Consider the following 50,186-nt stretch of genomic DNA (forward strand, 5'->3'; position numbering starts at 1 on the left):
CGTTTTCTGAAGGAAGTTCAGGAAGATGAAGGGCATGTAGCAGCATTGCGCCGCTATGATGAAAATGAACTCAAGTATGCAGAACTTCAACTGATAAAAAAAATTACCGCCAATGAAAATCGCGTTAAAGCTTTCTTTGGTGAGAAAACAGCAGTATTTGCGTTACTGGCATTTTCGGTTCCGTTTATGAAAGAATTTTTTGGATGGGATGTTAATTTTTCGTTTTTTCTCTGGGGAGACGGTTTTTCTGGCTATGCAGATACCTTGCTAGGGTTTGTCTGGGCATTAATTTTTGGCATGTCTCTTGGCGCAATTGCTTTAAAATTAGTGACTGAACGTTATAAATACCAGTTATCTCTACTAAAGCAGACGCTCTGGATTAGAACTCTTTAGTAAAGAACAGGCTGGCAACATCATGAATCAAAAGATACTTCTAAAAGGTACCAATGGGCTTTAAGATACTGCCCATTGGTGAGTAGTGATATAAAATACAAAAAAGTCAGTTATCACTCTGTTTTTTTTGCATTCCATACCAAAGAACAGAGGGTACAGGTGTTCTAAAATGTCGGCAGGCAATGAAATCGAGTATAGTTAAACCTGCCTGTACCGCACTTGAATTTTTGAAAATATTATATCGTTCATTTTCCCGTAGCTCATCCATTCTGTTTTTATAATCACTCATATTATCAGGGAATGTTATTGGTGCCTCAGTTTCACCAGTGAAGGATTGTGCTGGATGAAAGTAAAGATGTTTATAAAGATCATTCGTTGGATACCATAGCTGAGAGCATACTTTAGTATATGATTCTTTTATACCTGTTAATAATGCGCGATATCCTTCTTCTTTTTCCAGTATTACACACCATCCCATTAAGGTGGGAATCATCCAGGACATGCTTGTTGTTTTTTCTTTTAAATATGTATCGTTGCTATTGCATTCCATACTGATGAGATCGTCAATAGAGTCTGTTGATATTGGATGTTCTCGTCCAATCCTAAGTACATAGTCCAGCCTCGAAATTAGTTCTCTAAGCCAATTTTCAATAGTTTCTTTTCTCCCCATCAGAGAAAGAAATATTAATCCTAGAGTAATTTCAATGACATTCTCATCAAGACGTGGTGAACCAGATGCGGGATTGTTTATGATTAATGCACACAAGCTATCAGCAACGATTTCGGCATTATGAATGTGAAGTACTCCATCATTATTATCTTTTCTAAGTGCGAGGAGAAAATTATTTAATCCGAGAGTTGCAAGTAAACCAATATGTTCAAAGACAGTTATATTGACCAGGGAACTTTCAGTTGAGTATAAAGAAACAAGATATTTTTCATGAAAATATGGCTGAAGGTTGGAAAAATATTCAGCAGAAATGTTAATATAACCTTGCCATATAACTTCAAAAGCAGAGAAGTATTTTTTTGGATCTTTTTCAAGATTGATCCGGTGCCATACCCATAGCAAGCATCGTTCGGATACAAATAAAGCTTGCTTGGTGTTGCCATCCTGTATCGCCCAGTAAGCTAATATATTAGTTGCGAGATAGCAGGTGCGGATTGACTTCTCCAATTCTGCTTTCTTGATTTCTTTAATTTTTTTTCCTTCATTATCAAGCATCAGTGTTCGTAGTAATAATCGATGAAAATCAATCCGTGAATAATCATTTTCACTAATCAATGATAGAGATTTTCTTAAGTCGGTTCTGTCAATGTCGTTAAATATATGTTCATTTAACATGTATTTTTCAATAAAAGTGGAAAGTTTGTCTGCTCCCCAGAAATCAAACTCATAGGATTTATGAACATCCAGATATCCGGCCCAGTTTTGATTTATTTCTTCTTTCATATCACCGCTGGTGGATAATATGATTTTCTTTGGTAACTTTTTGTGTTTTGGTTGTAAATGCTTTCTAAGGTAAACATCAAAAACTTCATTTAAACTCTGTCTTATGGATTGTGGTCCAGAATCCCATTCAGATCTACCTAGATCTTTTTGTTTAATTACAAATATAAATAGTTTTTTTTCTCCATCGTCAGGATCTTTACCTATTGCAGCAATATCGACACCATATTGTCTTGTGCCAGTTTGTGTAGTAAATAGAGGAACGATATCCATTGATAATAATAAATTAGGCAATAGTCTGTCGAGTTCATTTCTCTCTTTCAATGTTCGAATATATTGAGAAATTAATACCTTCATATTGTATCCTTTTTTGCTGTCCTGAACATTACCGTACGTATTTCATAGCCAACATTGTCCATAACATGCCTTCGTGGGAGAGAATAGCTACTCGAAAATGGATGAAGGTACGACGGTTCACTATACCCGGTATTAAAGCGATCATTGTAATGGAAAGAGGCTATTCCTGCTTTTAGTGGAATGCGGGTGGCTATTTTAGATAAAAATGAATCCTCATTGCTGATCTCTTGATTTTTAGCCATGACTTTATCCCGTTCTTTTTGAAAGGACAGTACATACGCTGAAGGCGGTTCGAATTCTTTTCTTCGTGGGTATTTTTTTAGAGAATTCAGATAGTCTTCCGTATGGGTAAGTATATCATCATATATTTTCAATTTATGGTTTTTCTTATTCACGATTTTATTTTTGCATTCGCTTATTACATCAATTACATAATTTGGATAGTCTATGGCAATTTCATTGGATATAACAGATAATACAAGATTATCGGTTCTTTTATTTGCGTTATCAACATTCAGTAATGATAATATCGACGACATTAAATGTTTTTCATTAACGATAAACCCCAGAGTTCTTCGTACCAGAAAAATGAAATCTCTTTCTGTAAAATTGTTAATAATTGGAAGGCTATAACTTAATAAATGACTGCTATCATTAACCATTAAATGTGTGGATAGTAATCGTGAAAACTCGGCGATTTCTGGAATGTTATCAATAAGTGCTAATGTAAAAATTTTATTTATTAACTCACTGGATTTTGTAGCATTATATAAAAAGCTCTTTATTTCCTGAGATTTTATCACTATAGAACCATTTTTTATCATTACAAACAGACAACTAATCACTAGCTGATGTTTGGTTTCATCTTCAGTGAGTGATGATAAAATATGAAAAACTAGTCCTCTGAGTTCGACATCATCTCCTGAGTTAATACAGATGGTATTTATCCAGTCAGGAAAGTCAGCGTGAGATTGTAAGTTTTTAGCTATGGCTATTCTTTGGCAAAGCAATGTTATTGTTTTTATATGATTATCCTTAAGTAACTTATGGATAATTTGACAAAAATCAGGTATTTTATCTATTGTGTTTACGGTTGCTTGTATAGCAGCATTGGAAATATCTGTAACCGGAGAAGCAATCTTATCTTTGATGATTAATTTTATTTCATCGTTACGATATTCTATATTATTTATTTCTACAAATCTGCCAAGTATGCACAGTGCTTGAGGAGACAAAATGACGTCATTTTTTTCTATATCATCGAGCAAAATATCAATAGCCGATGCATAGTTTTCTTTTTTTAATGAAAATAAGGTAATGTTATAGAGGTGAAGAGTTTCTAGTTTTATATCTGAATGAAATTTATTAATTATCTCATAACATTTTTGAGGGTTATTGGTCAGTCGTTCTCCTAATAATGTAAATGTACCAACGTATTGGTTGTGTTTTTTGTAAATGACGGAGAAGAAATTAAACAGAGTGTTTATATCTATATTTCTGGAATGCTTTATGAATTGATCGGCCAGAGATGTAACCTCATATTGGTTACGTTTAGATGCGAGCAGCACCTGCCATACGTTGATCTTATCTTCATATAAACTGAGAAATAAGCCAGCGGTTGAACAATCGCCGCGCAAAGACTTTTCCCATATGCTAAAAGCAGTTTGTATTATGGTTTTCTCCGCATCGGCGCAATCACTGTCTGTTTCTGAAAAATAATGACGAACAACATAATGATCTCTATCTTCATAAGATGAAAAGATTAATTTATCGCCCTTTAAATAATAGCCTTCTAATTTCTCTTTCAGTAAAAAAGAAAGTTCCTGTTCAGTGAGTTCATGCGCCAGCACATCGGATCTTGCTAAAAAAAGTTTATGAGCGATATTTTGAACAATATTATCCTTCATTATCATTCCTCCGGTAGGGCCGGGTTATGCCTGTAAGTTTTAACTCTATGCTTTATACCAGAAAAATGAGTCTGGCCAGCCTTATCAAATCAATATCTGTGCTTTTTATCATAAGCATGGATATGTTTTGCATACTGTGGAAGAGGATCGATACCTGGTTTAACGAATTGGCTGATACATAGAGAACTATACCTCACCAACAGGATCTTTTATTTTCTGCGACCCACCTTCCACAACCTCACTTGCCGTTAATCCCTAATCGCGGTATCTTTTACCCGCACCTGCAAATTCAGGTACCGGGATTGGAACCCCGAGAAATGTTACAGGCGACATACGACGCGCCCGCGTCTTTTTTTATGTCGTGCGCTCAGCTATACCTCAATGGTGGGCTGGGCGGGGGCACCGTAAGGTGCGCCGGTTGCCTGTAACGCCGGTAGTTCCAACCCCGTTCAGTCCACCACCATGAGATTGGAACCTCTGGTGGTGGGTTTTTAACCCGTTACAGGAGGCTGCCACTATGGCTACTACCCTCATCCAGACACACCCGTTACTTTCCGTTCACTTCAATGCCGCTACGGACTTCACCGTCCTTGCCGATCACTGCGAAAATTTCGCCGAAACCCTGATAGAAAACGACGATCCCACGCTCAAAATGGCGCTTTGCGGCAGGCTCAACGCCGCTCTGACATTGCTCCAGCCTACGCTGTTAGAACCCGTCCCGCCCCATCTTGTTGAAAGCCTGACCGTCGATACTCTCCCGGCGAATTCCCCCGAGTTTGGACCGGAATGCACCGAGCTTTGTCGCTACTGCCTCGCCCTGACGCAGACGCTGGCGGAGCAGGGATTTTCTTCTGAAAAGGAGAAACAGTTGAGTTACTTGCTGTACGACCTGATCAACTACTTCGCGGCGGAAATGAAAGCCCCGCGCTGGCTGCGCACCGTCGACGGCGTGAAGTTTATTGATGGGGAGGCGGCATGAGCATGATGAAACCGGAATGGCATTCCGCAGATATTATCGCGGCGCTGAAAAAGCGTGGAACGTCGCTTTCAGCCGTTTCCCGCAAATCCGGGCTGGCGTCCTCCACGCTGACAAACGCGCTGATAAGGCACTGGCCCAAAGGCGAAAGGCTGATCGCCGAAGCGCTGGGCGTTGCGCCAGAGAAAATCTGGCCTTCCTGTTATAACTAGTCAGGCCAGAGATGGGGACTGCGGATTTCCATTTCCAGAAAAGCAAAAACCCGCCTTTTGGGCGGGTTCTTTAAATAGTGGTGCCCGGACTCGGAATCGAACCAAGGACACGGGGATTTTCAATCCCCTGCTCTACCGACTGAGCTATCCGGGCAACGGGGCGCATTAAACCTGATTCACCGCACCTCGTCAACGAAATTTATCTGTTTCGCAGCAGACTGAACAATCTATCACCACATTGCGTCAAAAGCACGCATCTTCAGGCGAAAAACGCCGTCCAGGCCACTGAAATCGGCATCGCCAGCACCAGGGCCGGCAGCATATTCACCACGGCGAACATTTTAATTCCGCAGATGCGCAGACCGGTCGCGACCAGCAGCATACCGCCGACGGCGGTGAAATCCGCCATCATCATCGGCGTGGTTAACGGCATAATTAGCGACGCGCAGGCCGCCAGCGCCAGCTGGATGGCCAGCATCGGTACGCAAATGGCCGAGACGGCCAGCCCCAGGGTGCAGGCGAAGATAGTGGCGGTAAAGAAGTCGAGAAACGCTTTGGCAATAAGAATGCTGGCGTCGCCGGTCATTCCTTCGCGCATCGCGCCGAAAATCCCGGTTCCGCTGGCGCAGAACAGCACGATTATCGCGACGTAGCTTTGAATATAGGACTCATGCGCTGAGACCTTTTTCTGCCCCTTTTTGGGCGAAAGCAGCTGCTGGAGCTTACTGACCAGCGTATTAATGCCTTTCTCCATGTTGCACACTTCGCCGAGCAGCGCGCCCACCAGCGTTGAAAGCACCATCACCGGCAGGTTGGCGCATTTGATCACCAGCAGAATGCCGATGCCCAGCGACGCGAGGCCAAAAATAGAGGTCATTGATGTACGAATCCGTTCCGGCAATCTTTGACTTAAGAGTGCGCCGAGTACGCCGCCCAAAAGGACCGCGCCGGCGTTAATAAATGGCCCTGTAACCACAGCATGACTCCTGTTAATTATCCCTAATGACTGCATTATTATGACGCTAAACGGGCCAAAAGGCTTGCGCATCCGTGGTATGGCTGCATACGTAATTCATCTTGCGCGGTAGATTTAAAGGTGACATGATTGCGCGAATTTTCTCCTCTCCTGAATGAGGCCGCCGTGATGACGACATCGCCGCTACATCGCCGTTGCCGCTGCGTACAGATGCGCAGGCAGCCTCGTCTTGCTACCCTTACACTGCAACTTCTGCCCACCATGCGGTGAGCGTAACGCAGGCTCACTGCAGGACAACAGTAAGATCGGACGCGGTCTGCTTTTACTGATGTCTGGCGGTCGGAGCTGGGATCCAGCCAGACCCTGACATTTCGTTGGCCAGAGCCCAGACGCCCTGGCCGAAGCCTTTTACTCTCCGGAAACGGGTATTCGCGCTCATGAAATCAATGCACATTGCCGCCAGCCGCGAGCTGGTATCCCGCCTGTCCACCCACCGTCGCGTGGTGGCCCTGGACAGTACAGATTTTACCGATGTGGCGGCAGTCGTCATTACCGTAGCGGACAGCCGCAGCGGCATCCTTGCGTTACTGAAACGCACCGGGTTCAACCTGCCGGTTTATCTGTTCAGTGACGCTGACCACGAAAAACCAGAAGGCGTGACGGCCATCGTTAGCGGCAAAGAGCAGGAGTGGCTCGAACTGGAAGCCGCCGCCTGCGGCTATGAAGAGAACCTGCTGCCGCCGTTCTTCGATACGCTGACCCAATACGTTGAGATGGATAACAGCACCTTCGCGTGCCCGGGCCATCAGCACGGCGCCTTCTTTAAGAAGCATCCGGCGGGACGGCAGTTTTTCGACTTCTTTGGTGAAAACGTCTTTCGCGCCGACATGTGCAACGCCGACGTTAAGCTTGGCGATCTGCTGATTCATGAAGGGTCTGCCAAACACGCGCAGAAGTTTGCGGCGAAGGTCTTCAACGCCGATAAAACCTACTTCGTCCTTAACGGCACCTCTGCGGCGAACAAAGTGGTGACCAACGCGCTGCTGACGCGCGGCGATCTGGTACTGTTTGACCGTAACAACCATAAATCCAATCATCATGGCGCGCTGATTCAGGCCGGGGCAACGCCGGTTTATCTCGAAGCGTCGCGCAATCCGTTCGGTTTTATTGGCGGTATCGACGATCGCTGCTTCGATGAGAAATACCTGCGCGAACTGATACGCGAGACGGCGCCGGAAAAAGCCGATGCGCCGCGCCCGTTCCGCCTGGCGGTGATTCAGCTCGGTACTTATGATGGGACGGTGTACAACGCTCGCCAGGTGGTCGATAAAATCGGCGGTCTGTGCGACTACATCCTGTTTGACTCGGCCTGGGTCGGCTACGAGCAGTTTATCCCGATGATGGCCGACTGTTCGCCGCTGCTGCTGGACCTGACGCCGGACGACCCGGGCATTTTTGTCACTCAGTCGGTGCACAAACAGCAGGCCGGTTTTTCGCAAACGTCGCAGATCCATAAAAAAGATAACCACCTGCGCGGACAGGAACGTTTTTGCCCGCATAAGCGGCTCAACAACGCCTTTATGCTGCACGCCTCGACCAGCCCGTTTTATCCGCTGTTCGCCGCTCTGGACGTGAATGCCAAAATTCACGAAGGAGAGAGCGGGCGCCGCCTGTGGGCGGAGTGCGTGGCGCTGGGTATCGAAGCGCGCAAGGCGATTATCGCCAACTGCAAAATGATCCAGCCGTTTATTCCACCGGTGGTGGCGGGGCGTCCGTGGCAGGATCATCCCACTGAAGCCATCGCCCGCGAACGGCGCTTCTTTAGCTTTGAGCCGGGCGCGCGCTGGCACGGCTTCGAAGGCTATGCCAGCGATCAGTATTTCGTTGACCCCTGTAAACTGCTGCTGACGACGCCGGGGATCGATGCGGAGAGCGGAAAATATACCGATTTTGGTATCCCGGCGACCATTCTGGCCCACTACCTGCGCGAAAACGGCATCGTGCCGGAGAAGTGCGATCTGAACTCCATTCTGTTCCTGCTGACGCCCGCAGAGAGCGCCGAGAAGCTGGCGCAGCTGGTGGCGATGCTCGCCCAGTTTGAGCAGCATATTGAATCCGACACCCCGCTGGCCGACGTTCTGCCGACCATCTTTAATAAATATCCGGTGCGCTATCGGGATTACACCATCCGCGAGCTGTGCCAGGAAATGCATAACCTGTACGTCAGCTTTGACGTGAAGGATTTGCAAAAAGAGATGTTCCGCAAGAGGAGCTTCCCGCGCGCGGTGATGAACCCGCAGGACGCCAACCGCGAGTTTATTCGCGGTAACGTTGAGCTGGTGCGCTTAAGCGAAGCCGAAGGGCGCATTGCGGCGGAGGGCGCGCTGCCGTATCCACCGGGCGTGCTGTGCGTCGTGCCTGGCGAAATCTGGGGCGGGGCGGTGCTGCGCTATTTTCTGGCGCTGGAGGAAGGCGTCAATATGCTGCCGGGCTTCTCGCCGGAGCTCCAGGGGGTCTACAGCGAAACGGACCCTGACGGCATTAAGCGGCTATATGGCTATGTGCTGAAAGCATAAAAAACGCGCCCCGTTGATAACACCGGGGCGCGTTTTTTTATTCGTAAATCTGGGGTAAGCCGTTTATTTAATGTGCGACGGTCTGCGCCCCGGTTGGTACGCGGACGTGCTTGTACTTAAACAGCGCCACAAAGGCAAAAGCCAGAACCAGCGAATAGCCGGCGAAAATCAGCCATACGGTTTGCCAGTCGGTGATCCCTTCGACGGTAAAGTGCTCCACCACTTTACCGCTTACCATCCCGCCAAGTATGCAGCCGAAGCCGTTGGTCATCATCAGGAACATCCCCTGCGCGCTGGCGCGGATTTCCGGGCGAACCTCTTTTTCCACAAACACCGAACCCGAGATATTGAAGAAGTCGAAGGCGCAGCCATAAACGATCATCGACAGCACCAGTAGCACGGTGCCGAACGGGGTCGGGTCGCCGTAAGCGAACAGGCCGAAGCGCAGCATCCACGCCACGATACTAATCAGCATCACGTTTTTGATGCCGTAGCGGCTGAGGAAGAACGGGATGGTCAGGATGAACAGGGTTTCCGAGATCTGCGAAATCGACATCATCACCGAGGCGTGCTGCACGATAAAGCTGCTGGCGAACAGCGGATCTTTATCAAAGCTGTGCAGGAAGGTGTTGCCGAACATATTGGTGATTTGCAGTTCGGCGCCCAGCATCATCGAGAAAATAAAGAAGATCGCCATACGTTTGTTTTTAAACAGCGCGAAGGCATCAAGGCCCAGCATGGCGGTCCAGCTCTGGTTTTTCTGCTGATTGGCCACCGGAATATGCGGCAGCGTCAGGGTGAAGAGCACCAGCAGCAAGGAGAGCGCCGCGCCGATATAGAGCTGCATATGGCTCAGTTCAAAGCCGGAGAAGCTGACGCCCCACATGGCGAGGATAAAACCAATGGTGCCCCAGATACGAATCGGCGGGAAATCGGTCACGATATCCATATCCGCAGACTGCAGGCGGTAGTACGAAATGGTGTTAATCAGCCCCAGCGTTGGCATATAGGCCAGCGAGTTGAGCAGGATAACGAGGAACATTTCCCCCGGCGTGGTGACCTGGGCGGCGAGCCACAGCGTCAGCGCGCCGACCAGATGGCAAATGGCATAAACCCACTTGGCGCTGATCCATTTATCGGCAACGATACCGAGCAGCGTCGGCATAAACACCGCGGCGATACCGAGTGAGCTATAGACCGCTCCGATGGCCGCACCGTCGAACTTGAGGGTGACGAACATATACGAGCCGAGCGTGGTCAGCCAGCTTCCCCAGAGGCAGAACTGCAGGAACGACAGTACTTTGAGCTGCAGCTTAAGATTCATGTTTTGATCCTCACGGATATAGAATTGTTTTGTGTTTTAAATAACATTTATGGCGTTATTTTGGTTGGATTCTATCATTTATGCGATGGATGCTTTTGTTAACTGCCGCAGAAAATCGCAAAACAGTTGCGCAACTCTATTGTGTATAGCAGAAGGAAGGCGCCCCGGAGGAAACAGGGGCGCTGAAGGGGGATTACCTGCGGCGGTAGCCTTTCTGCGCAGAGTTAACCTTATACAGATAACGACGCGACTCGGCGGAGGGGTGACGGCTGGTGATGGTCTGATAAACATCTCCCGGCGTCATGTTGTTGATGATATTCGCCGCCTGAACCTTATCGCTGGAGAAGACCCGCAGCACGCTGCCCGCGCCGCCGTTATAGGCGGTGATGACCGCATAGCGACGCGAGGTCGGGTTGGTGATGCCGGACAAATAGACGTTGTTCAACATCGCCAGATAGGCGGTGCCGGTGTCGATGTTATTGACCGGATCGAACAGATAGCTGCGGCTCGGCAGGCCTGATTTGCCCTGCGAACGGAATACGTCCTTCCCGGCGCTGTGCTGCACCACCTGCATCAGCCCCAGCGCGTCGGCGTGGCTGACCGCATAGGGGTTAAAGGAAGATTCGGTTTGCATAATTGCCAGGATCAGCGATTCATCAACGCCGTATTTGCGCGATGCCTGACGGACCATGCCAATGTATTTATGCGCGCGTTTGTCGAGGTGGTTCGGCACCAGGTTGATGGTGATGCTGTAGATCATGCGCGGGCCGTTGCTGCGGCTTTTCAGGCGCGTTTGCAGCAGATAGTCGGCGAAGCGCGAGGCGCGCCACTCCCAGCGAATCGACTCGCCGGTGTTATCCACCACCTGACCGTACAGGAACGGCTCTTTTGAAATCTGAATATCATCGACGTCGGAATAGAGGTCGATGGAGTTTGGGTCGTCGCCCATCAGCAGGGTTTTAATAATCGCCTGGCGCAGGCGCCCGGCCGGGTCGGTGCCGGCGATGGTTTCGACGGTAATCGTCCCCGCATCAAAGTTGATATGGCTACGGGTCTGATACTGGTCGGTGTATTTGACGTAGTCCTTCGGCCCGGCGAGCAGAACTTCGTTATAACCCCAAATATTCTCGATGTTATGGGCGAACTGGCCCATCAGAATGTCAAAGCCGTTGGTGTCCTTTACCCACGCCTCGTTGTACTCGGCGCCTTTTTTGGTTGAGCTGGAACACGAAACGAGCAAAGGCGCAATCAGCGCTAGCGCTAAGTATTTTTTCATCATTCCGGGAGTGCGTGTTGTGTTTATTGTTGTAAAGGGCCGTCAGGCCCTTACTGTTTTTCTGGCGGCGTGTAGCCTTCGATGTGCACGTCTTTACCTTCAAACAGGAACTGAACCATCTCCTGCTCCAGCAGTTTGCGATGCTCCGGGTTCATCATGCTGAGTTTTTTCTCGTTGATCAGCATCGTCTGCTTATGCTGCCACTGGGCCCAGGCTTCTTTGGAGATTTCGTTATAGATGCGTTTGCCCAGCTCGCCCGGGTACAGCTGAAAATCCTGGCCCTCGGCTTCACGCTGCAGGAAAGTACAAAAAATCGTTCTGCTCATTCTTAATCCTCTTTAATCGCCAGAAAGCTAAACCGGTGCTCCGGCTTTTAACTGTTGCAACAAGCGCTCCACGGGAGCCGCCAGACCGACGGACGGCGGCTGCGCTAAGTTATACCAGAGTGCGCCCCCTTCATCCATGCATGCGCCGGATGAGTGCACTGTAAGCCACATCGGCACAATATCCAGATGGAAATGGCTGAAAGTGTGGCGGAACGCGGTTAATTGCGTCAGATTATCGGTCTTAACCTGACGCTGGGCCAGCCACGCCCGCAGCGCATCTTCATCCTCAAACTGCGGGAAGCAGAACAAACCGCCCCATAAACCCACCGGCGGGCGCTGGGAGAGGAACACCTCGTCGCCGTGCTGCATCAGCAGGAAATAGCCGGTACGCTCGGGGATCGTCTGTTTCGGTTTTTTGCCTGGGTATTGAGCCCATGAATGATTTGCGTAGGCCACGCAGCCGTTATTCAGCGGACAGAGCTCGCATTTTGGCTTAGAGCGGGTACACACCATCGCCCCGAGGTCCATCATGGCCTGGTTAAAACGCTCGACGCCTTTGGCCGGCGTGACGTCCTCGGCGATCTCCCACAGGCGTTTCTCAACCTCTTTTTTCCCCGGCCAACCGCTGACAGCATAGCAGCGCGCGAGCACGCGCTTCACGTTACCGTCGAGAATCGGATAATGCTGACCGAGAGAAAGGGATAAAATCGCGCCGGCGGTAGAGCGGCCCACGCCCGGCAGCGCGGCGACTTCATCGAAGGTCTGCGGGAATTTGCCGTCGTGCAGGGTGGCCACCTGCTGCGCCGCTTTATGTAAATTGCGCGCGCGGGCGTAATAGCCAAGTCCGGTCCACAGATGCAGGACTTCATCGAGGGGCGCGTTCGCCAGGTCGGTAATCGTTGGGAAACGCGCCATAAAGCGTTCAAAATAGGGGATGACCGTCGCCACTTGTGTTTGTTGCAACATCACCTCGGAGAGCCATACTTTGTAGGGCGTCTTGCCGATTTGCCAGGGCAGGGTTTTACGCCCGTATTTGTCGTACCAGTCCAGCACCTGGGCTGAAAATTGCGCGGCGAGAAAAGTCAAAGCTACGGCTCCGGGATAGCGATTATAAGGTGGCAGATTGCAGCACAAGGGCGAGAGGCTGTAAACCCTTGCATCCGCCGGGTAACTTTGGATAATGCCCGTTTTCCGAACACTCTCACAAGCAGACTTAACTTTTATGAAAAACGACGTCATATCTCCGGAATTCGATGAAAACGGCCGTCCGCTGCGCCGTATTCGCAGCTTCGTCCGTCGTCAGGGCCGCCTGACCAAAGGTCAGCAGCACGCGCTGGACAATATTTGGCCGGTGATGGGCGTTGAATTTAACGATGCGCCGCTCGATTTCGCCGCGCTGTTTGGCCGTGAGGCGCCGGTCACGCTGGAGATCGGTTTCGGTATGGGCGCTTCGCTGGTGGCGATGGCGAAAGAGAAGCCGCAGCAGAATTTCCTCGGCATTGAAGTGCACTCGCCGGGCGTCGGCGCCTGCCTGGCGTCCGCCGAAGAAGAGGGCGTGCAGAACCTGCGCGTCATGTGCCACGATGCGGTGGAAGTGCTGCATACGATGATTCCGGATAACTCCCTGAGCATGGTGCAGCTGTTTTTCCCTGACCCGTGGCACAAAGCGCGTCATAATAAGCGCCGTATCGTTCAGCCGCCTTTTGCCGAACTGGTGAAAAGTAAACTGAAGCTGGGCGGCGTCTTCCATATGGCGACCGACTGGGAGCAATATGCCGAGCATATGCTGGAAGTGATGTCCTCGCTTGAAGGGTATCGTAACCGGTCTGAAAGCAACGACTATGTGCCGCGACCGGAATCGCGCCCGGTAACCAAATTTGAACAGCGTGGCCATCGTCTTGGCCACGGCGTATGGGACTTAATGTTCGAGAGGGTGAAATAATGGCAACGAATCGTAGCCGTCGTCTGCGTAAAAAAATGCATATCGACGAGTTTCAGGAAGTGGGTTTTTCCGTCGCGTGGCGTTTCGCGGATGGAACCAGCGAAGAGCAGATCGACCAGACCGTTAACGATCTGATTGATGAGGTGATTGAGCCTAATAAGCTGGCCTTTGACGGCAGCGGTTATCTTTCCTGGGAAGGCCTGATCTGCCTGCAGGAAATCGGCAAATGCACCGAGGAACACCAGGCCATCGTACGTAAATGGCTGGAAGACCGCGGGCTTGCCGATGTACGCACCAGCGAACTTTTTGATATCTGGTGGGACTAAGTTTGACAAGGGTCGGCAACTGCCGGCCCGTTTTGTCTGAAGGGAGTTAAATGATGCGCAAAACGCTGTTGGCATTGGCGCTTTCCGTCACCGCTTTGTCCGCGCATGCGGACTACCAGTGTAGCGTCACGCCGCGTGACGATGTCATCCTCAGCCCGCAGCAGGTGCAGGTAAAAGGCGAAAACGGCGATCTGGTGATTAAGCCGGACGGCAACCTGACCTTTAACGGTAAAGCGTATTCCCTGAACGCCGCTCAGCGCGAGCAGGCTCAGGACTATCAGGCTGGCCTGCGCAGCAGCCTGCCGTGGATTGATGAAGGCGCCCGCACGCGGGTAGAAAAAGGCCGCGCCGCGCTGGATAAAATTATTACCGAACAGGTGGGGGCCAGCAGCAGCATGCATAGCCGCCTGACCAAGCTTGATGCGCAGCTGAAAGCGCAAATGAGCCGCATAATTGAACATCGTAACGATGGCCTGACCTTCCACTATAAAGCCATCGATCAGGTGCGCGCCGACGGCCAGCAGCTGGTAAATCAGGCGATGGGCGGCATTCTGCAGGATAGCATCAACGAGATGGGGGCGAAGGCGGTTCTTAAAGGCGGCGGTAACCCGCTGCAGGGGATCCTCGGCAGCCTTGGCGGCCTGCAAACGGCCATTCAGGATGAATGGAAAAACCAGGAAGCCGATTTCCAGCAGTTTGGTAAGGATGTCTGCAGCCGCGTGGTCTCCCTCGAAGAGAGCCGTAAAGCGCTGGTGGGGTCGTTAAAGTAAGTTTTATTTCGCTACCTGCGCCCGCAGGTAGCGATTATGGTCAGTCGATCACATCAGCCCCAGCAGCTGCGGAATAAACAGCGAGATCTGCGGGATATAGACAATCATCATCAGCGCGATCAGCAGGGCGGCGTAGAACGGTAGCAGCGGTTTGATGAGCTGCTGAATTTTAACGCCGGAAATGGAGCAGCCAACGAACAGCGCGCTGCCTACCGGCGGCGTCAGCAGACCGATGCACAGGTTGGCGACCATCATGATGCCGAAATGCACCGGGTCCATCCCTAAATCCTGAGCGATGGGCAGGAATATCGGCGTGAAAATCAGCACTGCCGGGGTCATGTCCATAAAGATCCCAACGATTAACAGCACGATATTAATCAGCAGCAGTATCACCACCGGGTTTTCTGACACCCCCATTAGCGCATCGCTTATCATGTAGGGAATGTCGGCGTTGGTCATCGCCCACGACATGCCGACGGAAAAGCCGATCAGCAGCAGCACGATAGAGGTCATCACCACCGATTCAAGGATCAGCTTCGGCAGATCGCGCCATTTCACTTCCCGATAAATGAGCACCGACAGGATAAAGGTGTAGACCACGGCGATAGCCGACGCTTCGGTAGCGGTAAAAATGCCGCCGAGGATCCCGCCCATCACAATAATCACCAGCAGCAGGCTGGGCAGGGCGTCGAAAAACGCTTTTGCCGCCTGGGCGCAGGTGGGGCGTTCAGAAACCGGATAGCCGCGACGTTTAGCAATGACGGCACAGACCACCATAATAGCCAGGCCCATCAGAATGCCCGGCAGATAGCCGGCCATAAACAGCGACGCGACCGACACGCCGCCCGCCGTCAGGGAAAAGACGATCAGCACGTTTGACGGCGGAATAAGCAGGCCCGTGATGCACGACGAGACGTTCACCGCCGTGGAGAAAGCCGGATCGTAGCCTTTCTGCGTCTGAATGGGGTTCAGCGTGCCCCCTACCGCGGCGGCGGCGGCGACCGCCGAGCCTGAAATCGAGCCGAACATCATGTTTGCCAGCACGTTGACGTGGCCCAGAGAGCCCGGTACGCGTCCGACCATCACCTGAGCCAGATTGATTAAGCGTATGGCAATCCCGCCGCTATTCATCAGCGTACCGGCAAAGATAAAGAATGGAATCGCCAGCAGGGCGAAGTTATCGAGGCCGTTCGCCAGGCGCTGTGAAACGGTAATCACCGCGATATCCCACGGGAACATCAGCAGCATTGAACCGACGGTGGCGATGCCGATGGAGAAGGAGATAGGTACGCCAATAAAAACCAGAATAAAGAAAGAGCCAAATAGCATCAGTGCGATATAGCTGTCCATCAATTTGCCCCCGCTTCAGCGTGCTTCATGTTTTTTAGCCCATTGCTGACAAAACATACTGCGTAAAACATCATAATGAGGCCGGTTAACGGCAGGATCAGATAGACGTAGCCCATGGGGATCTGCATTGCCGCTGAGACCTGGGAGGTCGACAGCGTTTTTTCAATCAGCTTCACGCCGCCGGTCACAATCACCGATCCGGCAAAAATAAAGATCAGCAGATTAATGATGACGCTGAGCAGCGCCTGCCTGCGGGGAGGGAGCGTCATCGCCAGTAAGTCGATAGCCAGATGACGCTGGGCGCCGACGGTATATGCCGCACCCAGTAGCCCGACCCAGATCATCAAAAAGCGCGCCAGCTCGTCGGTCAGGGTGCTGGGCTGGTTGAGTACGTAGCGGCTGAACACCTGCCAGACGACGCAAACAACCAGCGCAATCATAACGGCGACGGAGAATGCGGCGATCGTGCGGTCCACCGCCAGCTTTATGCGGTTAAGTATCATCATTGTTTTCCCGATGAAAGCGAGCCAGCGGCTGGCCCGCTAAGTGTTATTCGGCGGCAGCTTCAAATTTGGCCAGCAGGGCGGCCTGCTTCGGATCTTTTTTGAACTCATCAAACAGCGGCTGCACGGCGGCGCGGAACGGCGCTTTATCCACTTTGATAATTTCGCCGCCCATGGCTTTGGCCTGCGCGCGGGTGTCGGCATCGATCTTGTCCCACAGTTTTTGCTGATACGCTTCGGAAGCTTTCGCCGCCTTGATCAGGATTTGCTGCTGATCCGGCGTCAGTTTGTCCCAGGTTTTACTGGAGATAACGAGGAAATCCGGGATGGAGGCATGTTCATCTTCTGAGAACACTTTCGCGATTTCGATATGGCGCGTTTGCACCCAGGAAGGCACGTTGTTCTCCGCGCCGTCCACCACGCCCTGCTGCATGGCGGTATAAACTTCACCAAAGGAAATAGGGGTTGGCGAACCGCCCATTAATTCGACCATTTTTAAGGTTGTCGGGCTGGCCTGGACGCGGATCTTCAATCCTTTTAAATCTTCCGGTTTAGTGATGGGCTTTTTGGCGTAAAAACTGCGGGTCCCGGCAACATAGGCGGAAAGCGCAAAGAATCCTTTATCTTTCGTGGACTCCATAATTTCCTTGCCCACGTCACCAAAGACGACTTTATTGAAGTGATTCTGATCTTTAAACAGGAACGGTAAATTATATATCGCGTAGACGTTATCGAATGATTCCAGATCGCTGGCGGAACCTTTGGTCATATCCAGCGCGCCGTTTTGTAATAGCTCCATCGTTTCGCGCGCGCTGCCCATCTGGCTACTGGGATATATACGAATCTTCATATCACCGTTGGAAAGTTGGTTAACCTCTTTGGACATCGCCTCAAAGGCCTGATGGACAACGTGGCTACGTTCGAGGTTATGTGCCAGTTTTAACGTGACTTTTTCAGCTGCGCTGGCGCCGGAAGCGAGCAGGGCAAGCAGAGATACACACGCCAGAGAACGAGAAAAAGAGAGTTTTTTCATGAGTCGGCTCCATGCACTTAGGGTAATTGGTCAATATCTTAAAGGGTATTCCTTGTTTCTGTATGACATATTATCCTTGTTGTCGTACATCTTTAAGCTGTCTGACTCACACTTTTTCGCAATCAGGCGATCAAATACGTATTTTTGTGCGGTAGGTTATATTTATTTTTAATAAATGAATGTGAATTTATTTTTATTGGAAATGTTGAATTGAGATGATTCGGAAATAGCGATATTGATATTTCGGAAAAAACGAATAATTAATTATCCCGTTATTTTTATAACGGGATAAGCATAGCGAGGTTTATTCGCTGAGGAATAATTCGAGAAGGGAGTTCAAAAAGAGCTTACCGTGCTCGGTAATCTGCCAGCAGCGCTCATCTTCCGTCAGATAGCCCTCAGCAATGGCGGCATCGATTTGCGGACGGATTGTACGCTCATCAAGCCCGGTGTAGCGGCTGAATTCATCTCGCGGCGCCGCTTCCAGCAGGCGGAAACGGTTCATAAAGAACTCGAACGGCTTATCCGCATCTTCCACATCATGCTGGCGCTCCAGATAACGGCCTTCCATATAGCCGCGCGGGTGGCGGGTTTTCGCCGTCCGCAGAATGCGCCCGTCCGGGAAGGTCACTTTGCCGTGCGCGCCGCAGCCAATGCCCAGGTAGTCGCCAAAGCGCCAGTAGTTCAGGTTATGCTGGCACTGATACCCCGGCTTAGCGTAGGCGGAGGTTTCATATTGTTGATAGCCCGCCGCGCTGAGCAGGCTGTGCCCCTGCTCATAAATATCCCACAGCGCGTCGTCGTCCGGCAGGGTCGGCGGACGCGAGCCAAACAGGGTGTTTGGCTCAATGGTCAGCTGATACCAGGAGAGATGCGGCGGATTGAGCGCAATCGCCTGACGCAGGTCGTCCAGCGCCTCTTCCAGAGACTGATCCGGCAGACCGTGCATTAAATCGAGGTTAAAGCTGCGCAGTCCCAGACCGCTTGCCAGGTTTGCCGCGCGTTTGGCTTCCTGCGGCCCGTGGATGCGCCCGAGACGCTGGAGCTTCTGTTCGCTAAAGCTCTGTACGCCGATGGAGATGCGATTAATACCTGCGCGCTGATACTCGACAAAACGGTCCGCTTCTACGGTGCCGGGGTTGGCTTCCATCGTGATTTCCGCGTTGCCCGCCAGGGGAAGAGCTTCCCGCACGCCGTCGAGCAGGGTTTGCATCGCCGGGCCTGAGAGCAGGCTCGGCGTACCGCCGCCGATGAAAATAGTCCCGATTTCACGTCCCTGCGCATAGTGGGCGTCGGCCCGCAGATCGTTCAGCAGATGCTGAACGTAGTCGTCGTGCGGTACCTCGCCCTTCAACGCATGCGAGTTGAAATCGCAGTACGGGCATTTTTGCACGCACCACGGGATGTGAATATAGAGGCTCAGGGGCGGCAAATTAGCCATTACGTAAGGCTTCCAGTAACAGTTTGAGCGCGCGTCCGCGGTGGGAAATGGCGCTCTTTTCTTCACGGCTCAGCTCCGCTGCGGTTTTACCTTCCGTCGGAACAAAGAATATCGGGTCGTAACCAAAGCCGCCGCTGCCTGCGGCTTCGCGAGCGATGATGCCCGGCCAGCTGCCGTGGCAAACCAGCGGGGTGGGATCTTCCGCATGGCGCAGATAGACCAGCACGCAGTGGAATTGCGCCTGGCGCCGATCGTCAGGCACGTCGCGCAGCGCGTCGAGCAGCTTTTCGAGATTGCGCTGGTCGGTCGCGTCTTCGCCGGAATAGCGGGCGGAATAGATGCCGGGCGCGCCGCCTAACGCATCAACGGCCAGACCTGAGTCATCGGCGATGGCCGGGAGGCCGGTAATCTGCGCGGCATGACGCGCTTTCAGAATGGCGTTTTCGATAAAGGTCAGGCCGGTTTCCTCTGCGGAATCCACGCCCAGTTCGGTTTGCGCCACGATATCGAGGCCAAAATCTGCCAGCAGCGAGGCCAGCTCGCGCACTTTCCCGGGATTGCCGGTGGCGAGAACAACTTTTTGCATATGAGATCCTGTTTATTCTTTCAGGGCGGCGACCCCATCGGGGATCTGCTGCGGATGAATGATTTTTATCTGTTTGTGGCGGCCCAGTTCGCCTTTCTCAATAAGCACCTGGCTTTTCGCTACGCGAAACTGTTTGGCGAGGAATTTTACCAGATGGGCGTTGGCCTGGCCGTCAACGGGAGGCGCGGTAATGGCGACTTTAAGCTCGTCGCCATGTAAACCAACGATGCTGTCGCGGCTGGCCTTAGGCTGAATATACAGCCGTAAGACCAACCCATCAGCGCAGGCTTCGACGGCACTCATAGCGCCATCCACAGCCCCGGAAGCAGAACGTTGCCGGTAGCCTGCAACAGTTCGGCGATACCCATGTTGATCACGTACAGCAGCAGAACCAGCACCATCGGCGAGAAATCAATGCCGCCCATCGATGGCAGCAGTCTGCGGATCGGACGCAGCAGCGGATCGGCCAACTGCATCAGGACATATTCCACCGGGCTGCGTCCCTGGCTTACCCAGCTCATGATTGCCATGAGCAGGAGAACCCAGAATATCAGCGAGCCGACGGTTTTAATGAGGATCAGCAGCGCGGAGATCCAGATAATCGGCTGGAAGGTGACGACCATAAACAGCACGATAGCTTTCACGACGCAGAGAATAAAGGCGACCAGCAGGGAGGCGCTGTCGAGCGGCCCCATCGCCGGGATAATGCGGCGCAGCGGCCCAACGACAGGCTGCGTAGCCTTGACCACGAACTGCGAAAACGGGTTATAAAAGTCGCAGCGCGCCCACTGCATCCAGACGCGTAACAACACGACCATTGTGTAAAGCTCAATGACCGTTGAGAGCAGGAAAGTCAACGTCTTCATGGCGTTCCTCAGATTCCTTATTTTTTGCTGTAGTCGCGCGCGCCGAAAATTGCGGTTCCGATGCGCACCATAGTGCTTCCCGCCGCGATGGCGGCTTCCATATCATCCGACATTCCCAGCGACAACGTATCGACGGTAGGGTAGTGCGTTTTTAGCCGCGCAAATGCTACCGCCATTTGTTGGGCGACGGCAAACTGCCTTACATATTCTGACTCTGGCGCGGGAATGGCCATTAAACCGCGCAGCTGCAGATTCGGCAGTTTCGCGATCTCTGCCGCCAGCGCGTCCAGCTCGTCAACGGGAATGCCCGACTTGCTCTGCTCATCGCTAATATTTATTTGAATCAGTACGTTAAGCGGCGGCATTTGCGCAGGTCGCTGTTCGCTAAGGCGCATGGCGATCTTCAGGCGATCGACGGTATGGCACCAGTCAAAATGCTCGGCCACCAGACGGCTTTTATTGGACTGCAGCGGCCCTATAAAGTGCCACTGTAGCCCGGTTGCGCCCTTTTCCTGAAAGTAGCGGATTTTCTCCACCCCTTCCTGAACATAATTTTCGCCAAACGCGACCTGGCCTGCGGCCATCGCTTCTTCGATAGCGCCCGCAGGTTTCGTTTTACTGACTGCAAGCAATGTAACTTCTTCTGGAGCACGGCCGCAGCGTGCGGCAGCGGCTGAGATTTTGTCCCGGACCTGTGCCAGGTTATGCGCAATATCGTTCATATACCGAGGATGAGTTATGGAACTGGAAGAAATAGTGGCCCTTAGTGTAAAGCATAACGTCTCCGATCTACACCTGTGCAATGCTTCAACGCCGCGCTGGCGTCGCCAGGGCAAGCTTGAGCCCGCGCCGTTTACCTCTCCGGATATTGGCAAGATACTCGCTGATTGGCTCAACGCCGAGCAGCTCGCCCAGTGGCAGGCCTGCGGACAGGTCGATTTCGCGCTGGCTCCGGCCGGCGGACCGCGCCTGCGCGCCAGCGCATTTGTCCACAACCGCGGTCTGTCGCTGGCCCTGCGTCTGCTGGCGGAAACCTGTCCGCAGCTGGCGGATCTCGGCGCGCCGGCCGCCTTAACGGAGCTGCTCAATGAGGAGAGCGGGCTTATCCTGGTCACGGGCGCCACCGGTAGCGGGAAATCCACCACCCTGGCGGCGATGGTGGGCTATCTTAATCAGCGCCTCAATGGCCATATCCTGACGCTGGAAGATCCGGTTGAGTTTATTCACCGCAGCGAGCGCTGCCTGATCCAGCAGCGGGAAATCGGTCGCCACTGCCCCTCATTTGCCGCGGCCCTGCGCGCTGCGCTGCGTCAGGATCCGGATGTCATTCTGCTAGGGGAACTGCGTGACAGCGAAACGATCCGCCTGGCATTGACCGCGGCGGAGACCGGACATCTGGTTATGGCGACGCTGCATACGCGCGGCGCGGCACAGGCGGTTGAAAGGCTGGTGGATGTTTTTCCCGCTCAGGAGAAAGAGCAGGTTCGTAGCCAGCTGGCGGGAAGTTTATGCGCGGTGCTGGCACAAAAATTGTTTCCGGATACTGCTGGCGGAAGAGTTGCGCTATACGAGATTTTGGTTAATACCCCGGCGGTGGCGAATTTGATCCGCGAGGGGAAAACGCATCAGCTGCCCGGCGTGATGCAAACCGGGCAGCAATTCGGGATGCAAACTTTTACGCAAAGCTTTCAGCAACGTACGGCTGCGGGTCTTTTATAGCTGCATCTTTTATATTCAGACATCATACCAATGGCTTGTTATGATAATGTTTTATTAATGTTTGGTATCATTATTTTATATTACAAATAAGTACCTAAAATTAAGCCGAATAATGCACGCTATGAAAAACGAATTGACATAAACCTCCCATAACCAGGAAAAAAGTTTGATAATCTTTTGACTCTCTTAAGGCATTCGATTTATGCTGTTTACAGGGATAGGAAAATTCCCATGGAATAATGTTTCAAGGTGTAAGTTTGGTTTGAATTTATAAATACACCAGCGATCGTATTCTTGTTAATTCATTTAACCGCTATGAAGGCGGGAATCAACTAAGGAGAGTTTTAAGTGATTAATTTATCTGAGAATTCGGCTTTTTCTCACCAGGTTACTTTTATTACTCACCCCTCTATTCAAAGCAAAGCATTCGCAACCTGGCTGGCTGAGAAGTTATCTGCATCAGTCGTTCTGCAAAATATTAACAAACCCCTCGCGCAGCGTCTTTTGAAAGATTCTGTAATATTATTTGATATTGCAGTTTCAAATAAAAAGTTGAATAGCGTATGGCGTGACATTATTCGTCTGCAGGCGGATAACCCCCGTTTATTGATTATCAATAGCGCGCAAAAGTATGAGCTCTACGAAATGGCGCAGTGGCCAGCGCTGTACGGCGTTTTCCGTCATGACGATGATGAATCGCGCTTAATTGAGGGCGTTAAGGCTGTGCTGAACGGCGAACAGACGGCTGAATTGAGCGTGATGCACCCGGCGATGTATGCTGCGGATCATGTATCGGCGCCTGCGGAAAATTCACCGCTGACCGAGCGTGAATGTGAAATCCTGAATGAACTTCGCTGCGGGGCGACCAATCTGGATATTGCCCGCGCGCTGTTTATCAGTGAAAACACGGTGCGTACCCATCTGTACAATGTGTTCCGTAAGCTCAGCGTGAAGAACCGGACTCAGGCGGTCAGCTGGGCGAATGAACATCTGCGCCACTAAAAATGAAATCAGGCTGATGGCGCCTGCCGCTGCGGTAGGGCGCCATCATTGATGTTCAGAAACTTTGCTCGAAGTAGCTTTCCAGAATAATGACTGCAGAAGCGGAATCCACGCTGCCTTTATTGAGCGCCCGGAATCCACCGTGTTCGAATAGCCCGGCTCTGGCTTCAACCGTGCTCAGACGTTCATCATGCAGGGTTATTTGCACGCCGAAGCGGCCGTGGATTTTATTCGCGAAGTTGCGCGCGCGAGCGGTCAGGGGCTGTTCCGTACCGTCCATATTCAGCGGCAGGCCGACAATCACGGCTTCGGGCTGCCACTCTTTCAGCAGCTTTTCGATAATATTCCAGTCAGGCTTGCCGTCCTGCGCTTTCAACGCGGGCAGGGGGCGGGCAGTGCCTGTGATGCGCTGCCCTACGGCGACGCCAATGCTTTTGGTGCCAAAATCAAAGCCTAAAAAAGTGCCGCTCATTACGCATGCCCCGCTTCGGCTGGCATCGTCACGATATCGATGCCAATGAGCTTCGCAGCATCGCGCCAGCGGTCAGCTATCGGCGTGCTGAACAAAATATTCCGATCGGCCGGCGCGGTGAGCCAGGCGTTGTCCAGAATCTCTTGCTCCAGCTGGCCTTTCTCCCAGGAGGCATAGCCCAGCGCAACCAGCACGTTGTCCGGCTGTTTATCCGTACCCAGCGTTTCGAGCACGTCGCGGGAGGTGGTGATTACCGTGTTATCGGAAATACGAATGCTGGAAGAGAAGTCGGAAGGCGGCGAATGCAGTATAAAACCCCGATCCTCGGCCAGCGGGCCGCCAACCATCACCGGTTTATCCAGGCGAATCTCGGGATTGCGCGGTTCAGGCGTGATTTTTAACTTCTCCAGGATCCCTTCAACCTGCAGATTTTCCATCGGCTTATTGATGATGATGCCCATGGCACCGTCATCGTTGTACTCGCAGATATAGACTACGGAGCGACGGAACATCGGGTCCTGGAGAGCAGGCATGGCAATTAGAAAGTGATGCTGTAAATTCATTGTCAGAGGTTCTGTTCCTGGTTCAAAAAAGCAGCACCCAGTATGCGGGTAAAGCAAGGGAGTGTCGATTCACTTTATCTTGCAGGCTCAAGGCGCGTTGCCGGTATGAACCTGAGCGTGAATCTCCTGAGCTGGCTCCAGGCTACAGGCGCTGGCCTGCAGCCTGAATAAGCGCTTTATTTATTGAGGCGCTTCTCGATGGCATCCATCAGCATCCCGGTAATGGAAATCGGGAAGGCGGCTTCGATTTCACGTACGCAGGTGGGGCTGGTGACGTTAATTTCCGTCAGGCGATCGCCAATGATATCCAGACCGACGAAGATTAAGCCTTTGGCCTTCAGCGTCGGGCCCACGCGGCGGGCGATGGCCCAGTCGCTTTCGGTCAGCGGGCGCGCTTCGCCACGACCACCGGCCGCAAGGTTACCGCGGGTTTCGCCGCCCTGTGGGATACGGGCCAGGCAGTAAGGAACCGGCTCGCCGTCAACCACCAGCACGCGCTTATCGCCATCTTTAATGGCCGGCAGATAGTTCTGCGCCATGCAGTAGCGGCTGCCCAGCTCGGTTAGCGTTTCGGTAATCACGCCGAGGTTGGGGTCACCCTCTTTAACGCGGAAAATGGAGGTGCCGCCCATACCGTCCAGCGGTTTGAGAATGACATCGCCATGTTTTTCCCAGAAGGCTTTCAGCTGGGCTTTATTACGGGTGACCAGCGTTTCCGGGGTCAGCTCGGAGAACCAGGCGGTAAACAGCTTTTCGTTACAGTCGCGCAGGCTCTGCGGCTTATTGACGATCAGCGTGCCTTGCTCTTCGGCGCGTTCGAGGATGTAGGTCGCGTAGATAAATTCGGTATCGAACGGCGGATCTTTACGCATCAGAATGACGTCAAGGTCCGCCAGAGGCAGATCCTGTTCGCCGTTGAACGCGTACCATTTATCGTAGTTCTGCTCGACGCTCAGCTTACGCGTACGGGCGCGGGCTTCGCCGTTGATTAAGTACAGATCGTTCATCTCCATATAATGGAGTTCATAGCCGCGACGCTGCGCCTCCAGCAACATGGCGAAGCTGGTGTCTTTCTTAATGTTGATGGTTGCGATGGGGTCCATCACGATGCCGAGCTTAATCATTGTTCTTCTCCGTTAACGCTTCAACCTAAGTCGCCAAAACGCACCTGCAGGGCGGTAATGGCAGTGAGCGCAGTTGTCTCTGTACGCAGAACGCGCGGTCCCAACAGGATATCAGTAAACTGGTAGCGAGCGGTCATCGCTATCTCTTCCGCTGAAAGCCCGCCTTCCGGGCCAATCAGCAGCCGGATACGTTCGACCGGCAGCGGCAGCGTATTAATGCTGGCGCTGGCGCGAGGGTGCAAATTAAGCTTTAGACCCTCGTCCTGCTCCGCGCACCAGGCTTCGAGCTGCATTGCCGGGCGGATCTCCGGCACCACGTTGCGGCCGCTTTGCTCGCAGGCGGCAATAGCGATTTTTTGCCACTGCTGGATCTTCTTCTGCAAACGTTCGGCGTCCAGTTTAACGCCACAGCGCTCGGAAAACAGTGGCGTTATGAGGCTTACGCCAAGTTCGATCGATTTCTGGATGGTGAATTCCATTTTTTCGCCGCGGGACATCACCTGGCCTAAATGGATATGCAGCGGGGATTCACGGTTATCCATTTTGCAGCTCTGAACGTCAACCAGAACGTTTTTCTTACCTGCCTCGACAATGACCGCCTCGAAGACCTGATTGCTGCCGTCAAAAAGCTCAATTGTCTGGCCTTTGCCCATGCGTAAAACGCGACCGACGTGGTTGGCCGCGTCGTCGGAAAGAGCTATCTGGCTACCCGTGGTAATCGGTTCCGGGTGATGGATGCGAGGAATGCGCATGCTTGATATTCCGTTCTTTGCGCAGATATTCTCCTCCCCCATGACAGGGGAAGGAGTGAAGCTGCAAATTAACAATTGCCGCTAGTGTAGGTTAGCTCTTTTGCGCCTGGCAAGCCTGCAGGACGTAAGGATTATGGTTGCCCTGAACTTTTGCAATACGCGCGTCGCGTTCGCACTCCCAGGTTGTTACCGGATACAGCTTATCCCAGGCGGTAAACAGCTGGGTTTGCTGGCGGGAAAGATTGAGCTGGTAGCGGTCGCGCATATAGAAGTAGGTTCTGGCGATAGCGCCCCGGGCGCGAGCCGGCGGCTCGGCAACTTTATCTTTAAAATCAACCTTCATCGCGCACTGGCCGTACTGGCCTTCGCCACCGTTCCACTGGCTGTACATAAAGTTGGCGCGGTCGCCGTTGACCTCGCCGACCGCCGGCTGCAGGTTATGCATGTCGCTTTCCATCTTGCGGTATTCCGGATCTTTAGCGCAGTTTTTGCGCCCGCCGTCCTGCCAGCACTGACGCTGATGGCCAAACTGCCATGCGGGAACCACATGCTCCCACTCGACCCGGCTGGCGCGATTTTCATTTTTACGCACTTTATAGCCACAAGATTCCAGGTCGATAACCCCCTTTTTTCCCTGCCAGTTGATTTTACAGCCGCAGTAGAAATCGCCGGGGGCGTCGGCATTGACCTTGACCCCAGCGGTCTTGGCCTGAGAAAAACTGTTGATTCCTTCCGCTGCAAGCGGGGCGCATACCGCCGCGCTGAGAAACGCGGCAGCAAAAATATGAATACGGGACATCGTTAACTCCGTGTCAAAACGAGCCCGCAACGTATCGAATGTGATTGCCAGACGCAATCAGTCAGATCAGAAAATTTCCAGTTATTTCCGGAGATTACTTTTCCGCCACCAGAACATCTCCGCAGCGCACGCAGCGATAGGTGGCCTCCCCGCGCATCACGCGATTGTGGCGGCGGACGGTAAGCTGGTGCTGCTGGCACTGGCAGCGGTAGGGGAAGGTATTTTTACGCACTGAATCGAGTTCGAAACGATGGGTGCGCAGAGCCGGAACGCCCAGCACGCTTTCCATCATCCATTTCCACTCTTTGCCGTGCGGCGCCACGCGGCCAAAGTGCTTCCATACCAGCAGGTGGGCCAGCTCGTGCGGCACGACTTCATCAATAAACGCCTGCTGGTTTTCCAGCAGCAGCACCGGGTTAAGGCGGATTTCATTTTTCTCCAGCCAGGCGGTACCGGCGGAGGTTCCCCGCTGCTGATAAACCAGCACCGGTTCAGGGTAATGTCGTCCCAGCTTGAGGTTCGCTTTGGCAAGATTTTCCCGCAGGCTGCGCATAACGGCCTGTTGAAGGGCAATGGGAATTCGGGGTGTTTTCATAGCGCCAGAGGATAGTGCGGCGGGATGAGGAGAGCAAGAAGAAGCTTCCTCCCGGGAGGGAGGAAGCGGGTTAGTCTAGTCGCGCGCGCCGATTTCGCGCAGCTTACGGCCTTTCATCAGGTTACGTTCGATATGTTCCAGCGAAACGTTTTTGGTTTCCGGGATCAGCCACAGGGTCAGGAAGATGAACAGGATGTTCAGGCCGCCATAGACCCAGAAGGTGTTGGCGCTGCCCAGCGAGTTCAGCATGGTCAGGAAGGTCGCGCCGACGATCATGTTGGCAATCCAGTTGGTGGCCGTTGAGCAGGTGATACCGAAATCACGCCCTTTCAGCGGCTGGATTTCGGAGCACAGCACCCAAATCAGCGGGCCGGCGCTCATCGCAAAGCCAACGATAAACATCAGCAGCATCAGGACGGCAAAGTACTGCGCCGTGGCGGAGTGGATGCCGATATGCATCATGCTGCCCAGTACGCCCATGCCGAGCGCCATAACGATAAAGCCGAGGATCAGCGTCGGCTTACGGCCCCAGCGGTCAACCAGTCCGATGGCGATAAAGGTCGCCAGAACGTTGGTCAGCCCCACGATGACGGTTCCCCACATCTGTTCGGTGGTGTTGGTATAGCCCGCCAGTTCAAAAATCTTCGGCGCGTAGTACATGATGACGTTCATACCGGTGAACTGTTGCATCACCTGCAGCAGGACGCCGAGGAATACCGCACGGCGGAAGTTGCTGTTTTCTTTAAACAGCGACCAGCCGGACTGTTTTACCTTCAGGCTTTCGCGGATCTCATCCAGCTCGCGTTTCGCTTCAGCGCTGGTGTCGCGCAGGCGCAGCAGGACGCGTTCGGCGTCGACAAAGCGGCGCTTAGCGGCAAACCAGCGCGGGCTGTCAGGCAGGAAAACCACGCCAATCAGCAACAGCACCGCCGGGATAATAATCACCCCGAGCATCCAGCGCCAGGCGCCGCTGTAGCTGAATGCCGTATCGGAAAGATAGGCGCCGAGAATACCAATGGTAATCATCAGTTGATACATCGAAATCATGCTGCCGCGGATTTTTTCCGGGGCGATTTCAGACAGATACAGCGGGGCGGTGTAGGAGGCGACGCCCACGGCCAGGCCGAGCAGCACGCGGGAGAGCAGCAGCACTTCCACGTTCGGTGCGGCGGCGGAGAACAGCGAGCCGGCAACGAACAGGATGGCGCCAATCATCAGGCTTTTTTTACGCCCGAGTTTGAAGGAGAGCCAGCCGCTGCCCACCGCGCCGACGGCGGCGCCGAACATCATGGAGCTGACCACCCACTCCTGAGTGTGGGCGCTTATCTGGAACTCGTTGGCAATGAAGGGTAAGGCACCCGCAATAACACCGATATCAAGGCCGAACAGCAGGCCAGCCAGTGCGGCGAGGAAACAGACAAAGAACGTCATCGTCTTGTTGGAACGCCCTTGTTTTTTGTTGTCAGGCATAACGCCCTCCGGTTGAGTTATTGATCTTGTCGATGCGTAGGGTAGGTAAATACGTCGTAAAAAAATGTGATAGTAATCACGGCTGTGTAATCGGTTACACTAGAGTAAAGAAACGTAATGACTATAAACGCATTTAAATCAGTATATTAATTAAGTTTAGCTCAAGAAATTAAAAGCGCTAATCGGACTTTACTGAAATATTGTGTAACAAAGTGAAGTCTTATTACATTTTGCATGCAATAACGGAAAAGGTTTGCTCTGCATATGATGTAATCGCTTCCATAAAAGGGAGTTGCAGGCGGTATGCCGGGCGACTGAGGGGCGTAAAATAAAAAGGCCAGCGCGAGGCTGGCCTTGAAAGCGAGGAGAGCGGCGTCTTATTTCAGACCGGACGCTTCGCGCAACTGGGCCGCTTTGTCGGTTTTTTCCCACGGGAAATGCTCGCGGCCAAAGTGGCCGTATGCCGCCGTCTCTTTGTAGATCGGGTGCAGCAGATCCAGCATCTGAATCAGGCCATACGGACGCAGGTCAAAGAACTCGCGCACCAGCAGGGTCAGCTGCTCAGAAGGCACTTTTTCGGTACCGAAGGTTTCAACCATGATTGAAGTTGGCTCCGCCACGCCGATGGCGTAGGAAACCTGGATTTCGCAACGATCGGCCAGGCCAGCGGCAACGATGTTTTTCGCCACATAGCGCGCCGCATAGGCCGCAGAACGGTCCACTTTAGACGGATCTTTACCGGAGAACGCGCCGCCGCCGTGACGAGCCATACCGCCGTAGGTATCAACGATGATTTTGCGCCCGGTCAGGCCGCAGTCGCCCATGGGGCCGCCGATAACAAAACGGCCGGTTGGGTTGATAAAGAATTTGGTCGCGCTATTCAGCCACTCGGTCGGCAGAACCGGTTTGATGATCTCTTCCATCACCGCTTCCTGCAGCGATTTCTGATCGATGCTTTCGGCGTGCTGTGTGGAGAGAACGACCGCATCAATACCGACAACTTTGCCGTCGTCGTACTGGAAGGTGACCTGGCTTTTCGCATCCGGGCGCAGCCACGGCAGGGTGCCGTTTTTACGCACTTCAGCCTGACGCTGCACCAGACGGTGCGCATAGGTGATCGGCGCCGGCATCAGCACGTCGGTTTCGTTAGTGGCGTAGCCAAACATCAGGCCCTGGTCGCCCGCGCCCTGTTCCAGCGGATCGGCACGGTCAACGCCCTGGTTGATGTCCGGAGACTGTTTACCGATGGCGCTCAGCACCGCGCAGGAGTTGGCGTCAAAGCCCATATCGGAATGCACGTAGCCAATTTCACGGACCGTGTTGCGGGTGATCTCTTCGATATCAACCCATGCGCTGGTGGTGATTTCACCACCGACCAGAACCATACCGGTTTTGACGTAGGTTTCACATGCTACGCGCGCTTTCGGATCCTGTTCGAGGATCGCATCCAGCACGGCGTCGGAGATTTGGTCAGCAATTTTGTCGGGATGCCCTTCTGATACGGACTCTGACGTAAAGAGGTGTTTTGCCATGTTTTATTTCACCTGTGGACGATTCGGGTAGCTCATACTGTTGTGTAGAATGGCTTTGACGGATGACTCTACCAAAGCTTGCAGGTAGTGACACGAGCAGTCTGAGTGTTAATCAGTATAGATGGATTAACTTCTGGACGGCTATTTTAGGGCAGTTCTTGACCCCATTTCCAGCCTTTTTTGATATTCGTCGCATTTATAGAAAAAGGGCAGTGGCAATTTTTCCTGACAATGCCCGGCAACGCGCATATTTTTATTTTGCTTTTTACCCCGCTTCTCGGTATAAAACGCCGCGCGCGGCTCATTAAAACAGCGCACGAGCACTCACCTCGTGACGCCACTTCCAGCCGGGTTAAGCAGTCTCTATTGACAGAGTCCCACAGCGGTGTTTTCGCTGGCTGTCCGGAACCTATAGCTTTGGCTTGTCGCTGGCCCGACTCGGGGCAGTGTGGAGGTGATACCAGATAATGAACCCACGTTTTTCGCCTGATTCGTCGCGTCGTTCCGTCGCGCGTCACTACTCCTCAATCCGCATCTCTCTCATGCAAACCAGCCGATGTTCTACCCATCTCGGCGCTTCTCAGGATTCCCGGGCCGGCAGGCTGCTGGAAAACTGAACAAGGGCGCTCTTGCGATAGCAAGGGTTTTCTCGTGGTTTCTCCGGACTGTCATACTCCGTTCGGGTACGTGTTTTACGATGATATGAATAAGAAACCGGTCGCTCAGCCGCAAGACCAGCACTATCTACTGGGATTTCGGACTGTTTATGGGTTGTTATCGCTTCTTCGGATTGCGATAGTAGTCAACTGTTTTACACTTGTTACTAAAATTTGAGGTTCGCTATGTCTGACGACATGTCTTTATCTTCGCCTTCGTCAGCAGGCGATCACGGTGTACTACGTTCCATGCAGGAGGTTGCGATGAGCTCCCAGGAAGCCAGCAAGATGCTACGTACTTACAATATTGCCTGGTGGGGTAATAACTACTACGACGTTAACGAACTGGGCCATATTAGCGTCTGCCCGGATCCTGACGTCCCGGAAGCGCGCGTTGACCTTGCCGAGCTGGTGAAAGCGCGTGAAGCTCAGGGGCAGCGCCTGCCTGCGCTGTTCTGCTTCCCGCAGATTTTGCAGCACCGCCTGCGTTCGATTAACGCCGCCTTTAAACGCGCGCGCGAATCTTATGGCTATAACGGTGACTACTTTCTGGTTTATCCGATCAAGGTTAACCAGCATCGCCGCGTGATTGAATCGCTGATCCACTCCGGCGAGCCGCTGGGCCTGGAAGCTGGCTCCAAGGCCGAGCTGATGGCGGTACTGGCGCACGCCGGTATGACCCGCAGCGTGATTGTCTGTAACGGTTATAAAGACCGTGAATATATCCGCCTGGCGCTGGTGGGCGAAAAGATGGGCCACAAGGTCTATCTGGTCATCGAGAAAATGTCCGAAATCGCCATCGTGCTGGAAGAGGCCGAGCGGCTGAACGTGGTGCCGCGTCTCGGCGTGCGCGCGCGTCTGGCTTCGCAGGGCTCCGGTAAGTGGCAGTCCTCCGGCGGCGAAAAATCCAAATTTGGCCTCGCGGCGACCCAGGTTCTGCAGCTGGTTGAAATTCTGCGCTCAGCCGGGCATCTGGACAGCCTGCAGCTGCTGCACTTCCACCTTGGCTCGCAGATGGCCAATATTCGCGATATCGCCACCGGCGTACGTGAATCGGCGCGTTTCTACGTCGAGCTGCATAAGCTGGGCGTGAATATTCAGTGCTTCGACGTTGGCGGCGGTCTCGGCGTCGACTATGAAGGGACCCGTTCGCAGTCCGACTGCTCGGTGAACTACGGCCTGAACGAATACGCCAACAACATCATCTGGGCGATTGGCGATGCCTGTGAAGAGAACGGCCTGCCGCACCCGACGGTGATCACCGAATCCGGCCGCGCGGTCACGGCGCACCACACCGTGCTGGTATCGAATATTATCGGCGTTGAGCGTAACGAATATACCGAGGCGACCCCGCCCGCGGAAGACGCCGCGCGTCCGCTGCAAAGCATGTGGGAAACCTGGCAGGAGATGCAGGAAACCGGCAATCGCCGCTCGCTGCGCGAATGGCTGCACGACAGCCAGATGGATCTGCACGATATTCATATCGGCTACTCCTCCGGCACCTTTAATCTTCAGGAGCGCGCCTGGGCCGAGCAGCTGTATCTCAATATGTGCCATGAAGTGCAGAAACAGCTCGATCCCAGCAACCGCGCGCATCGTCCGATTATCGACGAACTGCAGGAGCGTATGGCGGATAAGATCTACGTCAACTTCTCCCTGTTCCAGTCGATGCCGGACGCCTGGGGTATCGATCAGCTATTCCCGGTGATGCCGCTGGAAGGGCTGAATATGGTGCCGGAACGCCGCGCGGTGCTGCTGGATATCACCTGCGACTCCGACGGCGCGATTGACCACTATGTGGATGGCGACGGTATTGCGACCACCATGCCGATGCCGGAATACGATCCGGATAACCCGCCGATGCTGGGCTTCTTTATGGTAGGCGCCTACCAGGAGATCCTCGGCAATATGCACAACCTGTTCGGCGATACGGAAGCCGTCGACGTGTTTGTCTTCCCTGACGGCAGCGTCGAAGTGGAGCTGTCTGATGAAGGGGATACCGTCGCGGATATGCTGCAGTACGTGCAGCTCGATCCGAACACGCTGTTGACCCAGTTCCGCGATCAGGTGAAAAAGACCGATCTCGACGCTGACCTGCAGCAGCAGTTCCTTGAAGAGTTCGAGGCCGGTTTATACGGCTACACTTATCTGGAAGACGAGTGATCTATGCCCTCTCCGTAGCGGAGAGGGAAGAGGGAGAGAGAGGCCTGGTTCGCCACTTGCCAGACTCACTTGAACGCGTAGACATTTACGGCGATAATTCGGCCAACTAAGCAGTAAACTCATTCAAACCCTTCCTCGTCGGGCCTAACGACGCGGAAGGGTTTTTTTATATTTGTATTTCAATACAACGACTGTAAAAGAGGTCATACCCATGAGCACCTTAGGTCATCAATACGATAACTCCCTGGTATCCAACGCATTTGGTTTTCTGCGTCTACCGATGAATTTCATGCCGTACGACAGCGATGCGGACTGGGTCATCACCGGCGTACCGTTTGATATGGCGACCTCCGGACGCGCGGGCGGCCGTCATGGCCCGGCGGCGATCCGCCAGGTGTCGACGAACCTTGCGTGGGAGCACAATCGCTTCCCGTGGAATTTTGACATGCGCGAGCGCCTGAACGTCGTGGACTGCGGCGATCTGGTTTACGCCTTCGGCGACGCGCGTGAAATGAGTGAAAAGCTGCAGGCCCATGCGGAAAAACTGCTGGCGGCAGGGAAACGCATGCTCTCTTTTGGCGGCGACCACTTTGTGACGCTGCCGCTGCTGCGCGCTCATGCGAAGCACTTTGGCAAAATGGCGCTGGTGCATTTCGACGCCCATACCGATACCTACGCCAATGGCTGCGAATTTGACCACGGCACCATGTTCTACACCGCGCCCAACGAAGGCCTGATCGATCCGCATCATTCGGTGCAGATCGGTATCCGTACCGAGTTTGATAAAGACAACGGCTTCACGGTGCTGGATGCGGGCCAGGTCAACGATCGCAGCGTTGACGATGTGATTGCGCAGGTGAAACAGATCGTCGGCGATATGCCGGTGTACCTGACCTTTGATATCGACTGCCTGGATCCGGCGTTTGCCCCGGGTACCGGTACGCCGGTGATCGGCGGCCTGACTTCCGATCGTGCGATCAAGCTGGTGCGCGGCCTGAAGGATCTGAACATCGTCGGCATGGACGTGGTGGAAGTTGCTCCGGCCTACGACCAGTCCGAAATCACCGCCCTGGCGGCGGCGACGCTGGCGCTGGAAATGCTCTACATTCAGGCGGCGAAAAAAGGCGAATAAGCCTCAGGCGCTCACTGCTGCTGCGCGACGCATGCGCAGCAGCAGCACGCCTCCGGCGCAAAGCGTCATCAGCTGTGATACCACCAGCACCGAGAATCCCGAGCTTACCGATCCCGCCGACTTCATGACCATCCCCATCAGCAGCGGGATAAACGCTGCGCAGATATTGCCGATGCCATTAACAATGCCATAGGCGCTGCCGACCGCCTCGCGCGGCGCATGATGCTGCACGACCGCAGGGATCGCCGCGCCCTGCAGCCCCCAGAAAACGTTCGCCGCCAGCATAAACAGCGCCAGCATCGCCTGCTGGTGGCTGAGCATCAGCGCCAACACCGACAGAGCGGTCAGCAGGCCGCCGATAATAAACAGCACGGGCGCCTGCTCCGGGCGCATCTTATCGAGCAATACCCCGCCGAGAAATTTTGATCCCAGACTTAGCAGAAACGGAACCGCCGCCAGCAGGCCGGTGGCCTGCAACGAGAAGTGATGCTCGTCGCGTAGCCAGGCCGGTAGCCAGGCGCTGCTGCCCCACAGATAGCTGAGGGTGGCGATCTCCACCACCAGGATCCAGCCGAGCAGCGGCGTGCGCCAGGCGAGAGTAAAGGTTTGGATAATACCGGGCTTCGCGCGGCGTTCATTGACGACAGGGGCGGGCAGAAAGCGCCAGATTAATCCGCCGCCGAGCAGCAGGTTCAGCAGCGCCAGGGCGTAAAACGACCCCATCCAGCCGACGTGCGCCATCAGCCAGGTGACCAGCGGAAAGCCTATCGCCAGCCCGAGCGAGACGCCGAGGGCCGTCACGGCGTTAGGTTTACCAACCTCATCGGCGGCGAAGCTATCGCTGATAAAGCGGGTTTTCAGCGAGAATAGCGGCCCCTCGGCAACGCCGAGAACGATGCGCGCGATTAACATTCCCAGCAGCGAGCCCAGCAGCGGCGAAACCGCGCAAACCAGCGCCCATATTGCTACGCTGCTTAACAGTCCCTGGCGATAGTTGAGCCTGCTTTCTATAAGCGGAGTTAATATTAATGCCGAGAAACCATAACCCAGGAGAAAGCATGTCATCAGCATGCCTTGTAACATTCTGTTTTCATTTAAATGAAAGTGAGCGGCGAATTCGGGGTTCAGGATCATTACCGAGATATTTACCCGATCGACGTAAGAAATAATTATTAACAAAAGTAATGCGATAGTACCTTGCCATCTTGCCGCCATGTTTTACCTCTTTTTTAAATTTAATACATTTTGGTTATTATTTTTTTTACGCCGGAAATAATCACCTGACTAAAATGGTTTACCTGTGAAACTCTTTGTTTTTTAAGGTTTAAATAGCGAGTCGTTTCATATGTGAAACAGCATATTTTACCTTTGTGCTCATTTCTAACGATCATTGTGAAAAGAAGTCAACAGGTGCATTTCATTTTTGAAGAGATAGCGTTATTTATAATGAAAGGGCACTTTAAATATCATCATTTCATCTGGCTGCTTTTTTTCGTGATCAATTCCACAGTTAGCTAATTAAAAGGCCATTCATTAACAATTTAATCACATTAGCGCTTGACGAAAGATTCATCGCTTTTATATTGACCGTATTAAATAAGAAACAGAGTTTCATATATGAAACAGAGCCCGGAGGAATGCGATGAGCTGGATTGGCGTGTGTGACGCGGAGCAAGTACAGGAAGATTTCCCCTATAGCGGCAGTATCGACGGTAAAGAAATCGGTATCTATCTGATTGATGGCGAATATTACGCGCTGGAAGACGTTTGTCCCCACGCTTATGCGCTGCTGAGCCAGGGCTTTGTTGAAGATGGCAAGGTGGAGTGCCCGCTGCATGAAGCGGTATTCGACGTCAAAACCGGCCAGTGTCTGTACGGCCCCGGCGGCCGCAGCCTGCATCGTTACCCGGTGCGGGTATACGACAAGCAGATCCAGATTTCTTTTATCGAGGAGAACGTGGCATGAGCGAATCCCTGGACTTTAACCCGGCGTTGCCGGAAAGCCGTCAGTTCACGCCGCCGGCGGAAGGCGGAAACGGCAATATTCACAAGCCCGGCGACTACCCCAATCTGATCTGGCAAACCCGCAGCCGGGTGCCGGAAAGCTGGGAACTACAGCTTATCGCCACCCTGGAAACGCTCTTTGAGCAGGGCGCGGAAACCCTCGGCGAACTGGTGAGCGGCCTGAACGGCGTCAGAATGTACGACCAGCAGGGCGAACCGTGGAGCGAAAGCAGCTTCCAGGCATTTCTGCAGGTAAACGGATACTGAGGACACAGCGATGACGACAACGGTGCAGAACTATCTTGATAAAGGGTTACGCGGCCTGTGGTATCCGGTGCTGGCGAGCTGGGAAGTGCAGTCGGCTCCGGTGGGCATTACCCGCCTCGGCGAACAGATCGTGGTCTGGCGCAATAAAGACGGCCAGGTGCAGGCGCTGGAAGACCGCTGCCCGCACCGCGGCGCGCGCCTGTCGATGGGCTGGAACCTGGGCGATCGCATCGCCTGCTGGTATCACGGCGTGGAAGTGGCCGGCAACGGCGAAGTGAAAGACGTCCCGGCGGTTGACCGCTGCCCGCTGGTGGGTCAGCAGTGCGTTCGCAGCTACAGCGTTCAGGAAGCGCACGGCGCTATTTTTCTGTGGTTTGGCGTCACCGCCGACCAGCAGCCTGATGAGCTGAACTTTCCGCAAGAGCTGGCCGATAGCGACAAATATAGCAACTTCCTGTGTACCGCGGCGTGGAAATGCAACTACCAGTACGCCCTGGAAAACGTGATGGACCCGATGCACGGCACCTATCTCCACTCCTCCTCGCACTCGATGGCGGAAGGCGATCGCAAAGCCGACATGGTGCTGCAGCCGACGAAAACCGGGTTTATTTTTGAGAAGAAAGGGCAGGTTGGCGTTAACTTCGACTGGGTTGAACTGGGCAACAGCGGGGCCTACTGGATGCGCCTCTCTATTCCGTACAAAAAGCGCTTTGGACCTGGCGGTCATTTCTGGATTGTCGGCATGGTGGTGCCGGAAGATAACGACAACTGCCGCGTCTTCTTCTGGCGCATCCGCGGCGTACAGGGCTGGCAGCGCGATCTGTGGCGTTTTATGTACCGCAATCGCCTGGAAAAACTGCACTGGGAAGTGCTCGAACAGGATCGCGTGGTGCTGGAAAGCCTGGCGCCGAATGCCCGCGATCGTGAATATCTTTATCAGCACGACGTCGGCCTTTCCCGCCTGCGCCGCATGATGCAGAAAGCGGCGAAAGAGCAGCTGGCGGCCCTGGAAGAGCAGCAGGGAGCCGCCTGATGAACGGCCTGCTGAACGGGAAACGTATCGTCGTCACCGGCGCGGCGCGCGGCCTGGGCTACCACTTCGCCGAAGCCTGCGCCGGGCAGGGCGCGGCGGTGGTGATGTGCGACATTCTGCGGGGCGAGCTGGCGGAAAGCGCCCATCGTCTGCAGGAAAAGGGCTACCGCATCGAATCCCACGCGATCGATCTCGCCGATAGCGAGTCAGTCGACCGGGTATTCAGCGCTATCGGCGAGCGGGGAGCGATCGACGGGTTAGTGAATAATGCGGCGATGGCCACCGGCGTCGGCGGTAAAAACATGCTCGATTACGATCCGGATCTGTGGGATCGGGTGATGACGGTTAACGTTAAAGGTACCTGGCTGGTGACCCGCGCGGCGGTGCCGCTGCTGCGCGAAGGGGCGGGGATCGTCAACGTCGCCTCGGATACTGCCCTGTGGGGGGCGCCGCGGCTGATGGCCTACGTTGCCAGTAAAGGCGCGGTGATCGCGATGACCCGCTCAATGGCCCGCGAGCTGGGGGAAAAGCGCATCCGCATAAACGCCATCGCGCCGGGGCTGACCCGCGTTGAGGCGACGGAATACGTGCCTGCGGAGCGCCATCAGCTGTATGAAAACGGTCGCGCGCTCAGCGGCGCGCAGCAGCCGGAAGACGTCACCGGCAGCGTGGTCTGGTTGCTCAGCGATCTATCGCGGTTTATCACCGGCCAGCTGATCCCGGTCAACGGCGGTTTTGTTTTTAACTAATAAGTGAGGCGGTATGGCGAACGATCAGGAAGTGAAGTACCTGGTGCCGGGGCTTGAGCGCGGCCTGCAGCTGCTGCTGGCTTTTGGCGAACAGCATCGCGATCTGACCTTCGCCGAGCTGCACCGGCTGGTGGATATGCCGAAAGCGACCGCCTATCGCGTGGTGCAAACGCTGGAGTATATGGGCTTTCTCGAGCGTAACGCTCGCACCAACACCTTTTCGCTGGGGATGAACGTGCTGCGGCTGGGCTTTGAATATATCGCCTCGCTGGATATCGCCCAGGTGGGTCAGCCGGTTATCGAGCAGCTGCGCGATGTCAGCCAGTGCAGCAGTCATCTGGCGATCCGCGATGGCCGGGACATCATCTACATCGCTCGCGTCAGCGCGGCCGGTTCGCGGATCAACCAGGTCAGCGTCGGCACCCGGCTGCCGGTGCACTGCACCTCGCTGGGCCGCATGCTGCTGACCGATGTTTCACGCAGCGAGTTTGACCAGCTGTTCCCGAACGAGCGGCTGCCGGGCAACACGCCGGGCCAGCTGCACGATCGCGAAGCGCTGTGGCAGATGGTGCAGCAGGATAAAGCCCGCGGCTATGTGATTGGCGAGTCGTTCTACCGCCACGGCATCTCGTCGATTGTCTACCCGGTGTATGACCGCAGCGGCCGGGTGGCGGGAGTGGTCAGCATCCTGGTGCCCTCCGATGAGATCCCGCGAAGCGATCGCGAGCGGCTGCAGAACGACGTCAGCCTGGCGGCGGACAAAATTTCCGGTTTCCTGGGGTATTTGTCTCAGGCTAGCTAAATCAAACACTTAACGGCAGGCGCTTGAGTGCGTCGGGCATGTTTTACGCCCAAATTCGGGCGACTGAACGGTAAAGAGGCGACGTAAAATGAGTATTACCGGAATTGAAAAGCTGGAATTTGGCGTAGATGACCTGAACCATAGCGCCAAATTTATGCACGATTTTGGCCTGGCTGGCGATGCCAGCGGCCGCGTGTTTACCACCCTCAGCGGCGCGCGCGTCGAGCTTAACCCGATCGACAGCCCCGACCTGCCCCCAGCGTTTGAAGCCGGCAATACGCTGCGGCGTATGACCTGGGGCGTAGCGGACCAGGCGGCGCTGGAGGCGCTACGTCCAAAGCTGGAACGTCAGCCCGGCTTCCGTAGGGTTGACGGCGCGCTGGAGTGCCTCGACCCGAACGGCATGACGCTGCGGGTGCAGGTCAGCCAGCAAACGGCGGTAGAGCTTAACGTCGAGCCGATCAACCAGTGGGGCGATGTTCGCCGCATCGACACGCCGAGCCCGGTTTACGACCGCGCGCAGCCGATCAACGTCGGCCACGTGGTGTTCTTTGTTGAAGAACTGGCGGCGGTCGAAAGCTTCTATCGCGAGGTGCTCGGCTTCCAGGTGTCAGACCGCTACATCAACCGCGCGGTATTCCTGCGCTGCGGCGCGCGCGGCGGCCATCACAACCTCTTCCTGCTGCAGCTGCCGAACCGCAAACGTGGTCTGAACCACGTGGCCTTCACCGTGCGTGACATCCACGAGGTGATCGGTGGCGGCATTGCGATGAACAAAAACGCCTGGAGTACCTTTATCGGCCCCGGCCGCCACCCGGTCTCTTCGGCCTACTTCTGGTACGTCAATAGCCCCACCGGCGGCGCCTTCGAGTACTACACCAACGATGATTATCTGACGGAGAACTGGCAGCCGCGCGAGCTGGAGCACTCGTTGGTCTCCTTTACCGAATGGGCGGTGGAGGGCGGTATCGACCACGATACTCGCCGCCAGCAGAAAAAAGCGGAGGCGGTATGACGGCGCGGATTGTGATTGTCGGCGGCGGCCAGGCGGGCGGCTGGGCGGCGAAAACGCTGCGCGACGAGGGATTCGACGGTGAGATTTGCGTGGTGGCGGAAGAGGAATGGGATTTCTACGAGCGGCCGCCGCTTTCCAAAGCCGCATTGCTGGATACCGATGCGCAGCTACCGCGCTTGTTTTCGCACGAAGCGCAGCAGGCGCTGAACCTGAGCTGGTATCGTCCGCTGCGCGCGGAGCAGATCGACCGCGAGGCGAAAACGGTGCGTTTGAGCAACGGTGAACGTCTTAGTTACAACATTCTTTTAATCGCCACCGGAGGGCGAGCGCGTCTGCCGGGCGAGGCTTGGGCGGCGCACCCTCAGGTTTATACCCTGCGTCACTGGCAGGATGCGCAGCGTCTGAAAAGTCGTCTGGCGGAAAGTCAAAAACTGGCCATTGTCGGTGGCGGCTGGATTGGCCTTGAGATTGCCGCCTCGGCGCGGAAAAACGGCGTGGCGGTTACGCTGTTCGAGCAGCAGCCTGCGCTGTGCATGCGTTCGGTGAGCGGCGAGGTGTCGCAACGCTTAGCGGCAATTCATCGCGCGCAGGGCGTGGATATCCGTACCGGCTGCGGCGCGCTGGAGCTGGAAGATAATAACGGCCTGCCGGTCATTCACTGTGACGGTAAGCGCGAAATTTATGATGCGGTGGTGGTGGGGATCGGGGTCGATCTTAATCTCGAACTGGCGCGCGACGCGGGGCTGAAAACCGAGCGCGGGATCGTTGTGGATACCCAGGGGCGAACGTCGGATCCGTTCATCTTTGCTGCCGGGGATGTGGCGCAGCATCATCACTACGGCCTGTGCATCCAGTCCTGGGCCTTCGCCCAGAATCAGGCGGTGGCGACGGCAAAAGCGATGCTCAATCCCGATGCGCCAGGCTACGACGACGCGCCGTGGCTGTGGTCGGATCAATATCAGCACAATATCCAGATCCTCGGTATTCCGCAGCCGGGCAGCAGAACGATAGCGCGTGAAGATTCGCTGTACTTCTCGCTGGACGAAAACGGGCGGCTGACGCAGCTGGTGGCGTTCAACGATGCGCGTACCGTCAAGCTGGCGAAGCGCTGGATGGCGGCGGGGCGAGATTTATCCGCTGTACCGCTCGCCGACCCGGCTTTTTCACTGATGTCGTTGCGATAGCTAACCCGCACCCTTAAGGGGGAGAAATGACCACATTAGAGACTAACGCCGCGCCTGCTGAGGCGAGCGGCGAGGGCATCCGCACGCCTGAAAAAGCGGTTCGCTGGGCCATTCCGCTGTCGCTGCTGGCCTGCGTACTGCTGGCGTTCTTCGACAAGATCAGCATCGCCGCGCTGTTTTCCGATAGCCACTTCCAGCAGGCGATGGGCATCGATTTCGACACCACTCGTCTGGGCATCCTGATGAGCGCTTTCCTGCTGAGCTACGGATTTTCCTCGGTGCTGTTAAGCGGTCTGGGCGACCGTATCGCGCCGCTGCGTCTGCTTACCGGGATGATGGCGGTGTGGTGCATTTTAATGCTGGTGATGGGCTTCACCCACAACTACACGCTGATGGTGACGCTGCGAATTTTGCTGGGTATCGCCGAGGGGCCGCTGTTCCCGCTGGCGTTCGCTATCGTCCGCCATACCTTTCCGCAGCACCTGCAGGCGCGGGCCACCATGCTCTGGCTGCTTGGGACGCCGGTGGGCGCGGCGATTGGCTTTCCGCTATCGATTTGGCTGCTCAACACCTTCGGCTGGCAGAGCACCTTCTTTGTGATGGCGATGCTGACGGTGCCGGTACTGATTTTTGTGCGCATCGGGCTGCGCGGCGTCAGGCTGGAGGCGAAAGCCAGCGGCGGGCAAACGTCGCAGGAGGCGCGCCGCAGCGCCCGCCGCGAACTGTTTGTCAGCCCGCACTTCTGGATGATTTGCATCTTCAATATCGCCTTTCTCGCCTATTTGTGGGGCATCAACGGCTGGCTGCCCGGCTACCTGATTAAGGGCAAAGGTATCCATCTTGAACACGCCGGCTGGCTGTCGTCGATGCCGTTTATCGCCATGCTGCTCGGCGAAATTATCGGCGCCTGGCTGTCAGACCGCGTCGATAAGCGCGCCGCTGCCTGCTTTATTTCCCTGGCAGGTGCAGGTATTGGCCTGGCGGCGGTGATGCATTTCACCACGCCGCTGCCGGTGATCGCGGCGATGAGCTTTAGCACCTTTATGTGGGGGACCGGCGCGCCGAATATCTTCGCGCTGCTGGCCAAGGCGACCCATCCGCGAGTCAGCGCCACCGCGGGCGGAATTTTCAACGGGCTGGGAAACTTTGCCGGGGCGCTATCGCCGGCGGTGATGGGCGCGCTTATCGCCTTCACCCACAGCATGGATTCCGGGCTGATTTTTCTGGCGGTGATGGCGGCGGTGGGCTGCGTCCTGTTACTGCCGCTGCTAAGACGTTACTGAGGATAAAACGATGACTGATTCAACCGTAACCGCAAAACCGAGTCTGAAACCTGAACATCTGACGATGGAAGAGTGGGTCGAGTCGCGTATCGCGCGCTTTGAAGGCCGTAAATACGACTGGAATGCGCTGAAGTTCCAGGCGGATTTCGACCCGAAGTATCGCCGCGCGCAGATGCGCTATATCGGCACCGGCGCGACCGGCGTCGCCAGCGATAGCAATACCGTTCAGGCGGAACACTTCACCTTCTCCACCATGGTATTGCCGTCCAAATGCGAAGGCCCGCTGCACCTGCACGATGATGTGGAAGAGGTGTTCTTCATGCTCAAAGGGCAGATCACCCTGATGATCCAGGATGGCGACAGCTATACCGAGACCGTCCTGCGCGAACGCGATCTGATTTCCGTTCCGGCCGGAATCTATCGCGGACTGTTCAACCACGGCGAGGAAGAGGCGCTGATGTGCGTGATGCTCGGTACGCCAAAACCGCATATTCCGACCTACCCGGAAGATCATCCGCTGTCGAAAGTGAAGCGTAGCTAAGGAGCGATGATGACGGGTTTTCGTGAACAAGGAAGCGGTACGCCGCTGACGCTGCTGCACGGCATCAGTTCCGGCGCGGCCTCCTGGCATAAACAGATGGCGCTTCCCGGCTACCGCGTGCTGGCCTGGGATATGCCCGGTTATGGCGAAAGCCCGATGCTTACGACGGCGAGGGCGGATGCCGGCGACTACGCTGATGCGCTGGCGCGGATGCTCGACCGGGCCGGGGTGCAGAAAACCGTACTGGTCGGCCATTCGCTGGGCGCGCTGGTCGCCGCCGCTTTTGCCGCCAGGTATCCGCAGCGCGTGCGGTATCTGGTGCTGGCCGACGTCGCTCAGGGCTACGGCCAGGCGGCAGCCGCGCAGCGGGAAAAAGTCTGGCAGGGGCGTCAGCAGCAGATGGCGCTGGGCGGTGAGGCGATGGCCCTGGGGCGGGCGGCGAAGCTGCTGCGCGCCGGCGCGCGCGAAGCCGATGTGGCGACGGTTGCGGCAGGCATGCGCAGATTGCGCAGTGAAGGCTATCTCGCCGCCGCCTGGATGCTGGCGCACGACGACATCCACCGCTGGCTTGCCGATTATCGCGGCCGCTTCGCCGTGTGGTGCGGCGAGCAGGATGCTATCACCCAGCCCGAGCTGGTGCAGGGGGTGGCGCTACGCTACGGCATGCCGTACACCGCTATCCCGCAGGCCGGGCACGCCAGCTATCTCGATAACGCGACGTTTTTTAATCAACAGCTTTTACGCATAGGGGAAGAGGTGCGCGATGAATGCACAAATTGAAGGACGCGTCGCGGTGGTCACCGGCGGCTCGTCAGGGATTGGTTTCGAAACGCTGCGCCTGCTGCTGGGCGAAGGGGCGAAAGTCGCCTTTTGCGGCCGCAATCCGGACCGGCTGGCCAGCGCCCACGCGGCGCTGCTAAACGAATATCCCGCCGGGGACGTGTTTTCCTGGCGCTGCGACGTCCTGAATGAACAAGAGGTCCAGGCCTTTGCAAATGCAGTAGAAGCCCATTTTGGCGGCGCCGACATGTTGATAAACAACGCCGGCCAGGGCTATGTCGCCCATTTCGCCGATACGCCGCGCGAGGCCTGGCTGCACGAAGCCGAACTGAAACTGTTCGGGGTGATTAATCCGGTCAGGGCGTTCCAGCCGCAGCTTGAGCGGTCGGATATCGCCTCAATTACCTGCGTGAACTCGCTGCTGGCGCTGCAGCCGGAAGAGCACATGATCGCCACCTCCGCCGCCCGCGCCGCGCTGCTAAATATGACGCTAACCCTGTCGAAGGATCTGATCGGCAAAGGGATTCGCGTCAATTCCATTCTGCTGGGCATGGTCGAATCCGGGCAGTGGCAGCGCCGTTTTGCAAACCGCAGCGATAAGAGCCAGAGCTGGCCAGAGTGGACCGCCGACATCGCCCGCAAGCGCGGGATCCCGATGGCGCGGCTCGGAAAACCGCAGGAGCCGGCGCAGGCGCTGCTGTTTCTCGCTTCTCCGCTGGCTTCGTTTACCACCGGCGCGGCGCTGGATGTGTCCGGCGGCTTTTGCCGTCACCTGTAAGGAAAGATGATGAAAAAGGTGATGTTAATCGGCTACGGCGCGATGGCGCAGGCGGTCATTGAACGGCTGCCGCCGCAGGTGGCGTTAGGCTGGATCGTAGCTCGCGAGCCGCACCATGCGGCGATCCGCCAGCAGTTTGCCGGGGCGGTTGCGCCGTTGAGCGATCCGCTGCAGTGCGACCAGACGCCGGATCTGGTGCTTGAATGCGCCAGTCAGCAGGCGGTGGCGCAGTACGGTGAGGCGGTGCTGGCCCGCGGCTGGCATCTGGCGGTGATCTCCACCGGCGCGCTGGCGGATAGCCAACTGGAACAGCGCCTACGCCAGGCGGGCGGCAGGCTAACGCTGCTGGCGGGCGCGATAGCCGGTATTGATGGCCTGGCGGCGGCGAAAGAGGGCGGCCTTGAGCGCGTGACCTATCAGTCGCGTAAAAGCCCGGCCAGCTGGCGCGGCAGCTATGCCGAGCAGCTGATCGATCTTAGCGCGGTACATGAAACGCGGATTTTCTTTGAGGGCAGCGCCCGCGAAGCGGCGCGGCTGTTTCCGGCGAACGCCAACGTGGCGGCAACCGTGGCGCTGGGCGGCATTGGTCTTGATGCCACCCGGGTGCAGCTGATGGTGGATCCGACGACGCAACGCAATACCCATACGCTGCACGCCGAAGGGCTATTCGGCGAGTTTCACCTTGAACTGAGCGGCCTGCCGCTTGCCAGCAATCCTAAAACGTCGACCCTGGCGGCACTGAGCGCGGTACGCGCCTGCTGCGAACTGACATAACGCAGAGAGGCTGAGATGGACGAGTTAGACATTTTTATCGGCGGCCAGTGGCGGCGCGGCGGCGGCAACCTGATGCACAGCCGCTTTCCGGCGGATGGAGCGCTTAACGCTTCGCTATATGCGGCCAGCCTGGACGATCTGCAGGAGGCGATCGACTGCGCCGATCGCGCATGGCGGGAGCCGACGTGGCGGGCCACGCTGCCGCATCAGCGGGCAAAGATCCTGCATAAGGTCGCCGATCTGATTGAAGCGCAGAGCGACGCGTTAACCCGCAAGCAGAGCCGCGACAACGGGAAACCGCTGGCGGAAGCGCGGGGTCTGGTGATGAGCGCGGCGGGCACCGCGCGCTATTTTGCCGCCGCCTGCGAACTGCTGGAGGGCGAGCTGCCGACGCCGCGTCAGGCGGATCTGCTGACCCTGAGCCGCTATGAACCGCTGGGCGTGGTGGCGGCGATTACGCCGTGGAACTCGCCCATCGCCAGCGAAATGCAAAAAGTTGCGCCGGCCATCGCCGCGGGGAACGCGGTGATCCTCAAGCCGGCGGAAGCGACGCCGCTGATGGCGCTGGAGCTGGCGCGCATCTTTGAGCAGGCCGGGCTGCCCGCCGGGCTGCTGAGCGTGCTGCCGGGCAAAGGTTCGGTGATTGGCGATGCGCTGGCTCGTCATCCTAAGGTGCGCAAAATTTCCTTTACCGGCGGCACCGCTACCGGGCGGCATCTGGCGCACGTGGCGGCGGAAAAACTGATCCCGGCGTCGCTGGAGCTGGGCGGCAAATCGCCGACCATCGTGCTGGAAGATGCCGATATTGAACAGGCGGCGCGGGGTATCTGCTACGGCATATTCAGCTCCGGCGGCCAGGCCTGCATCGCCGGATCGCGTCTGTTCATTCATGAGAAAGTCTATCCGCAATTAATGGCCCGGCTGCTGGAATTAACCCGCGGACTGCGGGTGGGCCATCCGTTTAGCGCCGACACCCACGTCGGACCGCTGATTAACGATAAGCATCGCCAGAGCGTGCTGGCGTATGTCGAACTGGCGAAGCGCGAAGGCGGTAGCGTGCTGTGCGGCGGCGAGATCCCGGCGGATCCGGCGCTGGCGGCGGGCAGCTACTTCCTGCCGACGATCGTCGAGGGACTGAACAACCAGGCTCGCGTCTGTCAGGAAGAGATCTTCGGGCCGGTGCTGGTGGCGCTGCGCTTTAGCGATGAAGCGGCGCTGATCCGCGAGGCCAATGACTCCGTCTTCGGGCTGGCGGCGGGGATCTGGACGCGCGATACCGGCCGCGCTCTGCGCCTGAGCGAACAGCTGGAGGCCGGTACGGTGTGGATCAACACCTATAAGGTTTTCTCTATTTCCACCCCGTTTGGGGGCTTTAAAGAGAGCGGCCTGGGCCGCGAAAAAGGTATCCAGGGTCTGAAGGCCTGGATGCAGCAGAAGAGTATTTATCTGGCGACGGGTAATAGCGTCAACCACTGGTGCGATTGAGAGAAGGGTGAGCAATGAGCGAAATGATAACCGTCGGCGACGCCATCGCCAGAACGCTGGAGCAGTATCATGTTGAAGCCATGTATGGCGTCATCTCTATTCACAATCTGCCGATCGCCGATGCCGTCGGCCAGCGGGAAAAAATCCGCTTCGTCCCGGCGCGCGGGGAGGCGGGATCGGTGACCATGGCTGACGCCCACGGGCGTTTTTCCGGGCTCGGCGTGGCGTTGACCAGCACCGGGGCCGGGGCGGGCAACGCCGTCGGCGCGCTGGTTGAAGCGATGAACGCTGGCACGCCGCTGCTGCACCTCACCGGCCAGGTTGAAAAAGCCTGGCTGGATGCCGATACCGGGTTTATTCACGAAACTCGCGATCAGCTGACCTTCCTGAAGGCCAGCTCAAAGCGCGCTTATCGCATCAGTAGCGCCAATCAGGCGGTCGCTCTCCTGCATAAAGCGATTCAGGAGGCGCAGACGCCGCCTTGTGGCCCGGTCTCGGTTGAAATTCCGATTGATATTCAGAGCGCCAAAATACCGCTTTCGCTGCTGACCGCGCCGTTGAGACGCGCTTCGGCTGTGGCGCCGGAATCGTCGATGGTTGATACGCTGTGGGCGCAGCTTAAGCAGGCGAAGCGGCCGCTGCTGTGGCTCGGCGGCGGCGCCTTAGAGAGCAGCGAGGCGGTGAAGGCGCTGGCGGATGCCGGGATGACGGTGATTTCCAGCACCCACGGCCGCGGCATTCTGCCGGATGGCCACCGTGCCAGCCTGCGCGCATTTCACAATTCGCCGTCGGTTGAAGCGTTGATTTCACACTGTGATTTCACACTTGTCGCCGGTTCACGGTTGCGCAGCAACGAGACGCGTTCGTGGACGCTGGAGCTGCCCGCGCCGCGGGTGCAGATTGATATCGACCCGGCGGCGGCCAGCCGTAACTACCTGATGGACAATACGCTGGTGGCGGACTGCCGCGCGTTATTAGGCGCGCTGGCGGAACGAGCGCAGGGGCGCATATGGGGCGACGCGCGCTGGGATAGCCAGATAAAAGAAGCGGTGGCGATCGCGGAGCAGGGGCTGCGCGAGCAGTGCGGCGATTACGCCAGATTAAGCGACGCTATCGCGCAGGCGCTGCCGGAGAGCGGCATCCTGGTCCGCGATATTACCGTATCCGGTAGCCTGTGGGGCAGCCGCCTGTTTCGCGCCCACGGTCCGCTGATGAATATTCACTCGCTGGCCGGGGCTATCGGTATGGGGCTGCCGATGGCGATCGGTACCGCTATTGCCAATCCGCAGCGTAAGGTGGTGGGGCTGGTCGGCGACGGCGGCCTGAGCCTGAACCTCGGTGAACTGGCGACGCTGGCTCAGGAAAAGGCTAACGTGACGCTGCTGATTATGAACGATGGCGGCTACGGCGTGATGCGCGGTATCCAGGATAAGTATTTTGGCGGCCGCCAGTATTATAACGAGCTGCATACGCCAGACTTTACGCTGCTGGCACAGGCCATCGGTCTGCAGGCGTGGAGCGTCGATCGGGCGGAGGATTTCCAGGCGGTGATGACCGAAGCGCTGGCGATGCCGGGGCCGTCGGTAGTGGAGGTGAAAATGGGTGAAATTGGCGCGCTGCGCTTTGCCGGCCCGCCGCAGAAGACGCTGTACTAATCTGGCGGCGAGCCCGCATGCCGCCTCCGGGGGAAACGCCCGGCTTGAGGGCCCATACCCTCTTCTTACCGGGAGAGGGGTGGAGACTCCGCAGGGCGTTCCTCTTCACTATAAACAGTGAGAGTCCGCCGGGGCTTACTTAATCCCGTCGGCCTTCATGCGATCGCGGATATGCTGAGCGCGTGCTTCCGATGCCGGGTGGTCATCAAACATGGAGCTTTGGCGTCCGGCTTCCAGCTTCGCCAGTTTCTCGAAGCTGGTGGCAAGTCCTGCCGGATTAATGCCGCGCTTGCGCAGCAGATCGTACGAGTAGTCGTCCGCTTCCGATTCCTGACGCTGGGAGAACTGCGAGTTCACCAGCTTCTCGCCCAGATCGCCCAGCTGCGACTGCGACAGGCTGCCGACGATGCCGCCCGCGGAGGCCGCCGCCGCGCGTACCGCGTTGGTGCCCAGCGCTACCTGCATCCCTTTCTTCACGTGGCCCAGCGCGACGTGACCCATTTCGTGGCCGATAACCGCTTCGACTTCATTATCATTCATCAAATCCATCAGTCCGCTGTAAACGCGGATGCAGCCGTTAGCCATGGCGAAGGCGTTAACGTCTTTAGTTTGATACACCTTGTAGTTCACCGGCTGGCCGTTGATGTTGTCCCCCAGCGCGGCGGCGATTTTACTCAGGCGTTTGCTGTATTCACTGCTGGCAGGCGCGATAGTCGCTTTCGCATCCATCTCCTGACAGGCTTTGTCGCTTAAGGTTTTCACCTGCTCGTCGCTGAGCGAATAAGCCTGGAAAGCCTCCGCGCCGGAGCTAAGCAGGCCGTTGGAATCCATGTTCTGGCATCCGGTAAGCGTCGCTGCGATCCCAAGGGCAAGAAGAGCTGAGCGAATTTTCATTTTTTTATCTTCCACAATCTTATGGTTATTTATCCGAAAAAACGGCGATGGCTGCCTGCCGTATCCTGTGCAAATTATAAATACTATATGAGAATGCGGGCGAGAGGATTACGCCGTAGCACAACGTGTTCCAGAGATTTCTTAAACGGCAAAAGGATGCTCCATGTACATGCTTTGCCGCTTAGGTTACATTGTTCACACTTTTTTCCGGCGTAGCCCAAAACGCGCTGTCGTCAAGTCGTTGCGGGCATGGCCTTCATTATCCGATCTGGAGTCAAAATGTCCTCACGTAAAGAGCTTGCTAACGCTATTCGTGCGCTGAGCATGGACGCAGTACAGAAAGCCAAATCCGGTCACCCGGGTGCCCCGATGG

The 50,186-nt window shown here is 55.4% G+C and carries 53 protein-coding genes and 1 tRNA gene (1 of these 54 running past the window's edge); 28 read left to right on the forward strand and 26 right to left on the reverse strand.

Going from position 1 to position 50,186, the window contains the following annotated elements:
* On the forward strand, window positions 1-393 hold the 3' portion of the coding sequence (locus SIK97_RS24920; RefSeq protein ID WP_032692862.1) for a hypothetical protein. 306 nt of this gene lie to the left of the window's left edge; 393 of the gene's 699 nt are visible here — the last part of the coding sequence; its start codon lies beyond the left edge, outside the window; it ends in the stop codon at window positions 391-393.
* A 106-nt stretch (window positions 394-499) separates the two neighbouring features.
* On the opposite strand, the gene SIK97_RS24925 is transcribed toward SIK97_RS24920, so the two are convergent.
* Window positions 500-2,200: a hypothetical protein gene (locus tag SIK97_RS24925; protein WP_032692861.1), complete on the reverse strand. Its 1,701-nt coding sequence runs from the start codon at window positions 2,198-2,200 to the stop codon at window positions 500-502.
* Window positions 2,197-4,107, reverse strand: a complete 1,911-nt coding sequence (locus SIK97_RS24930; RefSeq protein ID WP_182094789.1) for a hypothetical protein — start codon at window positions 4,105-4,107, stop codon at window positions 2,197-2,199. The genes SIK97_RS24925 and SIK97_RS24930 overlap by 4 nt, the downstream gene beginning before the upstream one ends.
* Window positions 4,108-4,624: 517 nt before the next feature.
* Here SIK97_RS24930 and SIK97_RS24935 point away from each other — a divergent pair.
* Together SIK97_RS24935 and SIK97_RS24940 are read left to right on the forward strand one after the other, a co-directional pair.
* Window positions 4,625-5,086: a hypothetical protein gene (locus SIK97_RS24935; protein WP_032692859.1), complete on the forward strand. Its 462-nt coding sequence runs from the start codon at window positions 4,625-4,627 to the stop codon at window positions 5,084-5,086.
* A 2-nt stretch (window positions 5,087-5,088) separates the two neighbouring features.
* Window positions 5,089-5,295 (forward strand): helix-turn-helix domain-containing protein, encoded by a 207-nt coding sequence (locus tag SIK97_RS24940; RefSeq protein WP_032692858.1) that lies wholly within the window; start codon window positions 5,089-5,091, stop codon window positions 5,293-5,295.
* A gap of 78 nt (window positions 5,296-5,373) precedes the next feature.
* Here SIK97_RS24940 and SIK97_RS24945 read toward each other — a convergent pair.
* Window positions 5,374-5,449, reverse strand: a tRNA-Phe gene (locus tag SIK97_RS24945).
* Window positions 5,450-5,554: 105 nt separating this feature from the next.
* Window positions 5,555-6,271, reverse strand: a complete 717-nt coding sequence (locus SIK97_RS24950) for a DUF554 domain-containing protein (RefSeq protein WP_004135818.1) — start codon at window positions 6,269-6,271, stop codon at window positions 5,555-5,557.
* A gap of 437 nt (window positions 6,272-6,708) precedes the next feature.
* Here SIK97_RS24950 and SIK97_RS24955 point away from each other — a divergent pair, with 437 nt between their 5' ends.
* Window positions 6,709-8,847: an ornithine decarboxylase gene (locus SIK97_RS24955; RefSeq protein ID WP_014226846.1), complete on the forward strand. Its 2,139-nt coding sequence runs from the start codon at window positions 6,709-6,711 to the stop codon at window positions 8,845-8,847.
* A gap of 67 nt (window positions 8,848-8,914) precedes the next feature.
* Here the strand turns inward: SIK97_RS24955 and SIK97_RS24960 are convergent, their stop codons facing one another.
* From SIK97_RS24960 to mutY, 4 genes are all read right to left on the reverse strand, one after another.
* Entirely contained in the window at window positions 8,915-10,171 is a 1,257-nt protein-coding gene (locus tag SIK97_RS24960) for a nucleoside permease (RefSeq protein ID WP_009651814.1), read from the reverse strand.
* Window positions 10,172-10,364: 193 nt separating this feature from the next.
* Window positions 10,365-11,447, reverse strand: coding sequence for a membrane-bound lytic murein transglycosylase MltC (mltC, locus tag SIK97_RS24965; protein ID WP_014226844.1), 1,083 nt, complete (start codon window positions 11,445-11,447; stop codon window positions 10,365-10,367).
* Window positions 11,448-11,497: 50 nt separating this feature from the next.
* Window positions 11,498-11,773, reverse strand: a complete 276-nt coding sequence (locus SIK97_RS24970) for an oxidative damage protection protein (RefSeq protein WP_004854175.1) — start codon at window positions 11,771-11,773, stop codon at window positions 11,498-11,500.
* A 27-nt stretch (window positions 11,774-11,800) separates the two neighbouring features.
* The gene (gene mutY / locus SIK97_RS24975; RefSeq protein ID WP_047722927.1) at window positions 11,801-12,859 is read right to left on the reverse strand and encodes an A/G-specific adenine glycosylase; all 1,059 of its coding nucleotides are present in this window, start codon (window positions 12,857-12,859) and stop codon (window positions 11,801-11,803) included.
* A gap of 136 nt (window positions 12,860-12,995) precedes the next feature.
* Between mutY and trmB the strand changes: the two genes are divergently transcribed.
* From trmB to SIK97_RS24990, 3 genes are read left to right on the forward strand one after another with little or no spacing between them, the layout of a single operon-like run.
* Window positions 12,996-13,715, forward strand: a complete 720-nt coding sequence (gene trmB / locus SIK97_RS24980; protein ID WP_004854170.1) for a tRNA (guanosine(46)-N7)-methyltransferase TrmB — start codon at window positions 12,996-12,998, stop codon at window positions 13,713-13,715.
* On the forward strand, window positions 13,715-14,041 hold the full coding sequence (locus SIK97_RS24985) for a YggL family protein (protein WP_004854168.1): 327 nt from the start codon (window positions 13,715-13,717) through the stop codon (window positions 14,039-14,041). Before trmB ends, SIK97_RS24985 begins: the two co-directional genes overlap by 1 nt.
* 50 nt (window positions 14,042-14,091) lie before the next feature.
* Complete coding sequence (locus SIK97_RS24990) at window positions 14,092-14,811, forward strand: DUF2884 domain-containing protein (protein ID WP_009651812.1); 720 nt, start codon at window positions 14,092-14,094, stop codon at window positions 14,809-14,811.
* Between the two features lie 48 nt (window positions 14,812-14,859).
* Here the strand turns inward: SIK97_RS24990 and SIK97_RS24995 are convergent, their stop codons facing one another.
* The 8 genes from SIK97_RS24995 to SIK97_RS25030 form a co-directional block, all read right to left on the reverse strand.
* On the reverse strand, window positions 14,860-16,161 hold the full coding sequence (locus SIK97_RS24995; protein WP_004105725.1) for a TRAP transporter large permease: 1,302 nt from the start codon (window positions 16,159-16,161) through the stop codon (window positions 14,860-14,862).
* Complete coding sequence (locus tag SIK97_RS25000) at window positions 16,161-16,664, reverse strand: TRAP transporter small permease (protein ID WP_014226842.1); 504 nt, start codon at window positions 16,662-16,664, stop codon at window positions 16,161-16,163. The genes SIK97_RS24995 and SIK97_RS25000 overlap by 1 nt, the downstream gene beginning before the upstream one ends.
* Before the next feature lie 46 nt (window positions 16,665-16,710).
* Window positions 16,711-17,697: a TRAP transporter substrate-binding protein gene (locus SIK97_RS25005; RefSeq protein ID WP_014839537.1), complete on the reverse strand. Its 987-nt coding sequence runs from the start codon at window positions 17,695-17,697 to the stop codon at window positions 16,711-16,713.
* Window positions 17,698-18,001: 304 nt separating this feature from the next.
* Window positions 18,002-19,138, reverse strand: a complete 1,137-nt coding sequence (gene hemW, locus SIK97_RS25010) for a radical SAM family heme chaperone HemW (protein WP_032751248.1) — start codon at window positions 19,136-19,138, stop codon at window positions 18,002-18,004.
* On the reverse strand, window positions 19,131-19,724 hold the full coding sequence (locus SIK97_RS25015) for an XTP/dITP diphosphatase (RefSeq protein WP_004854157.1): 594 nt from the start codon (window positions 19,722-19,724) through the stop codon (window positions 19,131-19,133). The genes hemW and SIK97_RS25015 overlap by 8 nt, the downstream gene beginning before the upstream one ends.
* A gap of 12 nt (window positions 19,725-19,736) precedes the next feature.
* Complete coding sequence (gene yggU, locus SIK97_RS25020) at window positions 19,737-20,027, reverse strand: DUF167 family protein YggU (RefSeq protein WP_004854155.1); 291 nt, start codon at window positions 20,025-20,027, stop codon at window positions 19,737-19,739.
* Complete coding sequence (locus tag SIK97_RS25025) at window positions 20,024-20,590, reverse strand: YggT family protein (protein WP_004105714.1); 567 nt, start codon at window positions 20,588-20,590, stop codon at window positions 20,024-20,026. The genes yggU and SIK97_RS25025 overlap by 4 nt, the downstream gene beginning before the upstream one ends.
* A gap of 17 nt (window positions 20,591-20,607) precedes the next feature.
* Window positions 20,608-21,312, reverse strand: a complete 705-nt coding sequence (locus SIK97_RS25030; RefSeq protein WP_025105939.1) for a YggS family pyridoxal phosphate-dependent enzyme — start codon at window positions 21,310-21,312, stop codon at window positions 20,608-20,610.
* Between the two features lie 16 nt (window positions 21,313-21,328).
* On the opposite strand from SIK97_RS25030, the gene SIK97_RS25035 reads away from it, so the two are divergent.
* Both SIK97_RS25035 and SIK97_RS25040 read left to right on the forward strand, forming a co-directional pair.
* On the forward strand, window positions 21,329-22,309 hold the full coding sequence (locus tag SIK97_RS25035; protein WP_032751245.1) for a type IV pilus twitching motility protein PilT: 981 nt from the start codon (window positions 21,329-21,331) through the stop codon (window positions 22,307-22,309).
* A 348-nt stretch (window positions 22,310-22,657) separates the two neighbouring features.
* Entirely contained in the window at window positions 22,658-23,311 is a 654-nt protein-coding gene (locus SIK97_RS25040; protein WP_014226837.1) for a LuxR C-terminal-related transcriptional regulator, read from the forward strand.
* A 55-nt stretch (window positions 23,312-23,366) separates the two neighbouring features.
* On the opposite strand, the gene ruvX is transcribed toward SIK97_RS25040, so the two are convergent.
* The 8 genes from ruvX to metK all read right to left on the reverse strand — a co-directional run bounded on the left by ruvX (window position 23,367) and on the right by metK (window position 30,618).
* The gene (gene ruvX, locus SIK97_RS25045; protein WP_014226836.1) at window positions 23,367-23,783 is read right to left on the reverse strand and encodes a Holliday junction resolvase RuvX; all 417 of its coding nucleotides are present in this window, start codon (window positions 23,781-23,783) and stop codon (window positions 23,367-23,369) included.
* The gene (locus SIK97_RS25050; RefSeq protein WP_014226835.1) at window positions 23,783-24,346 is read right to left on the reverse strand and encodes a YqgE/AlgH family protein; all 564 of its coding nucleotides are present in this window, start codon (window positions 24,344-24,346) and stop codon (window positions 23,783-23,785) included. Before SIK97_RS25050 ends, ruvX begins: the two co-directional genes overlap by 1 nt.
* Before the next feature lie 176 nt (window positions 24,347-24,522).
* Window positions 24,523-25,470, reverse strand: a complete 948-nt coding sequence (gshB, locus tag SIK97_RS25055; RefSeq protein ID WP_014226834.1) for a glutathione synthase — start codon at window positions 25,468-25,470, stop codon at window positions 24,523-24,525.
* A gap of 20 nt (window positions 25,471-25,490) precedes the next feature.
* Window positions 25,491-26,222: a 16S rRNA (uracil(1498)-N(3))-methyltransferase gene (gene rsmE, locus SIK97_RS25060; protein ID WP_057173132.1), complete on the reverse strand. Its 732-nt coding sequence runs from the start codon at window positions 26,220-26,222 to the stop codon at window positions 25,491-25,493.
* 91 nt (window positions 26,223-26,313) lie between these two features.
* Complete coding sequence (endA, locus tag SIK97_RS25065; RefSeq protein ID WP_014226832.1) at window positions 26,314-27,021, reverse strand: deoxyribonuclease I; 708 nt, start codon at window positions 27,019-27,021, stop codon at window positions 26,314-26,316.
* A 94-nt stretch (window positions 27,022-27,115) separates the two neighbouring features.
* Window positions 27,116-27,616 carry a SprT family zinc-dependent metalloprotease gene (locus SIK97_RS25070; RefSeq protein WP_024274713.1) on the reverse strand — a complete coding sequence of 167 codons (501 nt, stop codon included), beginning with the start codon at window positions 27,614-27,616 and terminating at the stop codon, window positions 27,116-27,118.
* Between the two features lie 75 nt (window positions 27,617-27,691).
* Complete coding sequence (locus tag SIK97_RS25075; protein WP_004854145.1) at window positions 27,692-29,086, reverse strand: sugar porter family MFS transporter; 1,395 nt, start codon at window positions 29,084-29,086, stop codon at window positions 27,692-27,694.
* A 377-nt stretch (window positions 29,087-29,463) separates the two neighbouring features.
* Window positions 29,464-30,618 carry a methionine adenosyltransferase gene (gene metK / locus SIK97_RS25080; RefSeq protein ID WP_014226830.1) on the reverse strand — a complete coding sequence of 385 codons (1,155 nt, stop codon included), beginning with the start codon at window positions 30,616-30,618 and terminating at the stop codon, window positions 29,464-29,466.
* A gap of 467 nt (window positions 30,619-31,085) precedes the next feature.
* Here metK and SIK97_RS25085 point away from each other — a divergent pair, with 467 nt between their 5' ends.
* From SIK97_RS25085 to speB, 4 genes are all read left to right on the forward strand, one after another.
* The gene (locus tag SIK97_RS25085) at window positions 31,086-31,235 is read left to right on the forward strand and encodes a hypothetical protein (protein ID WP_155774231.1); all 150 of its coding nucleotides are present in this window, start codon (window positions 31,086-31,088) and stop codon (window positions 31,233-31,235) included.
* Between the two features lie 85 nt (window positions 31,236-31,320).
* Window positions 31,321-31,452, forward strand: coding sequence for an acid stress response protein YqgB (yqgB, locus tag SIK97_RS25090; protein WP_075210876.1), 132 nt, complete (start codon window positions 31,321-31,323; stop codon window positions 31,450-31,452).
* Between the two features lie 8 nt (window positions 31,453-31,460).
* Window positions 31,461-33,437 (forward strand): biosynthetic arginine decarboxylase, encoded by a 1,977-nt coding sequence (speA, locus tag SIK97_RS25095; protein ID WP_071957372.1) that lies wholly within the window; start codon window positions 31,461-31,463, stop codon window positions 33,435-33,437.
* Between the two features lie 211 nt (window positions 33,438-33,648).
* Window positions 33,649-34,569: an agmatinase gene (speB, locus tag SIK97_RS25100; RefSeq protein WP_004105690.1), complete on the forward strand. Its 921-nt coding sequence runs from the start codon at window positions 33,649-33,651 to the stop codon at window positions 34,567-34,569.
* 3 nt (window positions 34,570-34,572) lie between these two features.
* Here speB and SIK97_RS25105 read toward each other — a convergent pair whose 3' ends face one another.
* Window positions 34,573-35,784, reverse strand: coding sequence for an MFS transporter (locus SIK97_RS25105; protein ID WP_049101237.1), 1,212 nt, complete (start codon window positions 35,782-35,784; stop codon window positions 34,573-34,575).
* Between the two features lie 427 nt (window positions 35,785-36,211).
* Here SIK97_RS25105 and SIK97_RS25110 point away from each other — a divergent pair, with 427 nt between their 5' ends.
* The 14 genes from SIK97_RS25110 to SIK97_RS25175 all read left to right on the forward strand — a co-directional run bounded on the left by SIK97_RS25110 (window position 36,212) and on the right by SIK97_RS25175 (window position 48,919).
* Window positions 36,212-36,535, forward strand: a complete 324-nt coding sequence (locus tag SIK97_RS25110) for a Rieske (2Fe-2S) protein (RefSeq protein WP_049101238.1) — start codon at window positions 36,212-36,214, stop codon at window positions 36,533-36,535.
* Window positions 36,532-36,840, forward strand: coding sequence for a recombinase-like helix-turn-helix domain-containing protein (locus SIK97_RS25115; protein WP_004854141.1), 309 nt, complete (start codon window positions 36,532-36,534; stop codon window positions 36,838-36,840). Before SIK97_RS25110 ends, SIK97_RS25115 begins: the two co-directional genes overlap by 4 nt.
* A 10-nt stretch (window positions 36,841-36,850) precedes the next feature.
* On the forward strand, window positions 36,851-37,873 hold the full coding sequence (locus tag SIK97_RS25120) for an aromatic ring-hydroxylating oxygenase subunit alpha (RefSeq protein ID WP_004854140.1): 1,023 nt from the start codon (window positions 36,851-36,853) through the stop codon (window positions 37,871-37,873).
* Window positions 37,873-38,622, forward strand: coding sequence for an SDR family oxidoreductase (locus tag SIK97_RS25125; RefSeq protein WP_032751233.1), 750 nt, complete (start codon window positions 37,873-37,875; stop codon window positions 38,620-38,622). Before SIK97_RS25120 ends, SIK97_RS25125 begins: the two co-directional genes overlap by 1 nt.
* A gap of 13 nt (window positions 38,623-38,635) precedes the next feature.
* Entirely contained in the window at window positions 38,636-39,424 is a 789-nt protein-coding gene (locus tag SIK97_RS25130) for an IclR family transcriptional regulator (protein ID WP_057173133.1), read from the forward strand.
* A gap of 88 nt (window positions 39,425-39,512) precedes the next feature.
* Window positions 39,513-40,439 (forward strand): VOC family protein, encoded by a 927-nt coding sequence (locus tag SIK97_RS25135; RefSeq protein WP_032751231.1) that lies wholly within the window; start codon window positions 39,513-39,515, stop codon window positions 40,437-40,439.
* Complete coding sequence (locus tag SIK97_RS25140; protein ID WP_032751229.1) at window positions 40,436-41,623, forward strand: NAD(P)/FAD-dependent oxidoreductase; 1,188 nt, start codon at window positions 40,436-40,438, stop codon at window positions 41,621-41,623. The genes SIK97_RS25135 and SIK97_RS25140 overlap by 4 nt, the downstream gene beginning before the upstream one ends.
* A gap of 26 nt (window positions 41,624-41,649) precedes the next feature.
* Entirely contained in the window at window positions 41,650-42,906 is a 1,257-nt protein-coding gene (locus SIK97_RS25145; protein WP_032751228.1) for an MFS transporter, read from the forward strand.
* Window positions 42,907-42,916: 10 nt separating this feature from the next.
* Complete coding sequence (locus SIK97_RS25150; RefSeq protein ID WP_004125089.1) at window positions 42,917-43,447, forward strand: cupin domain-containing protein; 531 nt, start codon at window positions 42,917-42,919, stop codon at window positions 43,445-43,447.
* Between the two features lie 9 nt (window positions 43,448-43,456).
* Window positions 43,457-44,227 carry an alpha/beta fold hydrolase gene (locus SIK97_RS25155; RefSeq protein WP_032751226.1) on the forward strand — a complete coding sequence of 257 codons (771 nt, stop codon included), beginning with the start codon at window positions 43,457-43,459 and terminating at the stop codon, window positions 44,225-44,227.
* Complete coding sequence (locus tag SIK97_RS25160) at window positions 44,211-45,005, forward strand: SDR family oxidoreductase (protein ID WP_004125082.1); 795 nt, start codon at window positions 44,211-44,213, stop codon at window positions 45,003-45,005. Before SIK97_RS25155 ends, SIK97_RS25160 begins: the two co-directional genes overlap by 17 nt.
* A 9-nt stretch (window positions 45,006-45,014) precedes the next feature.
* Entirely contained in the window at window positions 45,015-45,779 is a 765-nt protein-coding gene (locus SIK97_RS25165; protein ID WP_032751223.1) for an aspartate dehydrogenase, read from the forward strand.
* A 15-nt stretch (window positions 45,780-45,794) separates the two neighbouring features.
* Window positions 45,795-47,264 carry an aldehyde dehydrogenase gene (locus SIK97_RS25170; RefSeq protein WP_032751220.1) on the forward strand — a complete coding sequence of 490 codons (1,470 nt, stop codon included), beginning with the start codon at window positions 45,795-45,797 and terminating at the stop codon, window positions 47,262-47,264.
* Window positions 47,265-47,278: 14 nt separating this feature from the next.
* Window positions 47,279-48,919, forward strand: coding sequence for a thiamine pyrophosphate-binding protein (locus tag SIK97_RS25175; protein WP_047722929.1), 1,641 nt, complete (start codon window positions 47,279-47,281; stop codon window positions 48,917-48,919).
* A 135-nt stretch (window positions 48,920-49,054) separates the two neighbouring features.
* Here SIK97_RS25175 and SIK97_RS25180 read toward each other — a convergent pair whose 3' ends face one another.
* Window positions 49,055-49,813 (reverse strand): M48 family metallopeptidase, encoded by a 759-nt coding sequence (locus tag SIK97_RS25180; RefSeq protein WP_032692845.1) that lies wholly within the window; start codon window positions 49,811-49,813, stop codon window positions 49,055-49,057.
* Between the two features lie 279 nt (window positions 49,814-50,092).
* On the opposite strand from SIK97_RS25180, the gene SIK97_RS29745 reads away from it, so the two are divergent.
* Window positions 50,093-50,186: hypothetical protein (locus SIK97_RS29745; RefSeq protein ID WP_168926389.1), on the forward strand; the 94-nt coding region annotated here is incomplete at its 3' end.

The organism is Klebsiella sp. JN_Kp126, assembly GCF_033843325.1.
GTDB classification, from domain to species: domain Bacteria; phylum Pseudomonadota; class Gammaproteobacteria; order Enterobacterales; family Enterobacteriaceae; genus Klebsiella; species Klebsiella michiganensis.

Excerpts from the sequence above, each read along its gene's own strand:
- SIK97_RS25160 (WP_004125082.1), top strand. The coding sequence starts at position 44,211 with ATGAATGCACAAATTGAAGGACGCGTCGCGGTGGTCACCGGCGGCTCG.
- SIK97_RS24955 (WP_014226846.1), top strand. The coding sequence starts at position 6,709 with ATGAAATCAATGCACATTGCCGCCAGCCGCGAGCTGGTATCCCGCCTG.
- SIK97_RS25125 (WP_032751233.1), top strand. The coding sequence starts at position 37,873 with ATGAACGGCCTGCTGAACGGGAAACGTATCGTCGTCACCGGCGCGGCG.
- SIK97_RS25155 (WP_032751226.1), top strand. The coding sequence starts at position 43,457 with ATGACGGGTTTTCGTGAACAAGGAAGCGGTACGCCGCTGACGCTGCTG.
- SIK97_RS25085 (WP_155774231.1), top strand. The coding sequence starts at position 31,086 with ATGAACCCACGTTTTTCGCCTGATTCGTCGCGTCGTTCCGTCGCGCGT.
- SIK97_RS25115 (WP_004854141.1), top strand. The coding sequence starts at position 36,532 with ATGAGCGAATCCCTGGACTTTAACCCGGCGTTGCCGGAAAGCCGTCAG.
- rsmE (WP_057173132.1), bottom strand. The coding sequence starts at position 26,222 with ATGCGCATTCCTCGCATCCATCACCCGGAACCGATTACCACGGGTAGC.
- SIK97_RS24990 (WP_009651812.1), top strand. The coding sequence starts at position 14,092 with ATGATGCGCAAAACGCTGTTGGCATTGGCGCTTTCCGTCACCGCTTTG.
- SIK97_RS25120 (WP_004854140.1), top strand. The coding sequence starts at position 36,851 with ATGACGACAACGGTGCAGAACTATCTTGATAAAGGGTTACGCGGCCTG.
- metK (WP_014226830.1), bottom strand. The coding sequence starts at position 30,618 with ATGGCAAAACACCTCTTTACGTCAGAGTCCGTATCAGAAGGGCATCCC.
- SIK97_RS24935 (WP_032692859.1), top strand. The coding sequence starts at position 4,625 with ATGGCTACTACCCTCATCCAGACACACCCGTTACTTTCCGTTCACTTC.
- SIK97_RS24970 (WP_004854175.1), bottom strand. The coding sequence starts at position 11,773 with ATGAGCAGAACGATTTTTTGTACTTTCCTGCAGCGTGAAGCCGAGGGC.
- SIK97_RS24985 (WP_004854168.1), top strand. The coding sequence starts at position 13,715 with ATGGCAACGAATCGTAGCCGTCGTCTGCGTAAAAAAATGCATATCGAC.
- ruvX (WP_014226836.1), bottom strand. The coding sequence starts at position 23,783 with ATGAGCGGCACTTTTTTAGGCTTTGATTTTGGCACCAAAAGCATTGGC.
- SIK97_RS24940 (WP_032692858.1), top strand. The coding sequence starts at position 5,089 with ATGATGAAACCGGAATGGCATTCCGCAGATATTATCGCGGCGCTGAAA.
- SIK97_RS25015 (WP_004854157.1), bottom strand. The coding sequence starts at position 19,724 with ATGCAAAAAGTTGTTCTCGCCACCGGCAATCCCGGGAAAGTGCGCGAG.
- SIK97_RS25145 (WP_032751228.1), top strand. The coding sequence starts at position 41,650 with ATGACCACATTAGAGACTAACGCCGCGCCTGCTGAGGCGAGCGGCGAG.
- SIK97_RS25075 (WP_004854145.1), bottom strand. The coding sequence starts at position 29,086 with ATGCCTGACAACAAAAAACAAGGGCGTTCCAACAAGACGATGACGTTC.
- SIK97_RS25030 (WP_025105939.1), bottom strand. The coding sequence starts at position 21,312 with ATGAACGATATTGCGCATAACCTGGCACAGGTCCGGGACAAAATCTCA.
- speB (WP_004105690.1), top strand. The coding sequence starts at position 33,649 with ATGAGCACCTTAGGTCATCAATACGATAACTCCCTGGTATCCAACGCA.
- SIK97_RS25105 (WP_049101237.1), bottom strand. The coding sequence starts at position 35,784 with ATGGCGGCAAGATGGCAAGGTACTATCGCATTACTTTTGTTAATAATT.
- endA (WP_014226832.1), bottom strand. The coding sequence starts at position 27,021 with ATGTCCCGTATTCATATTTTTGCTGCCGCGTTTCTCAGCGCGGCGGTA.
- SIK97_RS25005 (WP_014839537.1), bottom strand. The coding sequence starts at position 17,697 with ATGAAAAAACTCTCTTTTTCTCGTTCTCTGGCGTGTGTATCTCTGCTT.
- SIK97_RS25035 (WP_032751245.1), top strand. The coding sequence starts at position 21,329 with ATGGAACTGGAAGAAATAGTGGCCCTTAGTGTAAAGCATAACGTCTCC.
- gshB (WP_014226834.1), bottom strand. The coding sequence starts at position 25,470 with ATGATTAAGCTCGGCATCGTGATGGACCCCATCGCAACCATCAACATT.
- SIK97_RS25070 (WP_024274713.1), bottom strand. The coding sequence starts at position 27,616 with ATGAAAACACCCCGAATTCCCATTGCCCTTCAACAGGCCGTTATGCGC.
- trmB (WP_004854170.1), top strand. The coding sequence starts at position 12,996 with ATGAAAAACGACGTCATATCTCCGGAATTCGATGAAAACGGCCGTCCG.
- SIK97_RS25025 (WP_004105714.1), bottom strand. The coding sequence starts at position 20,590 with ATGAAGACGTTGACTTTCCTGCTCTCAACGGTCATTGAGCTTTACACA.
- speA (WP_071957372.1), top strand. The coding sequence starts at position 31,461 with ATGTCTGACGACATGTCTTTATCTTCGCCTTCGTCAGCAGGCGATCAC.
- SIK97_RS25130 (WP_057173133.1), top strand. The coding sequence starts at position 38,636 with ATGGCGAACGATCAGGAAGTGAAGTACCTGGTGCCGGGGCTTGAGCGC.
- SIK97_RS25140 (WP_032751229.1), top strand. The coding sequence starts at position 40,436 with ATGACGGCGCGGATTGTGATTGTCGGCGGCGGCCAGGCGGGCGGCTGG.
- SIK97_RS25180 (WP_032692845.1), bottom strand. The coding sequence starts at position 49,813 with ATGAAAATTCGCTCAGCTCTTCTTGCCCTTGGGATCGCAGCGACGCTT.
- SIK97_RS25135 (WP_032751231.1), top strand. The coding sequence starts at position 39,513 with ATGAGTATTACCGGAATTGAAAAGCTGGAATTTGGCGTAGATGACCTG.
- yggU (WP_004854155.1), bottom strand. The coding sequence starts at position 20,027 with ATGAGTGCCGTCGAAGCCTGCGCTGATGGGTTGGTCTTACGGCTGTAT.
- SIK97_RS24995 (WP_004105725.1), bottom strand. The coding sequence starts at position 16,161 with ATGGACAGCTATATCGCACTGATGCTATTTGGCTCTTTCTTTATTCTG.
- SIK97_RS25110 (WP_049101238.1), top strand. The coding sequence starts at position 36,212 with ATGAGCTGGATTGGCGTGTGTGACGCGGAGCAAGTACAGGAAGATTTC.
- mltC (WP_014226844.1), bottom strand. The coding sequence starts at position 11,447 with ATGAAAAAATACTTAGCGCTAGCGCTGATTGCGCCTTTGCTCGTTTCG.
- SIK97_RS24960 (WP_009651814.1), bottom strand. The coding sequence starts at position 10,171 with ATGAATCTTAAGCTGCAGCTCAAAGTACTGTCGTTCCTGCAGTTCTGC.
- SIK97_RS24930 (WP_182094789.1), bottom strand. The coding sequence starts at position 4,107 with ATGAAGGATAATATTGTTCAAAATATCGCTCATAAACTTTTTTTAGCA.
- SIK97_RS25165 (WP_032751223.1), top strand. The coding sequence starts at position 45,015 with ATGAAAAAGGTGATGTTAATCGGCTACGGCGCGATGGCGCAGGCGGTC.
- yqgB (WP_075210876.1), top strand. The coding sequence starts at position 31,321 with ATGAATAAGAAACCGGTCGCTCAGCCGCAAGACCAGCACTATCTACTG.
- SIK97_RS25000 (WP_014226842.1), bottom strand. The coding sequence starts at position 16,664 with ATGATACTTAACCGCATAAAGCTGGCGGTGGACCGCACGATCGCCGCA.
- SIK97_RS25170 (WP_032751220.1), top strand. The coding sequence starts at position 45,795 with ATGGACGAGTTAGACATTTTTATCGGCGGCCAGTGGCGGCGCGGCGGC.
- SIK97_RS25150 (WP_004125089.1), top strand. The coding sequence starts at position 42,917 with ATGACTGATTCAACCGTAACCGCAAAACCGAGTCTGAAACCTGAACAT.
- SIK97_RS25050 (WP_014226835.1), bottom strand. The coding sequence starts at position 24,346 with ATGAATTTACAGCATCACTTTCTAATTGCCATGCCTGCTCTCCAGGAC.
- hemW (WP_032751248.1), bottom strand. The coding sequence starts at position 19,138 with ATGGCTAATTTGCCGCCCCTGAGCCTCTATATTCACATCCCGTGGTGC.
- SIK97_RS25175 (WP_047722929.1), top strand. The coding sequence starts at position 47,279 with ATGAGCGAAATGATAACCGTCGGCGACGCCATCGCCAGAACGCTGGAG.
- SIK97_RS24925 (WP_032692861.1), bottom strand. The coding sequence starts at position 2,200 with ATGAAGGTATTAATTTCTCAATATATTCGAACATTGAAAGAGAGAAAT.